This is a genomic window from candidate division WOR-3 bacterium, from assembly GCA_039802005.1.
Classification (GTDB): Bacteria; Hydrothermota; Tepidihabitantia; order SM23-42; family JAOAFX01; genus JAOAFX01.
The window spans coordinates 1-49,279 of the sequence record JBDRVV010000020.1 but is presented as its reverse complement, the minus strand read 5'-3'; the positions used below and the strand labels follow the sequence as shown (position 1 = coordinate 49,279).

At 37.4% G+C, this 49,279-nt stretch carries 49 protein-coding genes and 1 pseudogene; 20 read left to right on the top strand and 30 right to left on the bottom strand.

The genetic code is table 11. The features are described from left to right. Positions 1 to 205: 205 nt before the first annotated feature. From ABIL69_07700 to ABIL69_07655, 10 genes are all read right to left on the bottom strand, one after another. On the bottom strand, positions 206 to 760 hold the full coding sequence (locus ABIL69_07700) for a 2-oxoacid:acceptor oxidoreductase family protein (protein ID MEO0123871.1): 555 nt from the start codon (positions 758 to 760) through the stop codon (positions 206 to 208). 19 nt (positions 761 to 779) lie between these two features. Continuing rightward, positions 780 to 1,241, bottom strand: coding sequence for a hypothetical protein (locus tag ABIL69_07695; protein ID MEO0123870.1), 462 nt, complete (start codon positions 1,239 to 1,241; stop codon positions 780 to 782). After that, the gene (locus ABIL69_07690; protein ID MEO0123869.1) at positions 1,234 to 1,575 is read right to left on the bottom strand and encodes a nucleotidyltransferase domain-containing protein; all 342 of its coding nucleotides are present in this window, start codon (positions 1,573 to 1,575) and stop codon (positions 1,234 to 1,236) included. Before ABIL69_07690 ends, ABIL69_07695 begins: the two co-directional genes overlap by 8 nt. Continuing rightward, on the bottom strand, positions 1,575 to 2,498 hold the full coding sequence (locus ABIL69_07685) for a thiamine pyrophosphate-dependent enzyme (protein MEO0123868.1): 924 nt from the start codon (positions 2,496 to 2,498) through the stop codon (positions 1,575 to 1,577). The genes ABIL69_07690 and ABIL69_07685 overlap by 1 nt, the downstream gene beginning before the upstream one ends. After that, positions 2,495 to 3,652 (bottom strand): 2-oxoacid:acceptor oxidoreductase subunit alpha, encoded by a 1,158-nt coding sequence (locus ABIL69_07680; protein ID MEO0123867.1) that lies wholly within the window; start codon positions 3,650 to 3,652, stop codon positions 2,495 to 2,497. The genes ABIL69_07685 and ABIL69_07680 overlap by 4 nt, the downstream gene beginning before the upstream one ends. A 330-nt stretch (positions 3,653 to 3,982) precedes the next feature. Next, positions 3,983 to 4,360 (bottom strand): retropepsin-like aspartic protease, encoded by a 378-nt coding sequence (locus ABIL69_07675; protein ID MEO0123866.1) that lies wholly within the window; start codon positions 4,358 to 4,360, stop codon positions 3,983 to 3,985. Positions 4,361 to 4,362: 2 nt separating this feature from the next. Then, positions 4,363 to 4,659: a ferredoxin family protein gene (locus ABIL69_07670; GenBank protein ID MEO0123865.1), complete on the bottom strand. Its 297-nt coding sequence runs from the start codon at positions 4,657 to 4,659 to the stop codon at positions 4,363 to 4,365. A 2-nt stretch (positions 4,660 to 4,661) separates the two neighbouring features. After that, positions 4,662 to 6,614 carry a CoB--CoM heterodisulfide reductase iron-sulfur subunit A family protein gene (locus ABIL69_07665; protein MEO0123864.1) on the bottom strand — a complete coding sequence of 651 codons (1,953 nt, stop codon included), beginning with the start codon at positions 6,612 to 6,614 and terminating at the stop codon, positions 4,662 to 4,664. 80 nt (positions 6,615 to 6,694) lie between these two features. Continuing rightward, entirely contained in the window at positions 6,695 to 7,189 is a 495-nt protein-coding gene (locus tag ABIL69_07660) for a hypothetical protein (GenBank protein ID MEO0123863.1), read from the bottom strand. Positions 7,190 to 7,197: 8 nt separating this feature from the next. Next, on the bottom strand, positions 7,198 to 7,608 hold the full coding sequence (locus ABIL69_07655; GenBank protein ID MEO0123862.1) for a hypothetical protein: 411 nt from the start codon (positions 7,606 to 7,608) through the stop codon (positions 7,198 to 7,200). 150 nt (positions 7,609 to 7,758) lie between these two features. On the opposite strand from ABIL69_07655, the gene ABIL69_07650 reads away from it, so the two are divergent. After that, entirely contained in the window at positions 7,759 to 8,100 is a 342-nt protein-coding gene (locus ABIL69_07650; protein ID MEO0123861.1) for a cupin domain-containing protein, read from the top strand. A 6-nt stretch (positions 8,101 to 8,106) separates the two neighbouring features. Further along, the gene (locus ABIL69_07645) at positions 8,107 to 9,246 is read left to right on the top strand and encodes an NAD(P)/FAD-dependent oxidoreductase (protein MEO0123860.1); all 1,140 of its coding nucleotides are present in this window, start codon (positions 8,107 to 8,109) and stop codon (positions 9,244 to 9,246) included. Here the strand turns inward: ABIL69_07645 and ABIL69_07640 are convergent. After that, positions 9,238 to 9,681 (bottom strand): LEA type 2 family protein, encoded by a 444-nt coding sequence (locus ABIL69_07640; protein MEO0123859.1) that lies wholly within the window; start codon positions 9,679 to 9,681, stop codon positions 9,238 to 9,240. The genes ABIL69_07645 and ABIL69_07640 overlap by 9 nt on opposite strands. Before the next feature lie 244 nt (positions 9,682 to 9,925). On the opposite strand from ABIL69_07640, the gene ABIL69_07635 reads away from it, so the two are divergent. Continuing rightward, a complete protein-coding gene (locus ABIL69_07635) occupies positions 9,926 to 11,383 on the top strand; it encodes an Nramp family divalent metal transporter (GenBank protein MEO0123858.1) in 1,458 nt (485 codons plus the stop codon). A 56-nt stretch (positions 11,384 to 11,439) separates the two neighbouring features. Further along, positions 11,440 to 13,389: a M1 family aminopeptidase gene (locus tag ABIL69_07630; protein ID MEO0123857.1), complete on the top strand. Its 1,950-nt coding sequence runs from the start codon at positions 11,440 to 11,442 to the stop codon at positions 13,387 to 13,389. Between the two features lie 6 nt (positions 13,390 to 13,395). On the opposite strand, the gene ABIL69_07625 is transcribed toward ABIL69_07630, so the two are convergent. From ABIL69_07625 to ABIL69_07610, 4 genes are read right to left on the bottom strand one after another with little or no spacing between them, the layout of a single operon-like run. Next, complete coding sequence (locus ABIL69_07625) at positions 13,396 to 15,408, bottom strand: putative LPS assembly protein LptD (protein ID MEO0123856.1); 2,013 nt, start codon at positions 15,406 to 15,408, stop codon at positions 13,396 to 13,398. Positions 15,409 to 15,461: 53 nt separating this feature from the next. After that, positions 15,462 to 17,243 (bottom strand): tetratricopeptide repeat protein, encoded by a 1,782-nt coding sequence (locus ABIL69_07620; protein ID MEO0123855.1) that lies wholly within the window; start codon positions 17,241 to 17,243, stop codon positions 15,462 to 15,464. 2 nt (positions 17,244 to 17,245) lie between these two features. Beyond that, on the bottom strand, positions 17,246 to 17,635 hold the full coding sequence (cdd, locus tag ABIL69_07615; protein MEO0123854.1) for a cytidine deaminase: 390 nt from the start codon (positions 17,633 to 17,635) through the stop codon (positions 17,246 to 17,248). Between the two features lie 9 nt (positions 17,636 to 17,644). After that, on the bottom strand, positions 17,645 to 18,811 hold the full coding sequence (locus tag ABIL69_07610; protein ID MEO0123853.1) for a phosphopentomutase: 1,167 nt from the start codon (positions 18,809 to 18,811) through the stop codon (positions 17,645 to 17,647). An 85-nt stretch (positions 18,812 to 18,896) separates the two neighbouring features. Here ABIL69_07610 and ABIL69_07605 point away from each other — a divergent pair, with 85 nt between their 5' ends. Genes ABIL69_07605 through ABIL69_07595 form a run of 3 tightly spaced genes read left to right on the top strand, consistent with a single transcriptional unit; the run spans position 18,897 to position 22,002 of the window. Beyond that, positions 18,897 to 19,616 (top strand): ABC transporter ATP-binding protein, encoded by a 720-nt coding sequence (locus ABIL69_07605; GenBank protein ID MEO0123852.1) that lies wholly within the window; start codon positions 18,897 to 18,899, stop codon positions 19,614 to 19,616. Between the two features lie 8 nt (positions 19,617 to 19,624). Then, positions 19,625 to 20,911: an ABC transporter permease gene (locus ABIL69_07600; GenBank protein MEO0123851.1), complete on the top strand. Its 1,287-nt coding sequence runs from the start codon at positions 19,625 to 19,627 to the stop codon at positions 20,909 to 20,911. Next, positions 20,908 to 22,002, top strand: coding sequence for a saccharopine dehydrogenase C-terminal domain-containing protein (locus ABIL69_07595; GenBank protein ID MEO0123850.1), 1,095 nt, complete (start codon positions 20,908 to 20,910; stop codon positions 22,000 to 22,002). Before ABIL69_07600 ends, ABIL69_07595 begins: the two co-directional genes overlap by 4 nt. A 19-nt stretch (positions 22,003 to 22,021) precedes the next feature. Here the strand turns inward: ABIL69_07595 and ABIL69_07590 are convergent, their stop codons facing one another. The 6 genes from ABIL69_07590 to lysS all read right to left on the bottom strand — a co-directional run bounded on the left by ABIL69_07590 (position 22,022) and on the right by lysS (position 27,545). Then, positions 22,022 to 22,627: a hypothetical protein gene (locus ABIL69_07590; GenBank protein MEO0123849.1), complete on the bottom strand. Its 606-nt coding sequence runs from the start codon at positions 22,625 to 22,627 to the stop codon at positions 22,022 to 22,024. A gap of 123 nt (positions 22,628 to 22,750) precedes the next feature. Further along, positions 22,751 to 23,800: a protein arginine kinase gene (locus tag ABIL69_07585; protein ID MEO0123848.1), complete on the bottom strand. Its 1,050-nt coding sequence runs from the start codon at positions 23,798 to 23,800 to the stop codon at positions 22,751 to 22,753. Beyond that, complete coding sequence (locus ABIL69_07580) at positions 23,793 to 24,266, bottom strand: UvrB/UvrC motif-containing protein (GenBank protein ID MEO0123847.1); 474 nt, start codon at positions 24,264 to 24,266, stop codon at positions 23,793 to 23,795. The genes ABIL69_07585 and ABIL69_07580 overlap by 8 nt, the downstream gene beginning before the upstream one ends. Next, positions 24,256 to 24,930 carry an ABC transporter ATP-binding protein gene (locus ABIL69_07575; GenBank protein ID MEO0123846.1) on the bottom strand — a complete coding sequence of 225 codons (675 nt, stop codon included), beginning with the start codon at positions 24,928 to 24,930 and terminating at the stop codon, positions 24,256 to 24,258. Before ABIL69_07575 ends, ABIL69_07580 begins: the two co-directional genes overlap by 11 nt. After that, positions 24,923 to 26,122, bottom strand: coding sequence for an FtsX-like permease family protein (locus ABIL69_07570; protein ID MEO0123845.1), 1,200 nt, complete (start codon positions 26,120 to 26,122; stop codon positions 24,923 to 24,925). The genes ABIL69_07575 and ABIL69_07570 overlap by 8 nt, the downstream gene beginning before the upstream one ends. Next, the gene (gene lysS / locus ABIL69_07565) at positions 26,112 to 27,545 is read right to left on the bottom strand and encodes a lysine--tRNA ligase (protein ID MEO0123844.1); all 1,434 of its coding nucleotides are present in this window, start codon (positions 27,543 to 27,545) and stop codon (positions 26,112 to 26,114) included. The genes ABIL69_07570 and lysS overlap by 11 nt, the downstream gene beginning before the upstream one ends. Positions 27,546 to 27,631: 86 nt before the next feature. Between lysS and ABIL69_07560 the strand changes: the two genes are divergently transcribed. Genes ABIL69_07560 through ABIL69_07550 form a run of 3 tightly spaced genes read left to right on the top strand, consistent with a single transcriptional unit; the run spans position 27,632 to position 30,095 of the window. Then, positions 27,632 to 28,420, top strand: coding sequence for a cobalamin-binding protein (locus tag ABIL69_07560; protein MEO0123843.1), 789 nt, complete (start codon positions 27,632 to 27,634; stop codon positions 28,418 to 28,420). Next, a complete protein-coding gene (locus ABIL69_07555) occupies positions 28,413 to 29,321 on the top strand; it encodes an iron ABC transporter permease (protein ID MEO0123842.1) in 909 nt (302 codons plus the stop codon). The genes ABIL69_07560 and ABIL69_07555 overlap by 8 nt, the downstream gene beginning before the upstream one ends. A gap of 3 nt (positions 29,322 to 29,324) precedes the next feature. Beyond that, positions 29,325 to 30,095 carry an ABC transporter ATP-binding protein gene (locus ABIL69_07550; GenBank protein MEO0123841.1) on the top strand — a complete coding sequence of 257 codons (771 nt, stop codon included), beginning with the start codon at positions 29,325 to 29,327 and terminating at the stop codon, positions 30,093 to 30,095. A 2-nt stretch (positions 30,096 to 30,097) separates the two neighbouring features. On the opposite strand, the gene ABIL69_07545 is transcribed toward ABIL69_07550, so the two are convergent. After that, positions 30,098 to 30,868 carry a thermonuclease family protein gene (locus ABIL69_07545; GenBank protein MEO0123840.1) on the bottom strand — a complete coding sequence of 257 codons (771 nt, stop codon included), beginning with the start codon at positions 30,866 to 30,868 and terminating at the stop codon, positions 30,098 to 30,100. Positions 30,869 to 30,953: 85 nt separating this feature from the next. Between ABIL69_07545 and ABIL69_07540 the strand changes: the two genes are divergently transcribed. Genes ABIL69_07540 through ABIL69_07515 form a run of 6 tightly spaced genes read left to right on the top strand, consistent with a single transcriptional unit; the run spans position 30,954 to position 36,721 of the window. After that, a complete protein-coding gene (locus ABIL69_07540) occupies positions 30,954 to 32,318 on the top strand; it encodes a sensor domain-containing diguanylate cyclase (protein ID MEO0123839.1) in 1,365 nt (454 codons plus the stop codon). A 40-nt stretch (positions 32,319 to 32,358) separates the two neighbouring features. Continuing rightward, the gene (gene thiE, locus ABIL69_07535; protein MEO0123838.1) at positions 32,359 to 33,369 is read left to right on the top strand and encodes a thiamine phosphate synthase; all 1,011 of its coding nucleotides are present in this window, start codon (positions 32,359 to 32,361) and stop codon (positions 33,367 to 33,369) included. Positions 33,370 to 33,413: 44 nt separating this feature from the next. Continuing rightward, positions 33,414 to 33,731, top strand: a complete 318-nt coding sequence (raiA, locus tag ABIL69_07530; protein MEO0123837.1) for a ribosome-associated translation inhibitor RaiA — start codon at positions 33,414 to 33,416, stop codon at positions 33,729 to 33,731. Next, positions 33,728 to 34,708 (top strand): HPr(Ser) kinase/phosphatase, encoded by a 981-nt coding sequence (gene hprK / locus ABIL69_07525; protein MEO0123836.1) that lies wholly within the window; start codon positions 33,728 to 33,730, stop codon positions 34,706 to 34,708. Before raiA ends, hprK begins: the two co-directional genes overlap by 4 nt. Beyond that, entirely contained in the window at positions 34,705 to 35,103 is a 399-nt protein-coding gene (locus tag ABIL69_07520; GenBank protein MEO0123835.1) for a PTS mannose transporter subunit IIAB, read from the top strand. Before hprK ends, ABIL69_07520 begins: the two co-directional genes overlap by 4 nt. Next, entirely contained in the window at positions 35,087 to 36,721 is a 1,635-nt protein-coding gene (locus ABIL69_07515) for an AMP-binding protein (protein MEO0123834.1), read from the top strand. Before ABIL69_07520 ends, ABIL69_07515 begins: the two co-directional genes overlap by 17 nt. Here the strand turns inward: ABIL69_07515 and coaD are convergent. The 8 genes and pseudogenes from coaD to tgt form a co-directional block, all read right to left on the bottom strand. Beyond that, on the bottom strand, positions 36,711 to 37,193 hold the full coding sequence (coaD, locus tag ABIL69_07510) for a pantetheine-phosphate adenylyltransferase (GenBank protein ID MEO0123833.1): 483 nt from the start codon (positions 37,191 to 37,193) through the stop codon (positions 36,711 to 36,713). The two genes, ABIL69_07515 and coaD, sit on opposite strands and share 11 nt — an antisense overlap. Positions 37,194 to 37,195: 2 nt before the next feature. Then, complete coding sequence (gene rsmD / locus ABIL69_07505; protein ID MEO0123832.1) at positions 37,196 to 37,732, bottom strand: 16S rRNA (guanine(966)-N(2))-methyltransferase RsmD; 537 nt, start codon at positions 37,730 to 37,732, stop codon at positions 37,196 to 37,198. Between the two features lie 75 nt (positions 37,733 to 37,807). Continuing rightward, complete coding sequence (locus ABIL69_07500; GenBank protein ID MEO0123831.1) at positions 37,808 to 39,403, bottom strand: secretin N-terminal domain-containing protein; 1,596 nt, start codon at positions 39,401 to 39,403, stop codon at positions 37,808 to 37,810. Between the two features lie 3 nt (positions 39,404 to 39,406). After that, on the bottom strand, positions 39,407 to 39,802 hold the full coding sequence (locus tag ABIL69_07495; protein ID MEO0123830.1) for a hypothetical protein: 396 nt from the start codon (positions 39,800 to 39,802) through the stop codon (positions 39,407 to 39,409). Further along, complete coding sequence (gene pilO / locus ABIL69_07490; protein ID MEO0123829.1) at positions 39,783 to 40,355, bottom strand: type 4a pilus biogenesis protein PilO; 573 nt, start codon at positions 40,353 to 40,355, stop codon at positions 39,783 to 39,785. Before pilO ends, ABIL69_07495 begins: the two co-directional genes overlap by 20 nt. After that, positions 40,352 to 40,954, bottom strand: a complete 603-nt coding sequence (locus ABIL69_07485) for a PilN domain-containing protein (protein MEO0123828.1) — start codon at positions 40,952 to 40,954, stop codon at positions 40,352 to 40,354. The genes pilO and ABIL69_07485 overlap by 4 nt, the downstream gene beginning before the upstream one ends. Then, positions 40,954 to 41,994 carry a type IV pilus assembly protein PilM gene (gene pilM, locus ABIL69_07480; GenBank protein ID MEO0123827.1) on the bottom strand — a complete coding sequence of 347 codons (1,041 nt, stop codon included), beginning with the start codon at positions 41,992 to 41,994 and terminating at the stop codon, positions 40,954 to 40,956. The genes ABIL69_07485 and pilM overlap by 1 nt, the downstream gene beginning before the upstream one ends. A 102-nt stretch (positions 41,995 to 42,096) precedes the next feature. Continuing rightward, positions 42,097 to 43,223, bottom strand: a pseudogene (gene tgt / locus ABIL69_07475) (tRNA guanosine(34) transglycosylase Tgt). A 195-nt stretch (positions 43,224 to 43,418) separates the two neighbouring features. On the opposite strand from tgt, the gene ABIL69_07470 reads away from it, so the two are divergent. The 4 genes from ABIL69_07470 to ABIL69_07455 all read left to right on the top strand — a co-directional run bounded on the left by ABIL69_07470 (position 43,419) and on the right by ABIL69_07455 (position 49,087). After that, positions 43,419 to 46,817, top strand: coding sequence for an AAA family ATPase (locus tag ABIL69_07470; GenBank protein ID MEO0123826.1), 3,399 nt, complete (start codon positions 43,419 to 43,421; stop codon positions 46,815 to 46,817). Positions 46,818 to 47,091: 274 nt separating this feature from the next. Next, positions 47,092 to 47,394 (top strand): zinc ribbon domain-containing protein, encoded by a 303-nt coding sequence (locus ABIL69_07465; protein MEO0123825.1) that lies wholly within the window; start codon positions 47,092 to 47,094, stop codon positions 47,392 to 47,394. Between the two features lie 36 nt (positions 47,395 to 47,430). After that, positions 47,431 to 47,562 (top strand): hypothetical protein, encoded by a 132-nt coding sequence (locus ABIL69_07460; protein ID MEO0123824.1) that lies wholly within the window; start codon positions 47,431 to 47,433, stop codon positions 47,560 to 47,562. Further along, complete coding sequence (locus ABIL69_07455; GenBank protein ID MEO0123823.1) at positions 47,555 to 49,087, top strand: T9SS type A sorting domain-containing protein; 1,533 nt, start codon at positions 47,555 to 47,557, stop codon at positions 49,085 to 49,087. Before ABIL69_07460 ends, ABIL69_07455 begins: the two co-directional genes overlap by 8 nt. Positions 49,088 to 49,279: the final 192 nt, after the last annotated feature.

The window sequence follows — 49,279 nt, the reverse complement described above, 5'->3', positions numbered from 1 at the left end:
TAAGGATATTCGGTAGACTGCGGATTCACATACTGATACACCCACTCCGGAGTCTGGGAGAACAAAAAGGGAGAAGTGAGAAGGAAGAAGTGAAAAGTGATAAGAATAGAAGGCAGAAGACAGAAGTGAGAAGAAAGATTGAAGATGGGAAATAGAAGACTGACAATACAATCTGATTTGTCCATTTTTTCCGGGTCTTTCTAAATTAAGATTTTTCCAATAACTGCCTACCGTATTTGTATCCTTCTTCAAACGCCTTTAAGTTCAAAGGCAGTGCCTTATCCGGAACCGAGCCCGGAATTGCATCCTTCATTGCCTGATAACTGACCACATTGGTAACTGCGGTAAAGAATCCAAGCATCACGATATTGGCAACGATTCTGTTGCCGAGTTGTTCCGCGATTCTCGTTGCCGGGACTGAAAAAATTTTAATCTGTCCTCTCGGTGGTTTAGGTTTTACGAGGTCTTCATCAACGATTAGAATTCCACTCTCATCTAACTCCGGCTCAAATTTTTCATACGCCTCTCGGGACATTGCAACAAGTATCTGGGGTTTTGTAAGATAAGGATAGAGGATTCGGTCTTCAGAGACAATAAGTTGGGCACTGCAGGCACTACCCCTTGCCTCAGGACCAAAACTCTGGGTCATTGTGGCATGCTTATTATCAAATATTGATGCAGCCTTGCCCACAATATAACCACTCTTTATCACACCCTGTCCCCCATAACCAGAAAAACGAATTTCAAGTGTGGCCGCCATTACAACCTCCTCAATTGGGTCATTTACTCAGAGCCTTTAAAAAATGCTCCAATTCATTTTTGAATTTACTCCGAATTTGCAATGAAATATTTAGAATATCCTCAATTTTTTCTGGATTCAGTTCTATATTATAGGCGTGTCTGAAGAAATGTCTAAACCTTCTCAATTCATCAAATAATTGGCATAACTCCTTAGAAATCAGTGGAGGGCGGATTCCTTCAATCTCCATCTTCATCCTGTGAAGTAGGTCTGAATGATATTTTACGCCTTCAATTTCATTTTCAAAATAATCTGCGACAATCTCAAAAAGCTCTTCATAGGCACTGTAAAGATTATGCAGCTGGTATGCCATACTTTCAATACCAACATCATTTTCTTTAAAATTTGCTTGCCTTTTTTCAATCTTTTTATAAATCTCTTCAATGAGCTCCATCTGATTATCTATCTCTGCCTTTAATGTTGCAAGTCTACCTCTATCCATATATTTGCTTGCCTCTGGTTTTAATAATCTCGGGAAATGGATGATGGTCCAAATCAATCACATCTACTTCCCTTTCAGTAGCGTCTTCCAATTCCTTTATTATGTTAAGTATATATTCACTTGCACCGGATACTGCGACATCAATATCAGAAGAATCATTCCACCTTTTTTTGAGAAGTGACCCAAGAATGTAGGCGCTTTTTATTCTGTATTTCCTTTTCATTGAGATTAAGATATTTTCTGTAATAGATAAAAGCCGGCGCCGTTTATCTTCTAATCTTTTATTTTTTTCTGAAAGAATCAGATCTAAAAGAAATGTATCATAAGGAGCCATCATCCTTCTCCGCTAACTGCTTCTGGCACACATTCATCGGTCATTCCGTATAATTGATATTTATCACCTAAGACAGTCTTGAAACGCTGATTCATTGCCTCAATAAATGTTGGCCTTTCCCGGTCAACGAATTTACCAACAATTATCGGTCCCTGGAATTTTATTTCAAGTTCTCTCGGATCTGCATTATGTTTTATTACACTATTGTCATGATAATACTTCAAAATATCAAGTCCGGTCCCAAGGCGATTTAACCTTGCATATAGTGTAGCACAGGGTGCAATGACTTCTATAAAAGAAAATCCCTTTTTATTGAATGCCTCAAGGATGGCATTGGAGAGCCTTCTTATATCAAGGGCGGTATAGCGGGCAACATAGACTGCGCCACAGGTATCCATCAGGTGTGGAAGATTGAAAGGAGTCTCAAAATTTCCGTAGGGCGCGGTTGAACAAATAGCAGTTTCCGGTGTCGTTGCTGCGACCTGCCCCCCGGTCATTCCATAGATAAAGTTATTCACACAAATCACCACAATATCCATATTCCTCCTTGCCGCATGGATTAAGTGGTTGCCACCGATTGCCACCAGGTCACCATCACCCGAGAATACTACAACCTTCAATTCAGGATTAGCAAGTTTCAAACCCGTCGCAAAAGGAATTGGCCTTCCATGTGTTGTATGGAAAGAATCAAGTTTTACATAACCAGCAACCCTGCCCGTACAACCGATACCAGAGACGACCGCCACTTTATCTAAATTGAGATTTGATTTTTCTAAGGCAATCAAAAATGCACTGAGTGTCGGTCCTATACCACAACTTGGACACCAGATATGGGGCATCCGGTCCATCCTGAGTAAGCCCTCTTTGGGATGGCCAGCAGTTGTCTGAGTAGTGGGTGGAATATTAGCCTCAATCTCACTCATTTCAATCCCTCCTTTATTGCATCCAATATATCATCCGGATTATGGACCCAACCGCCACCGTGGGGGACGAGTAATGTCTTGCATCTTCCTTTTGCACAACGCTCTACTTCAAGGGCAATCTGTCCGTAGTTTATTTCCACAGTTATGAGCGCCTTTACCTTTCCTGCAAGTTCGTAGATTTTCTTTTCTGGAAATGGCCAGACTACAATCAATCTCAAAAATCCAACTTTAATCCCATGTTTCCGGGCATCGGAAATCGCCTTGTAGGCGACCCGACTTGAAATTCCGTAAGAGACAATTACCACATCCGCACCATCAGTTTCTTCTTCTTCATAACGAATAATCTTATCTGCATTCCTGCGAATCTTCTCTACGAGCCGGCGTACCAGTTTTTCCTGTGCCTGCCAGTTCATAACTGGATAGCCACGTTCATCATGGGTTAAACCGGTGACATGGAATCTGTATCCATCACCCGCCTTTACCATTCGGGGAACTAAATCCTCATCTGGTTTGAAAGGAAGATATGCTTCTTTCGGCCCTGTGTACCATCGTCTCTCCACGAGTTCAATATCTTCGGGTTTCGGGATAACCACTTTTTCCGTCATATGTCCAACACACTCATCCATCATCAAAAATACCGGAACCCGATATAGTTCAGAAAGATTAAAACAATCAATCGTCAGGTCAAATGCCTCCTGTGGAGAATTTGGCGAAAGGGCAATTATCTCATAATCACCATGCGAGCCCCATCGGACCTGCATCATATCAGCCTGTCCGGTCAAAGTCGGTAATCCTGTTGAAGGACCGCCTCTCTGAACATCAACAATCACACAGGGCGTCTCAAGCATTGCGGCAAGTCCAAAGTGTTCCTGCATCAAAGAAAAACCAGGGCCTGAAGTAACAGTCATTGACTTCTTACCTGCCCAGGATGCACCAAGGATTGCAATAGAAGAAGCGATCTCATCTTCCATCTGAATGAATACACCACCAACCTCGGGAAATCTCTGGGCGACCCTTTCTGCTACTTCGGTTGAAGGGGTTATCGGATATCCTGCGAAGAATCTACAACCTGCAGCAAGCGCTCCTTCTGCTGCCGCATAGTCTCCATCAAGATAATGGGCACCGGTTAATACACCTTTTGGGTCTGCCTTCATAGACCTCCTTGGATAAATTAAATAAAAGGGTAAGATGGCTCAAAAAGGCTAAAGAAGTGAAAGATGGCATAAATGGCAAGTAAGGCAAAAATGGCCATCACTAATACCTGTAAGAAAGAAATTGGCCATCGGTTTCGGTTTAGAAATGCGATAGGGTTTAGTTATTGGACTTAGTAACCAACAAACGACAACCAATAGACTAATCTCGTTTCCAAACCAAAACCTAAACCGTTTATCATATCCTGCCATCTTGAGCCCTTTATCCCTTTTTGCTTTACCATAAGTCTTTCACATATTAAATGCCTAAATACCTAAAATGTCTAATTTTTGTTACAACAGACGCAATTTTGTGACTCTTGGGTCAATGATAATATTATCATTCTCAAAATCAAGTTTCAGCCGCCATTTCTGCAATGTTGCAGCGCCGATGATTACCTGGTCGGAAAGTTTAGGAATTACCATAAATTCATCACTTAATGTATATCCATTGAGGTTGAAATCAAGGCTTATCCTTTTCTTGGCTATTGCAGAAACATTCTCTTTAGCAGTTCCTAAATGTTTTGGCTCTGGTAGTAATTCTAATTTGCCCAATTTTTTTGCAAGTTCAGGACGGATACAGGAGTATGTCGCACCAGAATCAAAGATAGCTACAACCTCTGCCTCACCCTTTGAACCCATTAATTTTATTTTCTTTTCAATAACTGCCATTTTTAGGAAGTTTTTTTATCGAGAATTTCCGCAACAGTTCGCTCTTTACCTAACGTTACATAAATGGCAAACTCCGGACAGATAATTTCACAGAGATGGCATTCCCTGCATTCATCTGGATTTTTTACATAGGGCGGATGATAGCCCTTAATATTGAACTCGCTTGATAATTCAAGGACCTTTTTGGGGCAGAATTCAACACAGAACCCACATCCCTTGCAACGGTCCTTTATTATATGAATCTCACCCTGAGGGACTTTTATCTTATCTGCATCAAGGGGTCGGCGCCAGAACTTCATAATTACCTCTCTATTGCCGCAACCACCATCTCCATAACTGTTTTATCTTTCAAATTCTTCAATTGCGACGCACCACTTGGACAGGCGGCACAGCAGGCACCACAGCCCTGGCATAAGGCATCAATGACCTTGGCAATATTCTTTTCTTTGTCTTTTTCTCTTGCCCCAAATGGACATACACCGATACACACACTACAGCCAGAACAGAGTTCTTCATCAACATAGGCAATCAAAGGTTCAAATGTAATCTTGGGCTGGGATAGAATCCCGATTGCCTTGCTTGCCGCACCCGATGCCTGGGCAACAGTCTCAGGAATATCCTTCGGACCATGTGCAGCACCGGCAATGTAGATACCAAGCGTATTCGTTTCAACCGGTCTCAACTTTGGATGTGCCTCGGTCAAAAATGCATTGGCATCACACTGTATTTTTAATTTACGGATAAATTCTTCGTTATTTCTCGTCGGCACCATACCCATTGCGAGAACAACGAGGTCTGCTTCCACTTCAACCTTCTTGCCCACGAGTGTATCTGCACCAAGAACGATTAATTTCCCATTTTCTGGATAGACCTTAGATACCTTACCGCGGATATATATTGCCCCTTCATCGGTTGCACGATTATAAAATTCTTCAAATCCCTTTCCTGGCGTGCGCACATCAATATAGAAGATTATTGGCTCGCCATCATGGACGCGATGTTTATATAGTATTGCATGCTTTGCAGTATACATACAGCATATCTTGGAACAATATTCAAGATGATTCTCTTTGTCTCTTGACCCAGCGCACTGGATAAATACGACACGTTTGGGAATTTTGCCATCTGAAGGCCTTTTCACTTCACCTGCAGTTGGTCCGGATGCCGATAATAATCTTTCAAATTGCAAAGAAGTAATGATATCCGGGCTTGTGCCATAACCATATTCTTTTAATTTTTCAGGTTCATATATGTCATAACCCGTTGCAACCACAATCGCCCCCACGGTTTCTTCAACTATTTCATCTTTTTGATTGAAATCCACTGCCTGGGGCGGACAGACAATCTGGCAGACCCGACACTTCCCACCTTTTACAAAATAAGTGCAATTCTTGGCATCAATGACCGGCTTGTTTGGTATTGCCTGTGGGAATGGTGTATAGATTGCTTTTCTGGTAGTCAAGAATTCATTAAATTCAGAAGGCACTTTAATTGGACATTTTTCGTAACATACCCCACAGCCCGTGCATTTACTATTATCAACATAAGAGGCCTTTTTTCTTATCTTAACTTTGAAATTACCAACGGTGCCTGAAATATCTTCAAGTTCACAGTAGGTCATCAGTTTTACCTTCGGATGCTGGGCTGCCTCCACCATCTTTGGAGTTAAGATACACTGGGAGCAATCAAGCGTCGGGAATGTTTCTGAAAGTTGAGCCATTCTGCCACCAATTGAAGGTGACCGCTCCAGTAAAATTGTTTCTATCCCCGCATTAGCAATATCAAGTGCCGCCTGAATTCCCGCAACGCCTCCACCAATAACCAATGCCTTCTTTGTCACATCAATAAAAATGGGTTCTAAAGGTTCATCAAATCTTACTTTTTCTATCATCGTTTTTATGATATCACCTGCTTTCCGCGTAGCAACATTTTTCTCTTCATGCACCCAACTGCATTGCTCACGTATATTTGCCATCTCACAGGTATAGCGGTTCAATCCACCGCGTTCGGTTGCATTTCTGAAAGTATTTTCATGTAGAGTTGGTGAGCATGCAGCAACAACTATCGCATCCAGATTTTTCTGTTTTATTGCCTCAATTATTAAGTTCTGTCCAGGGTCCGAACACATGTATTTATAATTTTCGGCATGAACAACACCCGGATATTTTTTTATCTCCTCAGTGAGTGCTTCTACATCTACTGTTTTGGCAATGTTTATTCCGCAATGGCAAATGAAAACTCCGATTTTCTTCATAGTAAAAACTCCTTGTTTCTATATGGTATTATAATTATGTGCCAAAGAAAGTCAATAGCCTATATTCTTAAGATTATTGATTATTGAGCGAGATTTATTGAAAACCAATTTTCTATTCTGTCAACGCCATCCTCCAATGTTATACCCTTGAATTTCGTTGCATTGCCCGATGGCGTAACCGAAAAGACAAAAGCACCGTATCCAAATTCACCCCAGTATATCTTAAGACAATAATTACCAATTGGGAAAGGCTCTCCTCCACAATAGATTTGTATTCCATAATTTTTAGCACCAGAATTTACAGTCTCACTAAAATCAAGAACATCCTGGCCATTGAAATAGAATTTATGGTCAAAAGAAAATGTCCGCGGCAATGCATCTGTAAATTCGATTCCAATAATAACACCAATCAAATAACCACCATATGGGTCATACACAGGTTTACCCCAGGTATAACATGGTGTGGGCGTTGAAAATCCTTTATTTGTGACATCAAATTGATTTGTTCTCTGCCTTTCGGAACAATAACAAAATAATAGAAACAAAACAGGTAAAATAATCAATTTTCTACGCATACTTCCTCCTATAATTTTTTATCAAATCCCAAGATTAATTTATTATTCTCGGCATATCTTAGTTCCAAGTTCGGTATCAATTGTCCAATTTTTGTTTGCCTTACATTTTTTATCTGGTAGTACACTGCTCGGGTGAAAAATACCGCTGAGCCCACCCCAAAGAATACGCTTAATTTATCATATAACACAACTCTATTCCATTGCTCTACTGTCTTTCGCATTGTGCTGGCACTCTTATATGCATCGTATGCCTTATCAGCGGTATTTTTACAGTAGTATGCGCCCAACCCAAAGCCGAGACCAGTACCAGCACTAATAATTACATCTTTTGTATAACTTTTCTTTACTACTGACTGCCCGGCTAATATACTATCGCTGGGCATCTGTAGTAAATATAGTATCAAGATAATACATCCCATTATGCCTCCTTGATTGTATAATTATATACAAATTACCACAAAAGTCAATGGTTTATTATACATATTTACTTAATGAAAAATTTTGGTGGTACAAAAAAACTGCTCACTTTTATATTGATTTTTTCCTGAAATTATATAAAATTGTCTATTATGAAGATGAAAAAAATTGAAGAGATTAATCCAGAAATTCCACAGATGCCCGGCACAAGGGATGTCAGCCTTCAATGGTTAATAACCAAAAATGATGGTGCGCCCCATTATGCTATGCGCGTATTTACAATTGAACCAGGTGGAGAAATTCCTATCCATACTCATACCAATATGGAACACGAGATTTTTATAATTGAAGGTGAAGGAATTATGAATAACGGAGTGTCAGAGATTCCTGTAACAAAAGGTACGGCAATTTTGGTTTTGCCCAATGAAAAACACGGTTTTGTTAACAACTCAGACAAGCCTTTTAAGTTTATCTGTGTCATACCGATCGTTTAATAATTGGTGGAATCATTTGATATAATTGTTGTAGGTGCGGGTCCTGCTGGAAGCAGCGCTGCACTCACGGCAGCAAAAGAAGGTTTATCGGTCGCATTATTTGAAGAACATCCACAGATTGGAATACCGTTACAATGTGCTGAAGGATTATCAAGAAGTACAATAAAAAATTATTTAGATATAAAATCCGATTGGACTGCCGTTTCACTTCAGGGTTCTATTGTCCGTGGTCCAACTGGTGAAGAGTTCAAAATTGAATATCCGAATGTTGGCTGGGTCTTAAACAGGAAGATATTTGATAAGGAACTTGCGTATCTCGCAGTAAAAGAAGGTGCGGTATTAAAGACAAATGCAAAGGTAATTAGAATCGAGGATGGTATGGCTGAAGTAAACGAATATGGAAAACTAAAAAAATATCGCTTCGGATTTATAATCGGTGCTGATGGAATAAATTCAATGGTGGGAAGATGGTTAGGAATTGATACAAGATTGAGAGTAAATGAAATTGAGGTATGTGCAGAATATTTAATTGAGAATATAAAAATTGAACCAAATTACACATATCTTATATTTGATAACAAGATTGCGCCCGGTGGCTATGCATGGATATTTCCCAAATCAAAGATCTCAGCAAATGTCGGACTTGGCATATCACCGCTGGTGGCTAAAAAAAGGGCAAAGGAATATCTGGATGAATGGGTAAAAAGCGAATTTCCCAATGGCGTAATTAAAGAAAAAATATTTGGTGGAGTGCCCGCAAAGATTTTAAAAAAATTTTCGGGGAAAAATTTTTTTCTGGCTGGAGATGCGGCAAGGTTCACCGACCCATTAAGCGGCGCAGGAATTGCAAACGGTATTAAATCAGGTATGATCGCAGGTAGAAATGCAGTGTTAAGACTGAAAAACAAAAAGGATTTTTTTGAAAAGGAGATTGAAAAAGAAATACTTTCGGAAATAAGATTTCACAAAAAGGTGCGGGATACCTATCTGCGGTTGAATGAAAATGACTATAAAAAAATTTTTGAAATTGGAAAAAGATTTTTTTCAGGGAAAACAATAACCGATATAAATACCCGCGAAATTGTAGGAGAAGTTATTAAGAGTCTTCCTTCTCTTTTACCACTTTGTATACGTCTTTTATTTTAGAGAAATCTCCACAGGATAGCTGATCTCTCCGACTATCGTTTTAACATATGCCTTCGCTTTGATACTATAAGATGCAGTTTTGAATCTTATCGCCTCAACAATTGCCTGTCCGATCTTTGTATATTCAAGTGTAATCGTGGTTGTAAAATTCTCTGATTTACCAGCCAAAACTTTTAGTCCTTTACCAGTTGTTCCCGAGAAAACTTCTGTTTGATTAACATAAAATTTGTAATCAAGCTTATCAAGTGTAGCATCAACATTGTTCGGATTCTGCATTTTTAGTTCAAAATCAACCTTCATATCTGAGAATGTAAAGTCATAAGCATTAGCAGAGATAAAAGTGAATTTGCATTCTTTCACTGCAAGGCGTTCTTTTATTGCAGAACAGCACAGAATAAAAGAAAGGAAGATTAAAATTTCTATTTTTTTATTCATAAAAAATTATAATCAGATTTTATATAAAATCAAGTAAAAAGGGGAGGCATTGCCTCCCCTTTATCTCTCACATCAGCCTACTTTTTTTTCTTTTTGCTTTTCTTTTTTGTTTTCTTAGTTGCGCATTTAGGCATTTTACCCCCTTTTTATATAAAAATTATACACATAATTTTTATTATGTCAAGCGAAAAGTGCAAATAAAAAATGCTGGTTGATTTTTTTTGAAATTTTAATATAATTACTTATGAAGGAAATGAAAATTGGATTTTTGAATATAAATACAAAATCTGATGTTCCGGTGCCACCTTCTAAAAAAGATTTTATGGTCTGGATTGGTCCGGTGATGATGACTGTAGCACTTGGTTTAGGCACGAGCGAAGTAATTCTCTATCCACATCTGACATCCCGATTTGGCGTAGGTTGGCTTGGCTTAATGGTCTTGACATTATTTTTTCAGACTGTCTGGGCTCAGGAACTCGCACGTTGGACTGTAGTATCTGGAGAACATGCAGTCCAGGGTAATGCAAGAATTCTTTCTTATCCTGGGGCAATCATTTCTATCAGTCTATTTATGTTTCTTGCATTTATGTTGCCAGCATGGGCAACAGCCGCCGCTTCAGCACTGAGAGAAATTTTAAATTGGCCTATTGATGTCAGAACCGGAACTGTCTTCTGGGCATATATTACATTTATAATCGTCTTTTTGGTGGCTTTTCTCTCAAAAATTGCCCGTAAATACATTGAACACATTGCAACCTGGACAACAATAATTGCCTGGATAATACTAATATTTGCGGCTTTACTGGCAATAAAATCCACAACAATCACACGCATGTTTTTTAGTCTTTTTGCCTGGCAGGTACCAAAGGATATGGATTGGTGGGTTCTGGGCTCAACGATTGCCTGGGTTGGTGCGGGACCTACGCTTATCTGGTATACATACTGGATGAGGGATGCAGGTTGGGGTATGGCGGGCTACATTGATGCCATCCCTGGGTGGTTCGGTAAATCGGCAAATCCAATCAGCATAGGATGTATTCCCGAAAAAAATGGCGAAAATATTTCAAGACTCAAGATATGGATAAAACGGTCTCACTTTGTTTTGTGGATTGGTTATTTTCTTGGTAGTCTTTTCACAATCTTTATTTTTGTCGGACTCTCTGATTCTATACTCAGACCTGCGGGTTTGATTCCAAAAGGTTTTGATGTGGTAAAGCACCAGGCACAGTTTTTTGCGGTTCCTCTGGGTAGAATTGGTTTCTTTTTGTTTTTGCTCATGGCCTGGCTTTTATTCTTCAATACCCAGTTGACCACGGCTGAGGCACTGGTCAGACAGAATGCAGATATCACCTGGAATATTTCGGAACGATTGAGAAAATTTTATAAAAATGACATAAAAGGTGTGTATTTTCTCTGGTGGTTTATATATCTTGTCATCTCCTTTGTCCTCATTGGCATTCAATATTTTGTAAAAGGTGCGAACCCCTTTGCCTATGTGACAATCGCGGCAATGCTCTCTTTTGTCAGCCTTTTATTTTCAATGATTGCTACATTCATAGGTTCCATTATAATTTATCGTCAGGAAATAATACAAAAAGTGAAACCACATATAATCTGGACAATCATCTTAGGAGTTGGTTCGTTTTTACATGCCTACATAATAGTGAGGGCAATCGGTTATTTCTTCGGATTCTGGAAATAATAGTTTATCTTGATTTTATTAGTGGAATATCTATAATATGTAGAAAGGAGAAATAAATGTCATTTATTTTTATCATATTTTTGCAATGGAATGATTTTAATACCGAAGGCAAATGGCTTTGTCCACTGCCCGAGAGGCAATTTGTTTTTGCAGAATCTCTCCATTCTTTTGATGTGTTGAAGTATCAACTCGATGTGAATGTGCCTATGACATCCCGTTCAATCCAGGGTGTTAATCGGATTAAATGTAAAAGCAATACCAACGGTTTGAATGTTGCCACCTTACATTCCTATGGTCTGACGATTGATTCCGTAAAAGTTAACAATGTCAATGCTACATACTCAACTGCCAATGAGACACTCCATATCAATCTTCCCCAGCAATTCAATTATGGTGATTCATTTAACATTGCAGTCCATTATCGTGGTTCCTGGAGTGTAACAAGTTCCCAAACCGGATTCTGCTACTGGCCCAAAAATTATAATAGTAACACCCTCCATTCACTTGCCTATACCCTTGGTGAGCCCTGGGATGCAAGAATGTGGATGCCCTGTTATGACGAACCATTTGATAAGGCAGACCAGGGTTGTATTATCAGTGTCACGGCACCTGATACCTTTGTAGTATGTGCCAATGGACAATTGATAAATGTCGTAAATAATCCCAATAATACCAAAACCTGGACCTATGAAGAAACAAGTCCGATTACCACATATCTTATGCACTTTGGTGTCTCAAGATTTGCAAAATGGTCCCAGTGGTATCATGACCAGGATGGTGATTCAGTTGAAATCCGACATTTTATCTGGCCCCAGGATTCAGCCCAATCTGTGATTGCATTCCAGCATCTGCCGGATGCAATGTATCTATTTGATTCCCTTTATGGTGATTATCCATTCAGCCGTTATGGACAGGATGCAGTCTATCCTTATGCCTGGGGTGGTATGGAACACCAGACTCAGACCACAATCCATCGCTGGTGGATATTGAATAGTTCGGAAAATGGGATGGCACATGAACTTTCTCATCAATGGTGGGGTGATATGGTCACCTGTGTTGATTTCAGGGATATCTGGCTCAATGAAGGATTTGCTACCTACAGTGATGCAAATTATAACTGGTATCGCTTCGGCTACAATAATTTTATCACGACAATGAAAAACCGGGCAAATGATTATTTTACTGCGGATGCCCAATCACGCCATCCAATCTATAATCCACCATTAAGCCAACTATTTGACTGGGGACATACATATTGCAAGGCATCCTGGGTTGTCCATATGCTCAGATATTTAAATCAAGCACTATTCTTTAATGCGCTTGCAGTATATCGTGATTCATTTGAATATGGCTGTGCCAGTACTGAAGATTTAAAACGAATATTCAATCAGGTTTATGGGACGGATTTAACCTGGTTCTTTAATGAATGGGTCTATGGACAGGGTTATCCGATTTATAATATCTACTGGAGTTGCACACCTTCGGGAAATAATTACCAATTCATCGCCAATATCCATCAGGTTCAAACGAATGCCCCACCGGTCTTTCATATGCCCGTCCAGATTAAATTGTTTATGGGAAATGCTGACACATTATTGAATATTCCAATAACCGGTTCACCCACCCATATTGAATTGCTCGTAAGCCATAGTGTTGATTCCATCAGATTTGACCCGAATACCTGGATTCTTTGTAAATCGTATATCTATACCGGTGTTGAAGAAATTTCAAAAAGCAATCTTGATAATAAGATATTATTGTTATCCAATCCGATGCGGGAAATGAGATTTGATTACACAATAAATATGAAGGCGTATGTGGAATTTAGAATCTATGATGCTACGGGAAGAATCATAAAGGCAGTAGAACCTCAAATGAAACAACCAGGTTATCATAAAATCCATATCAAAGATTTACCTGCAGGAGTTTATTTTATTAAAATGGTCGCGAATTCGGAAAAAAACCCGGTCTTTGAAGAAATAAAAAAGATTGTGATTGTTAATTAGAAAAAATTATTCTATCAAATATCCAAGCAAGCCCCGGCCTATCGCAACTTCGGGTATTTCTTTTATTCGGACTTTGAAATCGTAGCGCCAGTCATTCGCGAACTGAGAGAAACTGAATACCCCTTCCCAGCAATGGAGGTTTCTCGTTAACGCAAGACTGTAATCAACGAATTTTTTTAATCCATAATCATATCTTCCACTATACGAGACAGTCCAGTTCTGAGTTGGTTTTATCTCGCCGACAAAGCTCACCTGATATTTTCCTCCTTTTGTATAACTCTGGTTGATATTTATTTTAAAATTTTCCATCTGGATTGATGTTCCCTGGTCTATAGTATATGTATATTCTTTTGTATACAGATTATATGAGCCACCCAAGCGGGTGCTGAATGCAGTTATGGGTTTGGGAAACGGATTTAAAGGTAGATTAATAGAATAACTCACCGGTGAGATTGTATCATTTAATAAATTGTAGCCACTGTTTAAAGAAATTTGCGCAAAATTTTTCTTTTCGTTTTTTTCTCCAACCTTTGCCTCAAATTCCTGGCTTACACCAAAGCCGATGTTATGAACATGCGCATAATTTGGTATACCATATACGCTTGGGAATCTGCCAAACTTGAAATCCGGTGTATAATTATAGGAAACACCAGGCATTACCTTATGGAGGATTCCTTTTATTCCTAACATTTCAACACTATAGACCCGATATAAATTTGTACTGGCATTGGTAAAGAATGAATAACCGAATCGCGATGGGTATTTATTGCCCGCGGTATCTTCACTGAATACTGCAAAATCAAGATCAAATCCCGGTGAGATTGAGAAAAGGTCAAGAATGTTCTGCTTAAAGGAAGGACTGGTATGGATATTTGCACCACCGGCCTCTGTTTTCTCATGGGGATAAAATTTTCGGTCATAACTAATGTGTCCGGATAGTGAATAGGTGAGAAAAGAAAATAATTGTCTTGAAGGGGTTGTAACAGTGTAGTATGGAATCTTCTCAAAGGTTGTGGTATCGCCAAAATCAACCCTTCTTTCAAGCGTCACACTGTTTCTAATCTCACCAAAATCACGATTAAGCGTTGCCTGGGAGCTTATCTCTTTATCCACCCAGATGATTGTCGTCTCAGCATAGTCAGAACGGTATCTATTATCACTCATATATTTTATATCACAATTAAAATTAGAGCCAAAAAGAAAATACGGGGAGTTATTTCTTGCTTCAATGCTGTATCTTGTTAGCCTTGTATCAATCTCTTTTATATAATTGATATGAAAATTTCCTGCAGAATATGGACTGTAATCCCATACACCTTCAAGGTGAGGCATCATACCTTTTTTCTCCATTGCATCTATCTGAAGGGTCAGGTCAGCGTAGTCAGAAATGACATAATAATAAGCAAAACCCCTTATAAATTTCCCATAGGCACGTGAATTTCCAACCTTGAACGGCAATAACCCTGATTTTCTTTTTGATGATATTGGCACGAACCAGAAAGGCGCCGCAATAACCGGCATATCATATATGTAGAGATAAATCGGTCGGGCAATAACCATATCACCTAAAAAAACCTTCATCCTTGGTGCATAAAAATAATAATGGGGCGGAGAATCGTTGCAGGTCGTGTATTTTCCATCATAGGCATTGACGACCTTCTCTTCCACCCAGTAAATTTTTTTCCCTTCAATAAATCCTTTTTGAATCTGTGTCTTACCAGTATCCATCATTGCCTTTTTTGTCTCAAGGTTGTATTTTAAATGCGTCCCTTTTATAGAATCATTCACCTGTCTCAAATGACATAAGCCAAATGCCTCAAGTGTTTTTCTGTCTATATAATAATAGGCACTATCCGAAAATAATTGAATATCACGATATGATATATATGCGGAATCATTTAAAATAACAATTGCACTATCAAGATTATAGGTTATCATTTTTGCAGAATAGTGAACAACATTAAGACTTTCTGCTGGTAATGTATCATTGTTTATCTGAATAAAGAGAAAAAAAATCATATAAATATGGATTTTATTAAAATGTTTCCAGCACCCAAACCCAAACCCACAGACTATTCTTTCAGGATTTCTTTATAACTATCAAGAACCACCTTATAATATTTCATCGCCTGTTCCTCATCACCCATTGACCGATAGATATCCGCCAACCCCTCGTTTATTGCGATCAATGTTTCAAGGTCAGCGACATCTTTTTCTCTTCGGCATAATTCTAATGCCTGTAGATAATAGTTTATGGCTGATTCATAACCGCCTTTCTTTACTGCAATCTTACTGGCTTTCAGCAAATATTCCATCGTCCGTTTATAATTTTCTGATTTCATATAGTGAAACAGCGCATATTCCTCATATCCTTCACGCCGGCGGTAATAATCTGCAAGCCGCGTATGGCGTGCATTTTTATCCGGGATAAGTTCATAAATAGTTTCGTGGAGTAAAGGCGAAGTAAAGAAATATTTTTTATCTATTCTTCTTAAGAAGTTGTGCTCTACAAGATACTCAAGTTGTTCCTGAATATTTTCGGCAATAGGAAAATCTTGTGGGTCAATTTCGTAACCGAGGGCAGCAAGGGCATATAATAATTCTTTATTTTCTTCAAGCAATTCTACCCGTCTTTTAATGATTGTTTTGTAGTCAGCAAAGGGCAGGCTGAAATTGACAAGTGGATTTTCACCACTGTAAAGTGCATAAAAGTAATCAATCTGTTCTTCATAGTATAAGGCAAGATATTGGGCAATATTGAAGATAGTTGTGGATGGGAAATTTATCTTCTCTCCGATTTCGTTAAATAAATATTCTTCTATCTGCGAACGGTCAATCTCTAAGAGTTCAAATTCCTTTATTCCTTTTAAATTCACCTGGGCACGATTGGAGGTAAAGATAAATATAATATTCTCATCAGACAATTTTGTAATACAATGTTGTAGGAAATTTATTGAAGATGGATCAAGATTTTCTATATCTTCAACAATAACAACCAGGGGTTTTAAATGGGATAGATTTGTCATCACATCACAAATTGTATTAATGATCAATTCAATCCGAACCTTTGTTTCCATCTTTCTTAATATAGTTTCTTCTTCACCAATATTTAGGAAATCAAGGATTGCTAAATAACTTGTGCCGATATCCCTCATTCCTATCTCTTTTAATTTACTTTCAATTATCTTTTGTTTTTCTTCAAGGGTAAAATCTATTTGAATTTTGAATAACTGAATTAATAGGTCACAAACTGGTTTTAATGTAATATTGGAAAGATAGGCTGGCGCAGTTGTTCTCAAAATTTCTTTTTCCTGCCCAAACTCTTCAACTAATTGATCAATGAATACCGTTTTTCCTGTTCCATCCGGTGCAAATATCAAAGCGGATTTTGTAACATTAAGAAAATTTTTGAAGGCATCAATCATTAAAGGACGGGGAATAATTCTTATTTGCTTTTTAAGTTCAGGGAATCTTTCCTTTCCTTTTGGGCAGTCAATACGACAGACAAGAATCTCTGTCTTCATGCCCTCTATTGTAAGCATCCCCAATGAAGTAATATCAAAACTTTCAAGAATTGCTGGCTCGGTATCTGCGGATGTCAGTATCTCTCCAATCTGGGCAATACGTGCCAGTCCCTTAGCAATGCCTATGTATTGAGATATGCCCGTGCGAATCTCTGGATAAATCTCTTTAAGTTTAAACAGGCAGTTAATTATATTTATATCATCATTGGAGAAAACAATTAAATGTTTCTCTGCCTGTTCAACTTTTGAACCAAACCTTTTCAGATTTTCAATAAGATTATGGAATGGCTTTTTCTTTAAATCTCTTACGAGAATTCCAATGTAATACATATTTAACTCCTGATTTTAAATGGTTTTTTTAATAATGTAGCCAAAGGAAAAAATTTAAATTCTTCGTTTTTATTCATAGTTGCAATAACGATATCCGGAGCAAACTCGTTAAGCACCTGTAAGCAGGCACCGCAGGGAAGAATGAAATCATACTGTGGCGAATACATAAGTAATAAAGAAAATTTTTTAACGCCTTCAGAGATACCTTTAAAAACTGCCACTCTTTCTGCACAGATAGTAAGTGAATAAGAGCTATTTTCAATATTTGTTCCAGTATATATCTTCCCATCCGAAGAGTACAATAGGGCACCCACCTGTATTTTTGAATATGGAGCATATGCATACTTTACCGTCTCTTTAAGTTTTTTTATCAGAACTCTGGATATCTTCATCTATTTCCTTTATCCCATTATAATATCAAGAAAATCTTCGCCATTTTTCAAACCGTCTATTTTCATATACCGTGCAATCGTCCGGGCAAGATCAGCAAAAGTATTCCTCACCCCAATTTCTTTTCCTTTCTTTGCATTAAAATAAGCAATAACGGGTACATATTCTCTTGAATGGTCAGTTGATGGTGTAGTTGGATCATTTCCATGATCGGCAGTGATAAATAATAAATCATACTCCTTCAAATCCCGCACAATTTTTTCAATTCCAGCATCCATTTCTTCTAATCCCCGGGCAAAATTCAATATATCATTACGATGTCCCCAGTCCATATCAAATTGAACAAAATTTGCTACAATTAATCCTTGGTCAACTTCCCCCAATGATTTTATAACAAAATCCACGCACTCAAGGTTATTAACAGAGTGAAAGGACTTTGTATAACCCTGTTTAGCAAATATATCATCTACTTTGCCTATCGCAATGACCTCAAATCCACTCTCTTTTGCATAATCAAGGAGTGTAGGCTCAGGTGGTTTCATAGAAAAGTCCTTTCGGTCTTTTGTGCGATAAAAATCAGGCGGTTGTCCTGCGAATGGACGGGCGATAACACGCGCGACACCATGTTCACCCTGTAATAGTTCTCGTGCTATCTCACAAAATCTGTATAATTCATCAAGAGTGAAGACATCAATATGACAGGCAATCTGGAATACGCTATCTGCCGATGTATAAACTATCGGCATTTTTTTTGCAATATGTTCCGCACCAAGTTCTTTTATGATCTCGGTACCTGAGGCAGGATAATTTCCCAGGGTTTTGTAACCAATTCTCTTTTCAAATTCTTTTATAATTTCTTCAGGAAAACCATCGGGGTACGTTGGAAAAGGCTTTTTAAGTATTACCCCCATCAATTCCCAATGCCCGGTCGTTGAATCCTTTCCCGGAGAAATCTCTGCCATTTTGCCAAAAAATCCCTTTGGGTTTTTAATTCTTTTCACACCCTGAATTTCAAGAATGTTACCGAGTCCAAGATTCTCAAGGAATGGTAATTTCAGCCCGCCTACTGCCTTTGATAAATTACCAAGGGTATTGCTTCCCTGGTCATTGTATTTATAAGCATCAGGTAGCTCACCCACTCCCACACCATCAAGGATTAAAACAACAGCCCTTGCCATTGAATTATTATATACATAAATCTATTTTTGTAAAGTAATTTTTATCGTCAACTTGACTATAAATAAGTTTTAAATATAATCATCTATGCCCGCACTCATTGTCAGAGATTTATACAAAAATTTTGGTAAAATCAAGGCGGTTGATGGAATTTCTTTTGATGTGGCAGAAGGCGAAATTTTTGGTCTGATCGGTCCAAATGGTGCAGGTAAGACAACAACTTTAAGAATGATCGCAACACTTTTGCAACCCACAGATGGAATTATAGAAATATTTGGATTTAATGTATTAAAAGAAGGCACGAAGATAAGAGAAATGATAAGTTATCTTCCAGAAGAAGCAGGTGCATACAAAAATCTTAAAGGGATTGATTATCTTAAATTTATGGCAGGTTTTTATGCAAAGGACAATCAAGAAAAACAAAGTATAGTAGAAAGGGCGGTTGAGATAGCAAAACTTGGAGACCGTCTGAATGACCTTATCAGGAACTACAGCAAGGGGATGGTAAGAAAATTGCTCCTTGCCCGTGCCCTGATGCATAATCCGAAATTAGTGATACTTGACGAACCAACATCGGGGCTTGATGTGATAAATTCGCTTGAGGTGCGAAATCTTATCATTGATTATGCAAGGACCGGCACAACGGTAATTGTCTCTTCACACAATATGCTTGAAGTTGAATTCTTATCAAATAGAGTGGCGTTCATCCATCAGGGCAAAATTGTTGAATTCGGGACTCCATCAGAATTACGCAATAAATACAGGGCAGAGAACCTTGAGCAGGTATTTGTAAAGAGTATAAGTTAAAAAGATTAATGAAGAAATTTTTAAATATCTTTCAAAAAGAAATAAAAGACCTTCTGACCTTAAGGATGATACTTCCATTTTTAATGTCCATATTTATACTATTTTTTATCGGTCAGGTTATGCAAAGAGAAGTCGGAAGGGCGATGAAACCCGTTCATATTGGTATTATGGACAAAGATAAAACAAATTCATCTTCCGCGCTAATTGAAGGTTTAAAAAATACAAAGAATTTAATCACAGTTATTTCTGCAGAGGCTGATACCCAGGCGGTAAGGATTGCAAAGGAACAAAACCTTTCTATGGTTGTGATAATTCCTGAAGATTACGAATTAAATTTAAAAAATAAACTGAGTGCTGAAATCAGAGTTTATTCAATAATAACTTCCTTAGGAATTGCGTCTTCTGCCCAGCGTGTAAGTGTGAGAAATTTATTACAAACACTCAATAAAGAAGTTGCAGAATTGTTTTTAAAGGAGATAAATCCCAGCCTAAATTTAGAAATACTTCGCGAACCTATAAAGGCTAAAGAATTCGTTGTCTTAAAAGATATCATTCAGCCGGGCAATGCAGCATTTATCATTGCCTACATTTCAACGCAAACAGTTATCGTACCCGTGGCACTTTTAATGTTAATCATAATAACTGGCACAATGATTGCATCATCAATTGCCCAGGAAAAGGAAAACAAGACCCTTGAGACAATCCTTACGGTCCCTGTTTCGCGATTTACAATTGTTCTTGCCAAGATGCTTGCGGCAGTAGTCCTTGCTATATGCTTTGCACTATTCTTTGTTTTAGCGATGGGCAGTTATATGTCTTCATTTGGTAGTATAGGCACGAGCACAACTGCTGATTTTCAGGGTTTGGGCACAGGTATAAATCTTAGTCTTGATACATACGGCAAAATTTTATTGGGTATAAGCATATTTTTATCGATAGTTAATGCCCTTGCCTTAGCAACACTTTTAGCATTATTTGCCCAGGATGTCAAAGATGCCCAGACCACGATTATGCCGCTCACTATAATGATACTAATCCCATATTTCTTTGCCCTGACCTTTGATCCCGGATCAATGAGTCTGGGTTTAAAGATCTTCACATTTTTAATCCCATTCTCTCATACATTCTTTGCCTTTAAGTTTCTACTCCTCGGACAGAGACTTCCTGTGATACTGGGAATTTTTTATCTACTTTTCTTTGCTGTCGTCTTGCTTTTTATTGCTACAAAAGTCTTTTCGTCAGAGAGAATTTTGACCATGAAGTTCAGTTTTGGAAAATTAAGGAGGATAGTATGAAAATACTGATTCTCGGTTGTGGAATGCAGGGCAGAATTGTAGCAAAATATCTAATAAACTATTATTCTGAAATTACCGTCCTTGACATTGATGAAAATAACCTCAAAACTTTGGATTGCCCTAAAATTAAAAAGGTAAAATTTGATATAAAAGACCAAAAAAGATTGATAAGATTGATGAGCGATTATGATTTAGTGGTTGGCGCCCTGCCGGCGCGGTTTGGGTTCTACTCAATGGAGTGTGCAATTGAAGCCGGGATTGATATGGTTGATATGTCATATTCTTCAGAAGACCCCTTTTTACTTGACCAGGACGCAAAAAAGGCTGGAATAAAAATCGTTCCTGATGCAGGTTATGCGCCAGGTTTGAGTAATATCCTTGTGGGTGAAGCATACACCTATATGAAAAAAATTGACAATTTGAAGATAATGGTTGGTGGCATTCCACAAAAGCCAGTTCCACCTTTCAATTATCGCATTACCTGGTCACCGAGTGATTTGATTGAAGAATATACAAGACCAGCAAGGATTTACCAAAATAATAAAGTAATAACCGTACCCGCACTCACTGGAATAGAAGAATTTTATATCCCTGATATTGGCAAACTGGAGGCATTTTATACCGATGGCTTACGCACATTGTTGAAGACTATGTGTACAATAAAAAATATGGAAGAAAAAACGATTCGGTATGCAGGTCATGCAACAATTTTTAAAACTTTGATTGAATGTGGCTTTTTTTCAAACAAAGAGGTAAAGTTTAACCACACTAAAATCCCTTGTTACGAGTTTATGTTCAATTACCTTAAAGAGGAATTGAGCAAAGGACCGGAATATGATATTACTATTTTGATTATTCAATTACAATCAGGTGCGAAACAGAAAAAATATCGGATAATTGATTATTATGACAGAAAAAACAAAATTACTTCAATGGCAAGGATGACTGCATATTCATGCGCGGTCATTGCTCGATGTATAAAAGATTATCCTCAATTTGGCGTAATCCCGCCCGAATATCTTGGTATGAACCCGCAATTCTGTGAATTTATTAAAAAAGAATTGAAAAAACGTAAAGTTAGAGGACTCTAATCTTTTAAAACGAGAAACTTCAAAACTTTCCTAATTTAAAAGTTATATGCCCGGTTGCACCACTCAAACTTCTGTCACTTATTCCTTCAAGTTCTGCACCATAAATATAGCGATAAGAGCCTCCAATATCAACGCGAAAGACTCTGGTAATATTAATTGTCATTTCTGCAGATGGTTCTAAGACAAAGAAAAAATCTTCATACCAGGGTTCTTCATAGGCGGGAAGTCTGTATTGAACAGAACCACCGCCAATGAGAGTATGTGTTCCAAAATGAACCAATCTTCGTGAACCGAATATCAATTCAAGTATAATGCCGCCGTAACCAAAATCCATATTGAAATTTCTCATTGGATAATTGGTATTCACTTCCATTCTATTCACCATTCCATATAGGCCACCACCTATGCCCAAAAAACGATTAAATGTAACTCCACCCCTTACACCCATTAACATTGCAAATTGGTCATTCAACTCGGTAAATTTTATTGTCAATCCACCAAAGCCTCCTCTATCAACCGGACCTTTTATCAATACCTCATCCTCTCTTTGTTTTGGCACAGTCTCAATCTTCAGTGCAAAGCCTGTTACCAATATCATTAAAAAGATAGTTATGATCTTTTTCATAATAAACTCCTTTCACCTAATTATAATGCAAAAAATATGCCTGGATTTATCCTTGAAATCTTGGGAGTTTATAAATTTTTTTGCATAAAATTTGATAGTTGGTGCACAAATTTTGTGCTAAATTTATGTGGTTTCTATTTTTGCAAGACGGTTTCTGATATATTCTGCCCTTCTTATATCCCTTTCCTGTTCTTCAAGAATTTCTCCATAATATAGTTGTATATTACCGGGTCTTGTAATGAGCATTATCTCATTAAGAACATTTATTTCAAGAAAATTTATTATGCCCAATCCTATTCCGAGTCTTACGGCTGAGAGAAGATTTAAAACTTCATCACTATTTATGAGTCTTGCTGAACGCAGTATTGCAACACTACGATATATCTTATCTTCAAGTTCAAATCTTGCACGTTTCATTATTACATCCCTTGCTTTTCTTTCAAGGTCTATTAGCATCCGTGCAAATTTGTTTATCTTTTCTATCAGTTCATCTTCCTTAAATCCAAGGGTATGTTGGTTTGATATCTGGAATAGATTACCTTTTATTTCGGTTCCTTCACCATATAAGCCACGAACAGTCATTCCCAAACTGTATGTACTCTTCAAAATTTTATCAATTTCATTTGTGTAAACAAGCCCCGGTAGATGGAATAGAACCGATGCCCTCAGCCCGGTTCCGAGATTCGTTGGGCAAGAAGTAATGAATCCATAATTCTCGTTGTAGGCATATCCGAGCTCCTGTCCAAGGATTTCTTCAAACTCATATACGGCACTTGCGGTATTTGTCAAATTCAATCCACAGGATAAACCCTGAATTCTCAGGTGATCTTCTTCATTCACCATAACTGTAACATTTCCTTTTTCACTTATAAAAACTGCCGTGGGTTGTTCCTTTTTTATTATCGCAGGCGAAATTAAATGAGATTCAAAAAGGGATTCTTTCTCAAGTGGTTTCATTTTGTTTAAATCCAGATACTTTCCTTTAAAGTTCATCTCTAATGCTGATTTTACAACCTGAACAAGTTTTTCTGCATCCTGATTTTTCATCTTTATTTCAAAGGGGATACCCTCAATATTCCTTGCTACCCTTGTGCGCGTAGAAACAACTATTTCCTTTTCTTCGCATTCCTGATTAAATTCAGGAGAAATCAGCCACTTGATATTATCAAACATTCTCAACACCCAATGTTTTTAATTTATCCCTTATCTGAGCAGCATCTTCATAGGCCTCTTTTTCAAGGGCACGCCTTAATTCTTCTTTTAATCTGAAGACCTCTATTGCCCTTCTACCACCCGGCTTTGCCCTTTTTCCGATATGCTTTTCGCTATTCTGGACTTCTTTAATCATTGTCTTGATATATGGTTCAAAAACATTAAGACAATTGGCACATCCAAATCTCCCAACCTTCTTGAATTCAGCAAGATTCAAAAAACATACCGGGCATATCACATTTTCATCTTCGTGACTTGTATTCTTAAGTAATTTCTGGAGAACTTCCAGGGGCGATAATTTTTTCTCACTCAAAATACCCTTTTTTTTGGCACAATCTTCACAAAGGTGAACTTCTTTTATCTGTCCGCCTGAAACATCTTTAAAAAAAATGCTTGCCGGCTTTTTCTTGCAATCATCACAAAGCATATAACCTTCCTTCTTTTAAATTATAAACAATATCACCCAATCTTGCAATATCCATTGAATGCGTGACCAGAATTATTGTTCTTTCTTCACTTTTTAGATGAATAAACATATCCATTAGTTTATTCGTATTTTCATAGTCAAGATTACCTGTGGGTTCATCGGCAAGGATCAAAAGCGGATTGTTTATTAAAGCACGGGCGATTGCTACCCTTTGTCTCTCTCCGCCCGAAAGTTCATCGGGTAATCGTGAACTTTTATCTATTATCCCGAGCATCTCAAGAATCTCAAATGCCCTTTCTTGAGCAGATTTTATATTCTCGCCATTGAGATAGGCAGGAAGCATAATATTCTCTAAAACCGTGAACTCAGGTAAAAGGTGGTGGAATTGAAAAACGAAACCTATGTTTTTATTCCGTATCTTTGATAATGATTCGTCATCATTTTTAAATAGGTCAATATTATTAAATAATACCCTTCCTTTTGTAGGGCGATCAAGGCTCCCCAGGATATTAAGCAGGGTAGATTTCCCGCTTCCCGAAGGACCAAATATCACCACAAACTTTCCTTTCTCTACCTTGAGATCAATACCACGAAGAACATTTATTGTTTCATTTTTCAAATAATATATTTTTTCAATATTCTCAGCAATCAATATTTCATTCATTGCGTAATGCCTCCACGGTTACAAGGCTTGCAGCACGAAATGCAGGATAAATTGTTGCCAAAAAACTTATGAGTATCGCAGCGATTGAAACCGCAACAAAATCATTAAAAGACATTTCTACAGGTAGGGTCTGGATAAAATATACATCTCCCGGGAGGTTTACAAATTGATATTTATTTAAAAGATAACAGGCAATAATTGAAAACACTATTCCTAAAATTGTGCCAATGATACCCATTATACTTCCCAGGAAGATGAAAACACGCATAATCTGCCTTCTGGTAAAACCATAGGAACGCAGAATACCGATCTCTTTTGTCTTTTTCTTGACAATGTTAACCAGAGTGCCTACAATATTAAATCCGGCAACAATTATAATCAAAGTTAATACAATGAATGTAACAATCTTTTCTAATTTTAATGCTGCGAATACGGAATGATTTGATTCTATCCAATCCTGGACGCGAAATGGATAACCAATTTTTTCTTCAATTTTTTTTGAATAAACCGGTGTTTTATAAACATCATCCACCTTCAGTTCAATCGCACTCACTGCGTCGCCAATTTCAAATAATGATTGAACATCTTTGAGATTCATATAAACGATCGTGGCATTAAAATCATAAACACCAAGATCAAAAATTCCTTTAAGGATCAATCGCTTTGAACGAGGCAGAAGTCCAATCTGTTCGGTAAAAGGCGAAGTGATAATTATTGTATCACCAACATTCGCTTTCAGATTATGTGCCAGTTCAACACCAATCACGCAACCGTTTTCAAGGTCAAATACGCCATCAATTATGTGCTCACTTACTTCGGTTATATTCTTTTCTAATTCAGGTATTACACCTCTGATTACAACCCCATCTACATTTCTCTTATTTCGGATCAAAGATTTGGTGATGATGAAAGGTGCCTTTGCCTTAATAAATGACAGCCCTTCAAGTTTTTCCATAATCTCCCGATAATTTTCTAATGGCTCATTAAAAAATCTCCGAACTACTATATGCGGTGTCCCGCCGAGGATACGCCGCCTCAGCTCATTTTGAAAACCATTCATTATGGAAAGGGTGATAAGCAACGCACTGACACCCACAAATATGCCACCAATCGCTATAAGCGTGGATAGGGAAAAAAACCTCCTGTTTCTGGAGCGCAGGTATCTGCGGGCAACGAATAGTTCAACGAGCATCCTCTCTCCTTAATTGTGGGAAGAGTATCACATCCCGTATTGAAGGTTGATTTAAAAGTATCATACATAAGCGGTCAACGCCTACCCCTAATCCACCGGTCGGGGGCATGCCATATTCAAGTGCCTCAAGGTAATCCTCATCTATCTCACCAATGCCTTCTTCTTTCTGGGCCAATTGTTGTTCAAACCTCTTTCTCTGATCAATCGGGTCATTCAATTCACTAAATGCGTTGGCAACCTCAAGCCCGAAAATAATCAACTCAAATCTTTCAACAAGTTCAGAATTGTCGCGGTGTTCCTTGGCAAGTGGTGAAATAATCTTGGGATAATCAATGACAAATGTTGGTTCCAGTAGATTCTTCTGAACAAGTTCACTGAATAGTTTGTCAATTTTATAACCAATCGTTTGTCCCTCGGTCTTAATTCCAAATTTCAAACATAACGCATCAAGTTCTTTTTCAGAAATTCCAAGAATGTCCACGCCCAATCTTTCTTTAAGTGCCTCAGTATATTTGACTCTTTTAAAAGGTCTCTTTATTTCAACGGTCCTATCTTGAAATGTGATACGATTTTCAGAATAAAGGTTTTTCACAAGAAATTCAAAGAGTTCTTCCACCAATTCCATTACACCAAAATAATCAGTATATGCCTGATATGCCTCAATCATTGTAAACTCTGGATTATGGAATCTATCCAATCCTTCGTTTCTAAAATCTTTGCATAATTCCCACACCCTTTCATAACCGCCAACAATCAACCTTTTTAGGTAAAGTTCGTCTGCAATACGCAGATACATCTCTTGTCCCAAGGCATTATAGAAGGTCTTAAAAGGTCTTGCTGCAGCACCACCGTATATCGGTTGTAAGATCGGAGTCTCTACCTCAAGAAATCCTTTTGAATCAAAGAACTTTCGTAATAGAGAAATTATTTTAGAACGATTTTTGAATATTTCTCTCACTTCTGTGTTTGCAATTAGATCAAGATATCTTTTGCGGTATCTAATCTCAATATCCTTTAATCCATGCCATTTTTCTGGTAGGGGTCTCAATGATTTTGTAAGAAGAACAAATTTTTCAACAAGGATAGTTATCTCGCCAGTCTTCGTTTTGAATACCTTTCCTTCCACGCCGATAAAATCGCCAATATCAAAGTTTTCAAAAACAGTAAATTCTTCTCCCAGGTCCTGTTGTCTAAGATAAATTTGAATCTTTTCGTTTTCATCATTGAGTGTTGCAAATGTAGTCTTACCATGCCCTCTTATCGCAATAATCCTTCCCGCAGTTTTAACCACAATCTGGGAACTGGATAGTTTTTCAAAATTCTGTTTAATTTCACTGAAGTTATGGGTTCTATCAAATCTATATGGATAAGGGTTAATATTTAGTTCTTTTAATTTATTTAGTTTATTAATGCGCTCTTCCATACAGAATAATACACTAAACATTGCAAAAGTCAACTGGGTTGCTAAATCTCATTGATTTTTTCTTTCAATTAGGTATAATCAAAAATATGTGGAAAAAGTTAGTCTATCTTATATGCCTTATCAATGCGGTATGTGAAAAATCTTTCCATTCCAATGAACTTAGAATTGTCTCTCTATCACCGGCCATGACCGAAATAATCTTTGCCCTCAGAGCCGAAAATTATCTTGTTGGCACGACCACCTATTGTGATTTCCCAGATTCAGCAAAAAAGATTTACAAGGTTGGTGATTTTTCAAATCCATCCATAGAAAGGATTATCAGTCTTAAGCCGAATCTTATTATCGTAAATCTTCCCGAGCAATCAAGAATAAAAAATCAAATTGAAAAATATGGATTAAAAATATTTGTTACCGCTCCGGAAAAACTTGAAGATATTTATAAAGAAATATCGGAACTCGGTAAGGTCATAAAAAGAGAAAAAAATGCAGATTCTCTTATCAATTATATGAAAGCAAATATCAGACCTTTATCCCGGATAAAGAAAAAAGTCTACATTGAAATCAGTGCAAGACCTTTAATTACAATCGGCGGCAAATCATACTTAAATGAATTAATAGAAATGGCCGGGGGTGAAAATATATTTTCAGATATTAATAAAGATTACCCTGTTGTTAATCAGGAAGAAGTCATTATGCGAAATCCCGAGATAATAATCGTTCTGCACCCAGAAGATATCAAAAATCGTATAGGTTGGAAAAATGTTAATGCAATCAAAAATCACAAGATTTATAGTAATCTAAATCAGGACTGGATATTGCGTCCCGGACCAAGGCTCGTGCTCGGTTTTGAACAACTGGAGAAGATTTTTGAATAAAATAATTCTTTTGATTTTTATATTATTGTTCAGTATTCTCCTTGAGTTGTTTATTGGTCCTGGTGAATTAAGTTCCGAAATAATACAATTGCGAATTTATAGAATAATGCTTGGTATATTTGCAGGCAGTGTACTGGCGTTTTGTGGCAATGTCCTTCAGGGTCTATTTGGTAATCCCCTTGTTGAACCTTATACACTGGGTTCCGCATCCGGTGCAGCACTTGGTGCATCGTTAGGTATTGTATTATTTGGTTATGCGAATCCTGTTTTTTCTTTTGCCGGTGCCCTGATGATTGGAATATTTGTATTTGCCATTGCCCGTGTTGAAGGTGGTCTATTAAGGGATAGATTAATTCTGTCCGGGGTCGTTATGAGTTTTTTATGCAGTTCTCTTGTAATGATAATAATGATAACCGGAAGAAAAGAACTTTATGAGATACTCTATCTCTTAATGGGATATTTAGGAGTCGTAATCACCCCTCAAAACAGAACTATGCTCATAATCATTGGGATAATATCAATTATTTTACTCCTCTATCTTTATAGATACTATCGTGAATTTGATATTATATCTACGGGCACAGAGTCAGCGATTGCACTTGGGATAGATATACAGAGATTCTCAATTGAAATATTTCTAATCGTAACACTCCTTGTAAGTTTTGTTGTATCAATCGTCGGTGCTATTGGTTTTGTGGGACTTGTCATTCCCCATATTTCAAGAATGCTTTTTGGTCCTAAATATATCAAAAATCTTGCGGGCTCTCTATTTTTGGGGTCTGCGTTTGTATTATTTGCAGATGCACTCGCTCGTTCACTTACTTTTTATGAATTACCAACAGGTATAATAACTTCAATAATTGGTGTTCCCTTTTTTATCTATTTATATCGTTTGAAATAAAATATGAAGGTAATTGAATTATCAAATGTGAGTTTTTCATATAATACAAAAAATGTCTTACAGAATATAAGTTTAACTATTGAAAATGGGGAATTTACTGGGATTATTGGACCCAATGGTGCAGGTAAATCAACGATTTTAAGAATAATGGCAGGCATTCTGAAGAAATTCAGCGGCAGTATTCATATAATGGGGAGGGATATAAAAACAATCAGGCAGAAAGAATTAGCGCGAATAATTGGATTTGTTCCCCAGGAGACACATTTTCAACATAATTATTCGGTTGAGGACATTATTTCAATGGGGAGGTACCCTTATCTTGAACCTTTTCAACATTTTAAAAAAGATGATATTGAAGCAGTAGAATGGGCAATTGAAAAATCTAATTTAACTAAATTACGAAATAGACTGGTGAATTCCATTTCCTCCGGCGAAAGGCAAATGGTCGTTATCTGCCGTGCGCTTGCTCAGAAACCTCAAATCCTTTTGCTTGATGAACCAACAAGCCACCTTGATATTCTACATCAGGTTAGGATAATGGACTTGTTAAAGGATTTAAACCAAAATGGAATGACGGTTGTTATTGTAAATCACGACCTCAATTTATCCAGCCAATTTTGTAGAAAACTAATTCTTTTACACAGAGGCAATATTTACAAAATTGGCACACCGGAAATGATAATTGATAAAAAGTTAGTTATGGATGTTTACGGCGTTGAAACAGAAATAATCATTCACCCCGAGAAAAAAGTACCTCAGATTTTTTTGAAATAAATTTATTTTACTATCTGAATCTGAGATGGACTCTTTAAGATAATTTCGGGTTTACCATTATATTCTTTAATGAGGCCCGTCACTCTTACTTTTCTATTGAGATAATAATCTTCTGGATTTTTCGGGAATTTATCAAAATCACTGGCAAATATTACTGCCGTAAAGTGGCGTTTCCAGTCTTTATGAAAATTCAAAAAACAGACCTTACCAGTATTGTTTGTGAGGACGATTGTGCCCTCTACTGTTTTAATCTTTCCATAATATTTATTTGCATCAAGATATGAGATTATTTCATCAGGCGTTTTGGATGAAATTATTTCCTTGCCTAAAACACCTGTTGTATCAGGGATTTGAAACACAGGAAATGCCCATAAACCTCTTCTGTTCCTGATAGCGATTTTTTCTGTATTTTGAAGTTCATTTTTAAATTGTGTATCAGGGGGATAAAATCTCGTCTCAGCAAGTCCAACACGAATCATCTCTTCATTAACGAACTTTCCATCAAGATAAACATAATATAAGTATCTACCATAATCGTCTTTTTCTGTTATATCTTTTTTCAGCACCACAGATTTTCCAAGAATCATATTCATTAAAAATTCTTTAGCCAGATCCCCGCCCGGATCCAGCATTTCGGGCGCATTTATTCCTAAGAGACGAACGGCTTTTCCTTTATCTGTTTTAAATGTATCACCATCTATTACTTCAACAACCTTTTCTTTATTAGAACAAAAGAGCAAAATTAAAAGAAGTAATGAAATCGGATTTTTCATAAACGATTATAATGGACACCCGCTGGGTTGTCAAGCACCGCTGGGATATTGACATTAAAAATTATTCCTATATAATTCAAAAATAATGAAGAGAATGAAGAACAGAAAGATTTCCAAAGAGAAATTATTGAAGGAAATTGCGGTTTTAAAAACTCAATTAAAGATTTTACAACATAAAATCCATGAATACCAGGTCTTGCACAAAGCAGTCTTTGAACATTCGCCCGTTGGTATTACTGTGCGTCTGGGTTCGGGCGAACTTATTTCATACAACACGGCATGGAAAAGGATCTGGAATCTTACCAAACACAAGATAATTGAGAATGAAAAAAAATGTAGAGGATGGAGTGCAAAGAAGCGCTACCCCTATTTAAAAAAATATGCATCAAAGGTTCAAAAAATATTTGATAAAGGTGGTGAAATATATATACCGGAAATACATGTTGTTGATCCAAAAACAAAATTTGATAGATGGATTGCCCAGCATTATTATGCAATAAAAAATGACCAGAGCAAAGTTGAGCATGTCGTAACCATCACTCAAGATATCACCCCCCAGAAAATGACACTCTTGGCGCTCCAGGAAAGTGAAGAAAAATTCCGTACAATTGTGAATAACGTAAATCTGGGTGTTTACCGTTCCACTGCTAAGCCACCTGGTTATTTGATTCAAGTTAATCCAGCATTTTTAAATCTATTTGGATATAAATCAATGAAACAGATTTTACATATCCCCGCAGAAAAATTTTATAAAAATCCGAAAGACAGAATCCAGTTTATTAAAGAATTAATCAAAAATGGCGAAGTTCGGGATAGGGAATTACAGATGAAAAGAAAAGACGGCTCAACATTCTGGGCCTCAGTGTATGCCAAGGCACATTTTGATGAAAATGGCTATATAAAATGGATAGACGGTGTTATTGAAGATGTAACCGAACGGAAACAGATGACTGCAACCCTTCAGGCGCTTTCTTTTACCGATGAACTGACAGGCTTATATAATCGTCGGGGATTTATGACCCTCGCTGAACATCAAATGAGAATTGCACAGCGCACGAACAAAACGATGTTATTGTTATTTATAGATATGGACAATTTAAAAGATATAAATGATAAATTTGGGCACCCAATGGGCGACCAGGCACTCATCTGGACAACAAAAATTCTAAAAAAGACATTCCGGGGTTCTGACATCATTGCCCGCATTGGTGGGGATGAATTTGTCGTTTTAACATTGGAAATACAAAAAGCAAAAGGCGAAACCTTCTATGAACGTTTACATAAAAGCCTCGAGGTATTTAATCAATCAAAACAATTACCTTTCAATATCTCACTAAGTGCTGGTTGGTCATATTACAACCCGAAAGCTCCCGAGAGCATTAAAAATCTTTTGAAAAAGGCTGACCATCTAATGTATATTAATAAAATGAAAAAGAAAATAAAAAAATAAAATTTACTTGACACCTCATTTTATTTTTATATAATTCTTTGTGCAGTGGCAGTGTATTCTCGATGTAAATCTTAATCGTCTTACAGAATCACTCAAATTCATTGAAGATTATATTAGGTTTATAATAAAAGATTCTTCTATTCTCAAAAAGATAAGAAATTTGAGAAACGAACTTTTTCTATTAAAAAAATCCTTACCAATAAGTGATTTGGTGTTTTATCGGAAGAGTGAAATTGATTTAGGAAGAAAGGCGAAATTCGATTCACTCCCACGTAAAAAGGATATAGACCTCATATTGGCAAATTTCTCAAGGGCAAAGGAATCTGCCCGCATAATTGAAGAAATATTACGACACGGGAATAAATCGTTGAGCGGGTTTGTTAAAAAAATAAGGTTTCAAATATACGACCTTGAAAAATTGGTTTTGGAAAAGAATCAGAAAAGATTCAACCCGAAATTATATGTAATCATTGATGAAAAATATATTGATAAAATGCCATTATATGAAATGTTGCAAATTCTTCAGAATAATGGCGCGACAATGATTCAATTGCGCATAAAGAATCTGCCGGATAAAAAGTTTTATTATTATGGGGAGAAAATAAAAAAATTAATAACCAACCCTGAGCTGAAATTTATTATCAATAATCGTATTGATATTGCGTTAGCAGTAAATGCTGATGGAGTTCATCTTGGGCAGGAAGATTTACCCCTGAGAAAGGCGAGAGAAATACTGGGTGAAAAGTTTATTATAGGTGTTTCTGCCCATAATTTGAAAGAAGCATTAAAAGCCCAAGATAATGGAGCGGATTATCTGGGCGTTGGTGCTATATTCCCGACTAAAACAAAACAGAATGCGCGGATTTGTGGTCTGGATTTAATCCGGAAACTTAAAAGTAAAATTAATATTCCGATCATTGCTATTGGTGGGATAAATGATAAAAATTATAAAAAGGTTTTAAAGGCCGGCGCCGACGGAATTGCTATTGTATCTTATCTCTTTGAAGGCAGTTTGAAAAAAAATTTACAATCATTAATAAAAGGGGCTTGAGATGTTTTATTTTTTTTATATAATTAATACCTAAGGAGGAACAAATGAATATAACAATATCGGCAAGGAATTTCACATTGACCGATGCAATGACTGAGTTTGCGGGGAAAAAATTTGCAAAATTAAAGAGATTTGAACATATAATAATTGATGGCAATCTTATTCTTGAAAAAGATAAATCAATAAGTATGGTGGAACTTATACTCCGCGTAAAACATTCCACGATTAACTGCAAGGTGAATACTCAAGATATATATCAGGGCATAATTGATGTGGCAAAAAAAGCAGAGAGACAATTGCAGAAATACGAAGATAAATTTAAAGAAAGAAAAAGAATTTCTGCAAAAACAAAAAGGGTATGAATAAGATTACCGCAAAAACTTTGTATGAAGAGAAGAAAAAAGATTTTTCTTTTGAAATAATCACCGGCGCCGACCATCTTCATAAAAGAGTAATAACGAGTTGTGATATATTTAGACCCGGACTTGCTCTCGCTGGTTACACCGGATATTTTTTAAGTGAAAGGATAATGATAATTGGAAAAACAGAGACATCTTATTTAAAAACACTTGATAAAGATACAAAGGCAAAACGAATTGCCACCATAATGAAACTTGGCACTCCCTGTGTTATTGTAACCAAAAAGCTAAAGATCGATGAAAAATTTATTGATGAAGCAAACAAACGGAAAATCCCAATTTTAAGGACGCCTTTATCAACAACACCTTTTATCCATTCTCTTTCAACATATCTTGATTATAAACTGGCACCAACATTATATTTGCATGGGACATTAATTGATATTTACGGAGTGGGTGTTTTATTTTTGGGCAAACCCGGTATTGGAAAAAGTGAGTGTGCGCTTGATTTAGTAGAAAGAGGACACCGCCTTGTGGCAGATGATCTGGTAAAGATTGTGCGTAGAGGAGAAATGCTTATAGGGATGGGCGCGGAGAAAAGCGATAAACTTAAACATCACCTTGAAATTCGTGGTGTCGGTATCGTTGATATATTTAGAGTATTTGGTGTCAAAGCGGTTCGCCTGCGTAAGCGTATTGAAATAGTAATTGAACTTGTTTACTGGGAAGAAACAAAAGGCGAATATGAAAGGCTTGGATTGACCAAAAAAATGAAAAAAATTCTCGGAGTCAAAATTCCTTATATTAGACTACCATTGACACCTGGTAAAAATGTCTCAGTTATCACCGAAGTTGTTGCTATGAACTATCTCTTAGAATTAAGAGGAATAAATGTTGCTAAGGAATACAATGATGAATTGCGTAGGGTTATTTTTAAAAAGGAAGTCCCCAGTGTTCATTTTGATGAGGATATAGAATGATTAAAGGTATTATTATTGGACATGGTAATTTTAGCCAGGCATTACTAAACACGGTTGAAAAGATATTGGGCAAACAGGATATGGTTGAGGTAATTTCAAATGAAAGTTTATCCTGCGAATCACTAACAGAAATCCTGAAGAAATCAATAAATTCCGATAATCAGGAAAAAATAATTTTTGTTGACCTCCCTGGCGGAAGTTGTGCAATCTCATGTTTAAATGTCCTAAAGGAAAATAAAAATTTAAAGATTCTCTGTGGTATAAATTTACCAATGCTTCTTGAATTTTTTTTATTGCGAGAAAAATATAATGTAGATGAGCTAGTTCCAATATTATTAAAGAAGGCAAAGGATAACATTATAACCTTAGGAGGAAATATTGAAGACAATCGGTGAGGTCTTTGAGGAATCGGTTAAAAATCATCCAGATAAGATTGCCTTAAAAAAAGGGAATAATGTTTATAACTACTCAGAATTAAAGGATAGGGTTCTGGCACTAAAACAATATTTATATAGCCTTGGGTTGAAACCCGGAGATAGATTTGGTGTTCTCGGCGAGAACAGTCCAGAATGGGCAATCAGCTATCTTGGAATAGTGCGTGCTGGTTTGATCTGTGTTCCACTTGATGCAATGCTTGGTGAAGCAGAATTAATCCATATTTTAAGAGAAAGTGGAGCAAGGGGAGTATTATGTTCGGAAGGACACATTTACAAGATAGAATCAATCAAAGGTGAATTAAAAGATTTAAAATGGTTGATAAGCATGAAAAAAATCAAAGAAATACCTTCTGCTAAAAGTGAAAAACAAGTAGAGATAGATCCTGAATCCCTTGCAATCCTAATCTTTACATCAGGAACAACAGGTCTTGCTAAGGCAGTAATGTTAAGTCATAAAAATATCATTTCAAATTTACAGGCAATAGAGAAAGCAATTCCTGTATATTATACCGACAGTTTTGTATCAATAATTCCTATGCATCACACATTTGAAGCAACCTGTGGATTTTTATACCCCCTTTATCGTGGGGTATCTATATTTTATCCGCCCAGCCTTAAACCGAATGACTTAATCGCCACATTTAAAGAGGCGAAGATAACCTGTTTGATCGCGGTTCCCCTTCTTTTTGAAAAATTTCTTGCCGGTGTTCAGAGAAAAATTGCCAGTGCATCAATTCCTACAAAATTGATATTTAATACCATCAGTGGTGTAACTTCTATTTTTAAATTTCTACGCAAACCTCTTTTCAGTAAAATAAGAAAAGAAATGGGTTTAGAAAATTTGCGCCTTGCAGTCTCTGGCGGGGCAGCATTATCAGCTAAAGTTGCTCAGGGGCTTGAAATGTTTGGTATTCCAATATTACAGGGATATGGTTTGACTGAGGCCGCACCAGTAATATCGGTTAATCCTATGTCAAGGCCCAAAAATAATTCTGTTGGAAAACCATTACCGGAAGTTGAGGTCAAAATTTTTGAGCCGGACGAAAATGGAATTGGCGAGATCATTGTAAAGGGTCCAAATGTAATGCTCGGTTATTACAAAAATGAAGAAGCAACAAATGAAATCTTAAAAGACGGATGGCTTTATACGGGTGACCTTGGTTATATTGACAATGAAGGTTATATACACATCACCGGCAGGAAAAAGAGTCTCATTGTAACTCCAACCGGGAAGAATATTATACCTGAAGAATTAGAAGAAAAATTGCTAACAAGTAAATGGATAAAAGAAGTCCTTGTCGTTCCCAGAATAGACCCCGAAACTAAAAATGAAGAAGTCTGCGCATTGGTATACCCTGATTATGAGTTGTTAGAAGAATATAGTATGACCCATCATATACATTTAGAATTTTCTGATATAGAAAAAATAATCAGAGATGAAATAAGAAAGATTAACGAAGATTTGCCGGTTTACAAACGTATTACAAAATTTGAGCTCCGCGAAGAAGAATTTCCCAAAACCACAACCCAGAAGATAAAAAGGCATATGTTTATTGAACGGAGCATCAGGGTTTAATATTAAATTTTTTCTTCAAATTTTTTATTACAACCGGTGGTACAAGTCTTGAAACATCACCGCCCAATGAGGCAATTTCTTTAACCAGAGATGAACTAACAAATATATAATTTTCTGACGGCATAAGAAAGAGCGTTTCAATCTGCGGTTTCAATTTTCTGTTCATTAACGCAAGTTGGAATTCATAGTCAAAGTCTGATACTGCCCGAATACCACGAATGATTGTTTTTGCTGAAACTGATTCAACAAATTCAACGAGTAATGAAGAAAATCCTTTTACTATGACTTTGTTATTATTTTTGAACACCTCTTTTATCATTTTTATTCTTTCGTCAAGAGTAAAAAGAGTCTTTTTAGGACGGGCACTAACCCCAATGATTATTTTGTCAAATATTTTTGTTGCCCGATTTATTACATCAATATGTCCATAAGTTATCGGGTCAAAAGTGCCAGCATAAACTGCTTTTTTCATTTTTAACTCCTTTTTAATTTTAAAAAAGATACAATCGTATCACCATATTTTCTTTCTTTAATAATTTCGTATCTATTATCAATTGAACGAGAGTAAAAATTAGAATATTCAACAACGATAATAGATTCCTCTTTGAGCAGATTATAAAAACATAAGAGTGCCAATGTTTCATTTAAATATCCTGTTCTGTAAGGTGGATCAATAAATACTATATCAAATGCCATACCGCGTAGTTTTTTTAATCCCGGGCGAAAATCAAATTTTATCACTTTTATTTTATCATTAAGGTCAAGTGCCTTTATATTCTTTAAAAGTGCGGCGGGATTTTTTTCTATAAATATACAAAAGCGGGCACCTCTTGATAATGCCTCAATCCCCATTGCGCCGGTACCAGCAAATATATCCAGAACAAAAGCATCATTAATATTTTCTCCCAAGATATTAAATATTGCTGAACGCACAATCGCCTTTGTCGGTCTGATTCCATTTTTTGAAACCTTGAGTATCTTACCTTTATATGAGCCTGTAAGGATTCTCATCAGTATTTAAATGAACCCCGAAACACGTCCTGTGCCTCGGGGTTCATTTATTATTAATTCGTGATTTTCTCTATATTACTTTATTATCGTTGGTGTAATGAATATCAATAATTCCCTATCTTCATAAGTCGTTGTTGTTTCACGGAATAGCGCCCCTATGATAGGAATGTTTTTCAGTATCGGTATACCCCGCACACTCTTTGTCTCTTTCTTTCTAATAAAGCCACCAATCACAACGGTATTACCATCCTTTACAAGAACCCTTGTGTCCGCCTCAGAGGTAGTAATAATTGGTCTGCCTGCCAATGCTGATGCACGGTCAAGTTCACTCACCTCAGCATGAATCTCCATAGTAATTTCTTCCAGAGAATTTATGTGGGGAGTAACTTCAAGTTTTGTACCCACGGTATAGAATTGTATCACCGTATTGCCGGCCATATCCCTTGTTGGAATACCAAACCTTTGTCCACCAAGGATTGAGGCCTTTTTGTTATCAACTGCTGATACCCGTGGTGCAGAGATAGTATTTGCCTTTCCCTTTTCTTCGAGGATATTGATTGTTGCACTTACCTGAGCAAGTGAAGGAACGGTTCCAATATTAAATACACCGTAACCTGCAATCGCGGGCGTGGGATTGCTTGTGACATCAACCCTCAATAATCTACTCTCAAGCCCTTTTAATGTCCAGTTGATACCGAGTCCCTGGGATTGCGAGGCATCTACATCAACAACCTTCGCCATTATTTCCACCTGTGGCGTTGGTGTATCGAGCAATTTTACAAGTTGTTTAATTTTATCATGAATGGGTTCTACCTCTGTGACAACCACAGAATTCGTTCTTTCATCAACATTTGCCTTACCTTTTGGTGAGAGCATTGCCTGAATCTTAGTCAACATTTCTGAAGGGTTGGCAAATTCAAGTTTATAAATATTAGAAATTAGCGGCAAATCAAAATCCTGTTTATCAAGATTTTCTGCAGTATCAACCCTAATCACACCCGGGTCCTCACGATATGCATAGCCAGCAGCACGAAGGATAATTTCCAGTGCCTGTTTCCAGGGAACATTATGGAGTCTTACTGTAACCGTCCCCTTTACATCCTTTCCTGCAACAATATTTACACCCGCATATTCAGAAAGTGCCCTTAATACAGTAAGAATATCCGCATTTTCAAGGTCAATGCTGATAGGCCTGCCAGTTATACTGACCGGTGGCCTGGAACTCGGAACCGCTGGAGGTGGTGCCTCAGGTGCAACGGGAGCTGCTGCCTGGGCATTTAATGCCTGCCAGGTAGGTATCGGAGCAGTTAAGCCGGTTAGCAATGTTACTACAAAATTGTTGCCTTCAGTTGTAGTCAAAAATGAGTAATCTTGATTTAACTTTGCTACAACCCGAACTAAATCTGGCTGCCCGGCAAATCCTGTAATTGAAATATCCTTTATACCACCAGAATTTATTACATAATTCTTTCCTGTGAGATTGCTGGATACTCCGGAGCAGTCAATAACCATCCTTGATGGGTCTTTGAGGCTGAAAGCATTAGCGATAAATGGTCCGTCCGATTCAATGATCAATTTCGTATTTACTCCCTCGGATTTCACAATAACATCTTTAATAACTACACCATTAAGCAGAGAGAGTATTGAGAGAATTGTTAACAAAAATCTCATAATTTACCTCCTTTCTTTTCCCTCTTGGAGTCTTAATTCATATTTTGTTACAACTCCTGCATGCATAATTTCAAAAATTATTGCCTGGCGATTTATTTCACTTACATGGCCACCAGCAACGCGATCCCCGCGTTTTAAAATATAACCATTATCCTGGCCATCCTTAACAAGAGCATAATAACCACGATCTCCCCAGAGAATACCAATGAGACGTAGGTTTTCCGGACTTAAATGGCCAGTCTTACCACCACCCAATTCCAGACCCAATAATGGAACAAATGGATCTCTACGTCCTGCAGGTTCATACTCGTATCTCTCTACAGGAAACAGAGAATCAGCTGTTGGTGTCTGGTTTAGAATTACTATTAATGTAAGAATACTACCGACGGCGTGGAGCACCACTTGGCACCTCCTGTCTTTTTATAACAGTATAAGTTATTGCCTGTAAATCGGCTTCAGTGCTACGGTCTTTGCCGGGATTAATTCTTATCGATGGAACGTTTACAATCCTTGATAGATTGCCGATATTGGATAAAAATTTCCCAAGTTGATGATAACCGCAAGCGACTTTGATCTGAACCGGAATTTCAGAATAATTGTCTTTTGGAACAGGGCCACTTGGTTTAAAGAGTAAGAAACTTACACCCGCCTTTGTACCGGAATTTGAGATCTGCTGGATCAATTTTGGAATTTCCTTTTCCTGAGGAAGCATTTCTTTAGCAATTTCCCATTCCGCTTCAAGTCTCGCTATCCTTGCCTGGAGTTCAGGTAGGCGCGCCTTGGCTGCTTCAGCTTCTTGAACTTTGATCTGGAGTGAATCCCTTTTTCCCTCAAGAGTTTTTATCTTATTTTGGTTTGAGGTATAAGGAAATCTAAAAAAGAGAATTAACACCAGTATCAAAAGGATAAAAAATACAATTGCCTGTTGGGTTTTTGGTTCTTTTAAGTTCATTTCGTACCTCCAGTTGAATCAATTCTAACATTTGCGGTAAGTGTAAATTCCATCATTTCCTGCTTTTCAACAGTCTTTTTTTCAAGAACAGTCAAATCCACGTTGCCGATGTATGGCGATTCTTCAAGTCGATTCATAAATTCAGCAACAAGTAGATTTGAGGCCGTTGTACCCCTGATATCAATATTTTGTGTTGTTACATTGAGCATTGTAAGCCAGGTGAATTCTGGAATGCGTGCAGAGATTTCATCAAGTATATGCGCAATAAGAAAACGATTTTTATTGAGTTCCTTAATCGGACTGATTAGAGTCATAAGTTCTTTTTCCCTCTGCTTCAAACTATCAACCGTTGCAACATAAATTTTCAGTTCATCAAGGCGTGTCTGTAATTGATTTATATTACGATTGAGTCCACCAATTTTGGTACTTTGAATAATCAGGAAAAGGGCAATAATGATGGCGACGACCGCAATCCCCAGAATATAAAGTGCACCTAATTTGACAGAAGGCAATTTAATCGGCGGTGCGCCTGGTTTTGCGGCTTTTGCTTTTGGCGCCTTTGCCTTTTTAGGGCTGGGCGATAGATTTATTTTTATCATTAGTCCCCCCTTAATGCAAGGCCCACTGCCTGGGTTAAAACTGGACCAATCATTTCAACCCCTTCAGGTGCAAAAATTGAAGGGTCATAAAGAATATTTTTGAAAGGGTTAAATACTTCTACACTTACATTCAATCGTCGTTTAAGATAATCAACCATATTTGAAATCAGTGCACCCCCACCAGTAATAAACATCTTACTCACCTTTTCTTCACCCGTTACCGTAGAAAGGAACTGCAAACTTCTTTCAATCTGTGTGCTCAGATCATTAACAAACGATTCAAAAACACCCTGGATTGAATCCTGGGATGCACCAACTGGTATTGTTCCTTTAACTGCATTTGCTGCATCTTCATAATTAAAGCCGATTTCTTTCTGCAATTTATTTATATAGGAATTAACGCCATAGTAAACATCTCGTGCGAGTAAAGATGAACCACCTTTAATCACATTTATTATTGTCATTCCTGCACCAATATTTACCAATGCAATCGTTTCATCTGGACTTGGCTGATAATTGTATTCAAAAGCATTTTGTAGAGCAAAGGCAGCGGTATCAATGATTATCGGATTGAGATTTAATTCTTTCAAGAGGGCGGTAAGATTATTTATCAATTCATTTTTTGCCGCAACAAGGACAACTTCTTGTTGATTCTCACCGTAATTAGGATTCACCACATCAAAGTCCAAGGAGACTTCGTTGATATCAAATGGTACATATTGTTCTGCCTCCCATTTTATTTGTTCCCTCGTTTCTGCCTCGCTCAAACGATCCATAACAATACGTTTTATAATCACATCCCTTCCAGCAAGACCGATTACGACATCCTTTGTTGTGATATTGCGGGATTCAAAAAGAGTTCTAATTGAATCCAGGACTGCTTCCCGGTCAATAATCTCCCCTTCAACAATTGCATCCGGCAATATCTTAGAGATGCCGTAATTTATCAGCCTTTTGGTCTTGCCAGGCAAAAGTTCAACAACCTTAGTTTGACTTGAGCCTATATCAAGACCAACTACTTTTTTCTTTTTTCCAAACATATTCACTCCTTTGCTCTTTTACTAAATTCTACACAAACTCCAAATGGGGCTTTTTCCCCTAATAAATTAAATTTGAATATTATATATATAATTAATGGAATGTCAAGAGCCAAATTCATTATTTTGACCCGCCTGACGAAAATTAAACGATTTTTTGGTTTTGAGTATAAATTTATCCAAATCCCCTTTTTTGATATGAAATCTAATGTCTTTCATAAGGCGAATATAAAACATTATATTATGATAACTTACGAGCCGTCCCGCAAGCGCCTCGCCCGCATTAAAAAGGTGTCTGATATATGCACGACTAAAATTTCTACAGGTATAACAATTACAATTCTTATCAAGTGGTGAATCATCCTCTGCATAACGACTGCCTTTTATAATAATCTTACCTTCTGATGTGAATGCCATTCCAGTTCTGCCATTACGGGTAGGAAGGACACAATCAAAAAGGTCAACCCCAAGACTTACTGCTTCAAGAATGTCTTCTGGATAACCACAGCCCATTAAATATCTAACTTTATTCTCTGGTATAATTTCATTAACTACACCTACCATTTCCATAGTCAATTGTGATGGTTCACCAATCATCAATCCCCCAATTCCATACCCAGGAAATTTCAATTCAAGAAGGCGATGGGTGCATTCCTTCCTGAGTTCTTTGAAAGTAGCGCCCTGAATGATTGCAAATATACGAGGTTTTTTTTTACATTCAAGCTTCGCTCCGCCCAATTAACTGTCCTCTCCACAGCAATACGTGCTTCAATGAATTCTGAAGGATAGGGTGTGAAAAAATCAAGGCACATTGCTATATCGGTTCCCAAATCCCGTTGAACCTCAATCGCCTTTTCCGGGGTCAAATGAATACGACTACCATCAATATGTGAAAGAAAGGTTAAACCATTATCATTGACTTCTCTCAGTTCGCTCAACGAATATGCTTGGAATCCTCCCGAATCAGTAAGAATCACCCTTTCCCAGTTCATAAATTTATGGATACCTCCAAGTTTTTTTATTAATTTTGTTCCTGGTCTCTGCATTAAATGGTATGTATTACAAACAATTATCTCAACACCGATTTTTTTTAACTCTTCAGGAGAAATCATTTTTACGCTACCCTGAGTTGCTACAGGCATAAAGTTTGGTGTATTGACCTCAAAATGTCTTGTTTTCAAAAGACCCAATCTTGAATTTGTATTGGGGTCCTTTTGAATCACCTTAAACATACTGATATCATACATAATTATTCAATTTTGTCAATAGAGAGCAGATGATTCTAAAAAATTGTCCAAATTTTTGCAATTAAAACATTTTTCAAGTTTGATACATTTTCAAATACATTGTCTAACTCCAGTATAAACTAAAATTAACAAATTAACAGCGAACTTGACAGCAAAATAATTATTTGTATAATATATAATATGTGGGATGAGTCGTTGACAAAGACTCAAACTTTCGACATTCCATTCATCGGTAGAGATAATGAACTCACATTACTGAGAGAAATGCTAAAAAAGGCATATGATTATCAGGGCAATTTTTTGCTTATCAAAGGTGATATTGGTATTGGAAAGACGCGGTTAATACAACAATTTGTTCAGAATATAAATCAATCCAATATTCAGGTATTGATCGGAAAAGGAATAAAAGATGAAATCAAAGCCTTTGCGCCATTTTCAACCATAATTGAGGAATATATTACAAATCTGGAAGGTGCTATGGAGAAACGCTGGCTTACGAGGATTTTCCCACCAGAATCTGCCTTATACCTCAGTTATATTATGCCGGTTTTCAAAATACATTATCCCATTGTGCTACAGCAAGTTGAAGAAAGGATAGACCGCGCCCAGATAATCTATTCTTTTGAACAATTTTTTGAAAATCTTTCAAAATATAATGTATTAATTTTATTCTTGGATGACATTATGTGGATTAGAGACGACGCCCTTGATTTATTACGCTATCTTGTTATGAGGATTAGTAATAAACCTATCTTATGTATCGCTACCGCCCGGTCCGATGAAATTAGTTCAAATCTACAAGAACTTATAGATGAACTTAATTCCAACCGCCAAATTGTCATAATCAATCTTGATAACCTATCTCAGAATGAAGTTGAATCTCTATTAAGCGAGCAATTTATGATTGATATACCAATACACTTTTTACAATGGCTATATTCACTCACAAGAGGGAATCCGCTCTTTATCGCCGAAATATTAAAAGCCTTGCTCCGTCAGAACATCATTGTGTATGATAGCAACAAAAATGAGTGGTCAATAAGAAGTGATTATCAAGACTTCACTATTTCGGACACGGTAGAAGGCGTAATTAATTATCGGCTTAGTCAACTGAAATCATCTGAACTGCAATTACTCCAGGCCGCGGCAGTGATTGGTGAAAATTTTGATGTTGAAATTCTTAAGAAATTATTGGTTTCGGAATCCAGGAATAGGATTATTAAGAGTTGTAATACACTCACCAATCTTAGAATTATTGAAGGAATTCATAATAAAAAGCAATTCTGTCATCCTTTGATTCGGGAAATCCTGTATCAAAGAATTGAACCAGAAAAAAGGCGCCAAATGCATAGGAAACTGGCGAGGGTTTTAGCGAATTCTGGCGCGGATGAGAATACGGTCTTATACCATCGCACAAAGTATTTAATTCAAGGCGAAGGAACGAAAAAATTGGTCAGATATCTTATCAATACTTCTGCAAAACTTTTTGCTACCTATAACTACCATTCTGCCTGGCATTACTTGAAGATAGCAGAAGAAATGGCTGAACAAATTTCTAATGCAGAAAGAGAAAGAATAATAATTAAGGCAAAACTCAACTATCTCGGCTGGACATTAGGCCGAGATGTAGTTCCCCTGGAACAGGCAGAGTCATTTGTATCGGAATTGGAAAAGTCTAAATTGAAAGATGATTTTGTAGCATACTGTGAGATGCTCTTTAACCGAATGCTCTCCACACAAAGATTTGAAAGTGCAGAAATATATTTGAATAAAGCACTCTCCCGAATCCAAAAGTCCAACCCATTTTATTATAAACTTCTGGCCGACCGTCTGCTGCTGTTAAGGAGAAAGGGATTATTGCAAGAGGCAATAAAAGAAGCTGAAAAATTAAGCTCGATTATCCCTCAAGACAAAGCCCCAGATGCATTTTATAAAACACTCAACAGCATCGGTATGGTGGCGATTATGAAGGGTGATTATGAATTGGCAAGGAAGTCTATTTTCAGGGCATTAAAGGTCGCCCAACACTATAATATTCTCCCTTACATTGGTGATTCACTTATGAATCTTGGGCTTGCGGAGATGGAAATGGGTAATTTGGATTCGGCGTTGAAAAATTTTGAAGAGTCTCTTAACTATGCAAAAATATTACAACGCGACCCCACCATCTCGATAAATCTTCTCTACATGTCATTGTGTCACATCCACAGGGGTGATAATGATAAAGCAATTCAAATATTAGATAGAGTTATTGAGCGGGCGAAGAATTTTTATAATGTACGATTGAAGGCATCTGTCCAGTTGCTAAAGACAAAAATTTATCTGGATACGGATAATATCCCTCTGGCTGAAGAGACAATAAATGGTATTTCGCCCAACGATATGGATATTGGTGGTCAGGTAGACTTGGATTGTCTCAAAGCAATTTTATGCGGAAAGAAGGGAAACTTTTTGCAGGCAATAGATATAATTGATAAGTTACTTCCCCGCCTTAAAAGCTTAAATCTCAAATCCCGTTATGCCCGGGCATTGGGTGAAAAGGCGCTAATTTACCTTTACCAGAATAAGAAAGATGAGGCATTTAAGTATTTTAAGGAGTCAAAAAATTTATTGGAATCAGGGAAGAAACTGCCACAATTGAGCCATTTACTAATAGACTTTGGATTTCATCTGGGGCAAAAAGAAGGTGAAGAACTATTATTTAATGGATTGCAAATGCTCTTTAATATGGGGGGGACCGAGCGGATGAAGTGGCTATACCCGAAATTGAAAAAGGCTCGGTTTATTAAATGCTGTAATTTTATTTCAGAAAAAACAAGCAATTTAATAATAGATAAAACTATCATTTCAACTTTTGGTGGTCTACAGATAAAGAGGCCGATGGATGTCTCTGAATTATCAAAAAGTGAATGGCCCTCGCGCAAAGCGCAGGAATTGCTCGGACTGCTATTGGTTGCTCCGAAAAGTGGAGCCACCAGAGAGGCAATGGCATCCAGCCTCTGGCCCGAGGCAACAAAAGATAAAGCACAGTTAAATTTCCGTGTTGCGCTGACACATCTTAAAAAAATATTGGGTGAAGATGTTATTATCCAGAGCGGACAATTTATTCTTTTAGATATGGATATAATAGAAGTAGATTTTTTGACATTTGAAAACCTTTACAAAGAATGGCAGGGCTTAAAACGCGAGGGTAAATTACATACTGCAGAAGACCGTGCACGCCGGTCATTAGATCTGTATAAAGACGATTTTTTGCCTGAGTTTTATAGTGAACCAATTTTAAGAAAGAATATGGAATTGAAGACGAAGATGAAAATTATGCTTTCCTGGCTTGCGTTAAGGTCTCTGGAAAAAATGGATTATCAGGAATCAATCTTCATGGCACAGAGACTACTTGCATTTGATCACCTTGATGAAAAGGCACATCAGATTATTATGGAAAGTTTGTATAATCAGGGTGACCGAAACGGCGCCTTAAGGCAGTTTGAGATTTTAAAGAGAAATTTCAAAGAAGAATTGGATGCCGAACCTGGCGCAGAAACAATAAAACTTTATAAAAAAATTCTCAGCACAGATTAATTGAAAATGGAGTTAAGGCGTAAGCCTTTTAACTCCAAAATACGAATCCCTCCTTTTTGTAATAGGTAAGAGGCTGTGTCGCAATTCAAAATTTCGTCCAATTGTAGCGGTTTGATTTATCAAACATCATCAAATTTCAATGCTTTGTAATTCTATTGTCGCATAAATGCGACCGCTACAGAGGTTGCGACACAGCCTCGTAAGTTTTCCCCAAAAAGACATCCCTCTCCCCTTTTTTAACGTTTTTTTAACGCCGCTGGATTATAATATCGGTGTGGATACCGAAGAAAAAAAAATCTGTCCCAAGTGCAACTATCTTGGTGGTGAAATGGATAACATCTGCCCTTATTGCGGGATAGAGTTAATCTCTAAATGTCCACAATGCGGGGCAAGGATAAAGAGTGCATTTGCCGAATATTGCTTTGCCTGTGGTCTTCGGTTTGCGGATGCCATCCGCGATAATCCGCATTCTAATCAGCGTCCATCCGCGCATTTTGCGAAGCAAAAAAAGAAAGGAGGTGATGTTAAGGCAAAGAGAGGGAGACAGAGAGACAAGGAGAGATGGAGACGGAGATGAATCGTGAAACGTTTACCGTGAACCGTGAAACGAAAAATGTATTGGTGCGATACTTCACATTGTTCAGCACGGGGTTATCGCACAACCACAATCCGCGTCTTTCTGTGTCTATTTCTGTGTAAATCAGTGGGCTCGGTGAAACCGAGCAAAGGAGATAAAGATGAATAATTTACAAAAAATCTCAATAATAACAATCGCCTTATTGGCGATAATGTCTGCAGACAATCCGGGTCCTTTGTGGACAGACCAGGATGTTGTGATTGATAGTGCAAGGGCTTATCAGGGTGTTTCAGTTGCAACCCGTCGCTCAAATGGTGAAATATTCGTTGCGGTATCAGGAAGATTCTTTGAAGACACCACACGCTACGGGATAAGGGTATATCGCTCGCTTGATGGTATAAACTGGAGTCAATATCTGTGGTTCAGCATAAGTCAGGGGCATTTGCAGAATCCCTCAATGACTATCTTTACTGCGCAAGACTCAGAATTTCTGTATGTGGCATTTGACCTCTGGGATGTGGGGGCAAACGAATATAATACCCGTGCTTATCGTCGTAATCTGGCATTGTCTTCTGGCCTATTCAGAGATATCTCAGTAATAGCCGGAGTACCTGAGCGAGACCCGAGTCTCTGCACCAGTAGTCCAGCTCATCCCAATGGTCCCTGGCTTTTCTGTGCCTTTACGAGTTTTGATTCAATCGCCTTTATCCGTTCTTCAGATTATGGTATGACCTGGACCGACCGGCAGATCATCGGTTATCCGAGTACAAATTATGGATTTTTAAACCCGAGCTGTGCCTATGGTTGGATTTCAACTCCACCTGATTCAATGTCGGTTGGAGTTGCCTGGCAACTTTTGAGCAACGATGAAACGAACGGAAAGATAATCTTCAGAAAGAATACCTTGAATGGTATGCCCGGGCGTTGGCGTCCATTAATTGAGTTTATTCCGTCAGTAAATTGCCGTGATGGTTTTCCCCATTTACAGATGACCCATGGGGGATTTCCTTCAGCATTAATAACTTTTGTCCGAATAGATACATTAGAAGATAATGCTGATTTATATTATTTTTTTAGCACCAACGGTGGGGATAACTGGAATTATGGTATAATCTACGATTCAAATTCAACCGCGAATGTCGCTCATTGTCTTGTAATTGATGATAGTCTTGGCTATTACCATGTAGCATACCGTGGAGCGGAAGAGGAGATATTTTACCAGAAGGTAAGGTATGACAGTGTATCATCACCTTGGTCAGCATCAATTAATGTCAAGAATGGTAGTAGTAGCTGTAACCCATACTATTTTCCCGCAGTCGGTCAGCGTAATGGCGAACCTTATGTGTGCTGGGTTGACTACGATCCACCTGTCAAACTCAAATTTGATGCCCAGTGGCTACAGACTGGAATTAAAGAAAATCAATCTGCAAGAGTGCCAAGTCCAATAACGATTACCTCCAATCCGGTAAGAGATAAATTTAGAGTTAATTATCAAGTTAAAAATCAAGGGCGGGTAAGGATTGAATTGTATGATATTTCAGGAAGGCTGGTTGCGGGTCTATTTGAATCGGATATGCATGCGGGTCAGCACGGGACAAAAGTTGAGACCAAAGCTCTTTCTGCGGGAGTATATTTTGTTGTCGTTGATACCCCTGATGGCAGATTTTCAGGGCGGGTTGTGGTGGTGAGATAAGGAGTTAATAGTAGTTGAAGGTCCTTGAATATTTAGATATAAGACAAAAATCAACATTTTCCGCCTGCCTAAAAATGTTGACTTTTACCTCATCTTTTTTAACGTTTTTTTAACGCCGCTGGATTATAATATCGGTGTGGATACCGAAGAAAAAAAAATCTGTCCCAAGTGCAACTATCTTGGTGGTGAAAT

Excerpts from the sequence above, each read along its gene's own strand:
- ABIL69_07700 (MEO0123871.1), bottom strand. The coding sequence starts at position 760 with ATGGCGGCCACACTTGAAATTCGTTTTTCTGGTTATGGGGGACAGGGT.
- ABIL69_07695 (MEO0123870.1), bottom strand. The coding sequence starts at position 1,241 with ATGGATAGAGGTAGACTTGCAACATTAAAGGCAGAGATAGATAATCAG.
- ABIL69_07690 (MEO0123869.1), bottom strand. The coding sequence starts at position 1,575 with ATGGCTCCTTATGATACATTTCTTTTAGATCTGATTCTTTCAGAAAAA.
- ABIL69_07685 (MEO0123868.1), bottom strand. The coding sequence starts at position 2,498 with ATGAGTGAGATTGAGGCTAATATTCCACCCACTACTCAGACAACTGCT.
- ABIL69_07680 (MEO0123867.1), bottom strand. The coding sequence starts at position 3,652 with ATGAAGGCAGACCCAAAAGGTGTATTAACCGGTGCCCATTATCTTGAT.
- ABIL69_07675 (MEO0123866.1), bottom strand. The coding sequence starts at position 4,360 with ATGGCAGTTATTGAAAAGAAAATAAAATTAATGGGTTCAAAGGGTGAG.
- ABIL69_07670 (MEO0123865.1), bottom strand. The coding sequence starts at position 4,659 with ATGAAGTTCTGGCGCCGACCCCTTGATGCAGATAAGATAAAAGTCCCT.
- ABIL69_07665 (MEO0123864.1), bottom strand. The coding sequence starts at position 6,614 with ATGAAGAAAATCGGAGTTTTCATTTGCCATTGCGGAATAAACATTGCC.
- ABIL69_07660 (MEO0123863.1), bottom strand. The coding sequence starts at position 7,189 with ATGCGTAGAAAATTGATTATTTTACCTGTTTTGTTTCTATTATTTTGT.
- ABIL69_07655 (MEO0123862.1), bottom strand. The coding sequence starts at position 7,608 with ATGGGATGTATTATCTTGATACTATATTTACTACAGATGCCCAGCGAT.
- ABIL69_07650 (MEO0123861.1), top strand. The coding sequence starts at position 7,759 with ATGAAGATGAAAAAAATTGAAGAGATTAATCCAGAAATTCCACAGATG.
- ABIL69_07640 (MEO0123859.1), bottom strand. The coding sequence starts at position 9,681 with ATGAATAAAAAAATAGAAATTTTAATCTTCCTTTCTTTTATTCTGTGC.
- ABIL69_07635 (MEO0123858.1), top strand. The coding sequence starts at position 9,926 with ATGAAGGAAATGAAAATTGGATTTTTGAATATAAATACAAAATCTGAT.
- ABIL69_07630 (MEO0123857.1), top strand. The coding sequence starts at position 11,440 with ATGTCATTTATTTTTATCATATTTTTGCAATGGAATGATTTTAATACC.
- ABIL69_07625 (MEO0123856.1), bottom strand. The coding sequence starts at position 15,408 with ATGATTTTTTTTCTCTTTATTCAGATAAACAATGATACATTACCAGCA.
- ABIL69_07620 (MEO0123855.1), bottom strand. The coding sequence starts at position 17,243 with ATGTATTACATTGGAATTCTCGTAAGAGATTTAAAGAAAAAGCCATTC.
- cdd (MEO0123854.1), bottom strand. The coding sequence starts at position 17,635 with ATGAAGATATCCAGAGTTCTGATAAAAAAACTTAAAGAGACGGTAAAG.
- ABIL69_07610 (MEO0123853.1), bottom strand. The coding sequence starts at position 18,811 with ATGGCAAGGGCTGTTGTTTTAATCCTTGATGGTGTGGGAGTGGGTGAG.
- ABIL69_07605 (MEO0123852.1), top strand. The coding sequence starts at position 18,897 with ATGCCCGCACTCATTGTCAGAGATTTATACAAAAATTTTGGTAAAATC.
- ABIL69_07600 (MEO0123851.1), top strand. The coding sequence starts at position 19,625 with ATGAAGAAATTTTTAAATATCTTTCAAAAAGAAATAAAAGACCTTCTG.
- ABIL69_07595 (MEO0123850.1), top strand. The coding sequence starts at position 20,908 with ATGAAAATACTGATTCTCGGTTGTGGAATGCAGGGCAGAATTGTAGCA.
- ABIL69_07590 (MEO0123849.1), bottom strand. The coding sequence starts at position 22,627 with ATGAAAAAGATCATAACTATCTTTTTAATGATATTGGTAACAGGCTTT.
- ABIL69_07585 (MEO0123848.1), bottom strand. The coding sequence starts at position 23,800 with ATGTTTGATAATATCAAGTGGCTGATTTCTCCTGAATTTAATCAGGAA.
- ABIL69_07580 (MEO0123847.1), bottom strand. The coding sequence starts at position 24,266 with ATGCTTTGTGATGATTGCAAGAAAAAGCCGGCAAGCATTTTTTTTAAA.
- ABIL69_07575 (MEO0123846.1), bottom strand. The coding sequence starts at position 24,930 with ATGAATGAAATATTGATTGCTGAGAATATTGAAAAAATATATTATTTG.
- ABIL69_07570 (MEO0123845.1), bottom strand. The coding sequence starts at position 26,122 with ATGCTCGTTGAACTATTCGTTGCCCGCAGATACCTGCGCTCCAGAAAC.
- lysS (MEO0123844.1), bottom strand. The coding sequence starts at position 27,545 with ATGGAAGAGCGCATTAATAAACTAAATAAATTAAAAGAACTAAATATT.
- ABIL69_07560 (MEO0123843.1), top strand. The coding sequence starts at position 27,632 with ATGTGGAAAAAGTTAGTCTATCTTATATGCCTTATCAATGCGGTATGT.
- ABIL69_07550 (MEO0123841.1), top strand. The coding sequence starts at position 29,325 with ATGAAGGTAATTGAATTATCAAATGTGAGTTTTTCATATAATACAAAA.
- ABIL69_07545 (MEO0123840.1), bottom strand. The coding sequence starts at position 30,868 with ATGAAAAATCCGATTTCATTACTTCTTTTAATTTTGCTCTTTTGTTCT.
- ABIL69_07540 (MEO0123839.1), top strand. The coding sequence starts at position 30,954 with ATGAAGAGAATGAAGAACAGAAAGATTTCCAAAGAGAAATTATTGAAG.
- raiA (MEO0123837.1), top strand. The coding sequence starts at position 33,414 with ATGAATATAACAATATCGGCAAGGAATTTCACATTGACCGATGCAATG.
- hprK (MEO0123836.1), top strand. The coding sequence starts at position 33,728 with ATGAATAAGATTACCGCAAAAACTTTGTATGAAGAGAAGAAAAAAGAT.
- ABIL69_07520 (MEO0123835.1), top strand. The coding sequence starts at position 34,705 with ATGATTAAAGGTATTATTATTGGACATGGTAATTTTAGCCAGGCATTA.
- coaD (MEO0123833.1), bottom strand. The coding sequence starts at position 37,193 with ATGAAAAAAGCAGTTTATGCTGGCACTTTTGACCCGATAACTTATGGA.
- rsmD (MEO0123832.1), bottom strand. The coding sequence starts at position 37,732 with ATGAGAATCCTTACAGGCTCATATAAAGGTAAGATACTCAAGGTTTCA.
- ABIL69_07500 (MEO0123831.1), bottom strand. The coding sequence starts at position 39,403 with ATGAGATTTTTGTTAACAATTCTCTCAATACTCTCTCTGCTTAATGGT.
- pilO (MEO0123829.1), bottom strand. The coding sequence starts at position 40,355 with ATGAACTTAAAAGAACCAAAAACCCAACAGGCAATTGTATTTTTTATC.
- ABIL69_07485 (MEO0123828.1), bottom strand. The coding sequence starts at position 40,954 with ATGATAAAAATAAATCTATCGCCCAGCCCTAAAAAGGCAAAGGCGCCA.
- pilM (MEO0123827.1), bottom strand. The coding sequence starts at position 41,994 with ATGTTTGGAAAAAAGAAAAAAGTAGTTGGTCTTGATATAGGCTCAAGT.
- ABIL69_07470 (MEO0123826.1), top strand. The coding sequence starts at position 43,419 with ATGTGGGATGAGTCGTTGACAAAGACTCAAACTTTCGACATTCCATTC.
- ABIL69_07460 (MEO0123824.1), top strand. The coding sequence starts at position 47,431 with ATGTATTGGTGCGATACTTCACATTGTTCAGCACGGGGTTATCGCACA.
- ABIL69_07455 (MEO0123823.1), top strand. The coding sequence starts at position 47,555 with ATGAATAATTTACAAAAAATCTCAATAATAACAATCGCCTTATTGGCG.